Raw genomic sequence first — 57671 nt, forward strand, 5'->3', positions numbered from 1 at the left:
CGAAACCTGATAAAAAGCCCGAAACCGGCAGGGAAAAATCAAAATTATTCCATTTTGAAACCAAAATAACAAACCAAAAAGCTTAACTTAATAGCATTGAATCCGGACTCGGTTGATCCGCCAACGGATTTTTTGAGGCCACGGATGGGGTCTTTAGCAGCGCTAAAAATAGCATCCTGAATTTATTTAGCTGACTTTTATATCCCGGCTTGGACGAACAAGCTTTTAACGCTCTGTTTCATCTGTTTATATTTTTTTTCAGCGGTCAGATGGAATCTCGCATGATTGATAATCATCCCACTGTGTGACGGGTACGTCATGGTCGATTTCATTAGCTCATCCAATTAAGGGCACACCGGGAGACCCGAAAAAACAGGGAATCGGCTTCCCAACAAAGGACCGAAGGCTACCTACCGGTACAGCGATACGCGAGCGGATGGCGGCTGCGAAAATAGCAGACAAATGTGCTCGATCAGTGATTTATTAATCTAGATGAATGCGTGGAAGCAAAAAAGGAACCATATTTGGCTTTAACCCCATTCTATCATGAAAGACTATTCGAACGAAGACATCACGATCCATTGGAAACCCAATTTGTGCAAACACGCCGGAATCTGTGTAAAAACGCTTCCCCAGGTATACAACCCAAAGGCCAGTCCCTGGATTGCCATTGAAAATGCCAGCACAGAAGCGCTCAAAGCACAGGTTTCGGCCTGTCCTTCGGGCGCATTGAGCTATTCACGCAACAAAAAAACCTAATGGCCATTCCTCAGGTTTCTTGCGTATCAGCCCATTGAATTTAGGACGATCAACGACTAATCCTACCCCATGAATTCAAACGAAAACTCCATTCCCTGGCCCGTCCTGCATTTCCCGGAAATCCAGGATACCCTGGAAACGCTGCATCAGTGGATTCAGATTGTGGGCAAAATACGCCTGCGAACCATGCCCTGGCAAAACCATTCCTGGCATAGCACGCTCTACCTAAGCCCACATGGCTTTAGCACCCAGGCCATCCCCTATGGAGGTGGCTTTTTCCAGATTGATTTTGATTTTCGGCAGCACCAACTTCTTATCGCCTGCGCACACGGCGAAACACTGCGGATGGAACTACGCTCCATGACCGTAGCCGATTTTTATGCGGAATTGTTTGAAAAACTCGCACAGCTGCAAATACAGGTGGCCATTCACGGGCGTCCCAACGAACTGGAAACAGCCATTCCCTTTCAGGAGAATACTGTAAATCGTACCTATAAACCCGAGGCAGCGCAGAAGCTGTGGCAGGCCATGAGTAAGGCACAGCAGGTGTTCACGCTTTTCCGCAGCGAATTTGTTGGCAAATGTAGTCCCGTGCACCTGTTTTGGGGGGCCTTTGACCTGGCCGTTACCCGCTTTTCCGGAAGACCTGCTCCCCTACACCCGGGAGGGGCGCCAAACATGCCCCTAGACGTCATGCAGGAAGCCTATTCCAAAGAAGTGAGTAGTGCCGGCTTCTGGCCCGGTTCTGCCAATTTTCCGGAACCGATTTTTTATTCCTATGCCTATCCGGCAAGTCCGCTCTTCAGCGAACAGAAAATCCGGCCAAATGAAGCGTTTTACAGCGTGGAAATGGGCGAGTTTATGTTGAAATACGAAGACGTTCAGCAAGCGGCAGATCCCGAAGCCAAGCTCCTGGATTTTCTGCAAAGCACCTATGAAGCGGCTGCGATCCTCGCAGAATGGAATAGGGGAGAATTGGAACGAGCCGCCACATAAGCAAAGTCTCTTCCAATCCCTTGGCTTTTTTAGTTGCTAACCCGAAAAATCCCCTGCATCACGTACGCATGCCCGGGAAAGGTACAGACATACATGTAGTCCCCGGGTACCGTCGGTGCTACGAAGTAAATGGTCTCTGAAGTCTCAGGAGAGAGGATATTTGTGTGGAACAGTACCTTTTCGGAATCGGGGATGTAATTTTTTTGGGAGCCCTCTAAGCCCATATTTAACGCCAGCTCCCCCACTTCGATCGCTGTGCCCGGTTGAACAAGCACCAGGTTGTGCAGCATGTCGTCGTTGTTATTGAAGGTGATTTGCACCTTGCTGCCTGCTTTTACTTCAATGAGCTCCCGGTCGTATTTCAAGCCTGGCAGCGTTCCCAGGACAACGGTTTGATCCGGCCCATTGGACCAGGAGCCGGGCATGGTCGTCGTTCGCTTCCCGGTAACGGATGCAGGCACACCAACAACCGTTTCGTTCGTACGCAGGGCAGTTGGTTGCCCATGGGCAGCATGGGGATTCGGAGTGGATGAATCGATCGCAGATAAAGCCACTTTTTCGCCCTCCGGAATTTGATTCAGTGTGTAATAGCCGACAGCATGCAACAAATCACGGCCCGAACCAGACTGAACACCTGCTGCATTGATTTCGTGGATGTATCCCTCCTTCAGACCTTCCACCACCAATCGAACACGAAGACCGTCCCCGGCAACAAGTGCCGCCTTTACGGCAAGCTCTTCCAATTCGATAACCGGGCTACCGTAATTGTGGTGGTACTTATAGGTAAAGCTGGATACGTTGTAAGACTCCGTATCCCCGGCAATGGCAGGCGCTACGGGTTCGGTAAACTCCAGTTCAAATCCATCCGGTTGGGCGTTTACCGTTTTTATCTCAAAGGGCATTTTTCCGGTCCAGCTCAGTTTTTGCAGACCAAAAGGAGCCTTTCCGGTAGCACTCCAGCCCCGGCTGGTCATCCCCACAAACAGGGAAGCATCCGTTCCCCATACCATGCGCAAAACCCCGGAAGAAAAACCCTCCCGAAACGGAAAGGCCACGCCCTGGTACACCCCGTTTACTTTTTCCAGGTAGACCCGCACGATCCTGCTATGGCCCTGGTCGCCCACAAATAGTTGCCCGGCGAACGGCCCAAAGCCTCCTGCCGTTTTATCCGTTACGATATCCGAGGTGGAAATCCCCATGAGCCCATGGGGAAGCCAAACAGCGGGGGTTTTGAAGCCCGGGATATCGGCTGCCACCTTTGCCATGGGCGATCCGGTATCGGGAATATCTTCCGGCTTTAGGGATACCGGCGATTCCGGCAGGTGCGTCCATTTCAAGCCCTCCGGATTCCCTACAAAATCCCCTTTTTCCACATGAGTAATCCGGCCGGATCCTACCCAATCCCCCTGATTTTCCGCATAAAACACGTCTCCTTCCGCATTGTAGCCCATACCGGCCGGAGATCGCATCCCCGTGGCAAGGGGCAGCATGGTGCCATCGGGCGAGACGCTGAGCATCCAACCCCGCCATTTTGCCAGACTCGCACCGTGACCGATCCATCCCAGGTTTAGGGCAACCAGCATGTTGCCTTCCGGCGTAAACAAAGGGCCGTAGGAATATTCGTGGTAATTTCCTGACAAAGGCCAGGAAACTACCGTCTCGAAGCTGTCGGCACGGCCGTCTCCGTTTCGATCGGTCATTTTGGTCAACTCGGAGCGCTGGGAGGCATAAAAACTGCCCCGGTGATAGGCCAGGCCCAAGGGCTCGTGCAATCCCGCCGCAAACTGGCTAAACCGGGGAATGCGCGTGCCGGTCATGTACGGATTTTCCACCAGCCAGATTTCCCCCCGTCGCGTGGCAATGCCCAGACTCCCATCTGGTGTAAGGGTCATTCCGCCTACTTCCAACTCGATGCCATCGGGAATAGGAATGTCTACAATGCTGTAATAATCCGCTTCCCTCGCAGCGACCTCTCTGGTTTCCGCTGTTTGCTGCGCTTGCAAACCCAGTGAAACCATTCCGAGTAAGAACCATCCGTATACCTGGAATTTTTGGAAGCCACCGTTTATATTGCAGCGCAATTTTTCCATGCCTTTGTCTTGTATGTTCATATCCTGTTTTGCTACCAATTGACGTTCCATTCCTTTTTTCGCATTCACCAAATATAACTGTAGACCAGACTATTGCTATTCGCATCCGCTGCGAGTGAAACCAGCAATTCCTGACCGGATTCGGTTTTCCGCAAAACGACCTTACCAGGGCTGCCTTTGGCCACATGTAGGTAAAACTGGCCCTGGTTTACCGAATAGAGGCCTTCACCTACCTCAGCCAGAGTCCCGGCAGCGACAATGCGCGCCCATAGGTCCGACCGTTTTTGCGGATTGGAGTACCGAATCGTTCGGGTTAATAATTTACCATCGAGCTCTGGTTCAAAAAAATCCTCCACGGCTAGCCCCTCAAGCAGGTACTTAAAGGTGGGCCTTCGGTCCCGGTTTAGTGCGTACCCCTGTATGCGCAGTTGATCGCTGCCGAGTAAATCCGGCCAGGGACTATCTTCGGCGGGAAGCGCAGCAATAGCGGGTCCCGCTGCCAGGTTGACCATGGCTCCCAAAGGAAGCATCAACTGCGATTGCCCCCGCTGCCTCCACATGGGCGAGGCATCCAGGTATTCGCCCCGCCATAGGCTCAACAGTGCGCCTTGCTCCAGATCGTAAGCATAACTTATCCCAGAGGGTTCGCCCACCGCCACCGTGTGTGTTTTTTTCTCCCCTCCGTGCTCAAAAAACCCTCGTGTAACTAAGGGCTCCTGGGCGGGTTCCAGGTAAACCGGCTTCTGTATCAGGTGCTCGACGTAGGAATTCGCTTCGTGCAAGGGACTTTTTCGGATTCCTGGCCCTTCCACAAATACCCCGAGCTGGGGACTACGGCCCGGGTAATTGTTCTTGTAGAAAACCAGGGTAAACGAAACCGGCCCCACGGGCAGGTACCGGGTACCACTCCTGGGAGAATCCGCGGGAAATTGCGTCCCGTCTGCGATGATATTTTCTCCATCGATGTACAAACTGGTCTTCCCGAAAGCCGCCAGGGAAAAGGTGTAATCGCCGGCTTTTTCAATCTCCAGCGTACCGGAATACACGTAGGCAAAATCGAGCACCCCATGGCCCAGGTCCCAGGTTATTTTTTGTAAGTCGCCCCTTTCCTTCGGATCGCCCTCCTTGAAATCAGCCTCAGAGGGAAACTTGCCCTTATAATACGCATACGTCAAATCTCGAATTTCAGGCGCCGGCTGTCCAAAAGGCTGGTACCGTATATTTCGGATGGCCACCGGACCGTGGTCTCCCTGAATCATCAAGGGACCCAGTGGCTGTTCGTCTTCAAACATGGCGGATCGGGTAGGCCCGGTCACCTCCACGTTTTCGTGCACCAAAACCCCATTTAAAAATACCTGATTGAATTTCGCATTCGATACTTTATTTCCAGCCGCATCGAAGCGCGGTGCTTCAAAATCAATTTTTAACCGTTGCCAGAGACCGGGAGCCCGGGTAGCATTGGTCCGGGGAGCTTTTCCTTCGAATCCCTGTTTTTTTTCGTCATCCCAGCGTTGGTAAATTCCTCCGGCATCTCCGGATGTGGGATGGGCTTTTCCCCAGCTATCAAAAATCTGAATCTCGTACCGTCCCTGCAGATAAACGCCCGAATTGGAACCCTTGGGGACCATAAACTCCAGTTCCAGGGTCAGGTCTCCGTGGACAAAGTCGGAAACGAGGTGCGGCCCGTTGTCCGGCTTCGGCGGGTTAACGAGTATTCCGGATCCCGGAAGCGTCGACAAAAAATCCGCCTGTTCCCAGTCGGCCAATACCTCCCCTACCTCCTTCCAGGTGGATGGAATGTCACCAAAATCCGTCAGGTCATCGAAAACGATCACCTCCTGTGCAGAAAGCCTGCACGAAACCACCAGCAGCAAGGGCAAAAGCAGTTTTCTAACGTGTACAAAAATGAGCATAGGTATTTTTTTCTTTATTGTTTGCTACGTATTCATTCACCTCCTTGGGAAAAGCTGTCCGGCTCAACCTACCTACGTATCGGCTGCTATCCGGCAGGGAAATGACCTTTCCGCCCCCCTTCCCCCAAAAAGGATAGGCATCGAAGGTTTTATTTGACTGGCTTCAATCATCTTTTATCAAATACCCACCGGCTTTGGCTTCCGAAATCAGCCGATCCATGCTTTCTACCAATTCGGGCTTTAGCGCGTACTGATTCACGCGCTGTTCGGGATCCTCGGCCAGGTTAAACAGCAAGCCCGGCGTGGCAAAGGTTTCGTAGCCCCGCAATTTTGAAAAGGATTCGGGCATCGCTGAATGTTGGCCAGTGTTGTCGTTGATGTACAACCACTCCCCTTGTCGAACCGCCCATCGGTTGGCCATGGTGTTATGAATCAACCAGTCTCGTTGCGGAAACTGCTCCGGACGGGTACGTAATTCGGGCAGGAAATGGTGACTATCCGGGGCCGCTCCCTCTGGGAGTGCGGTTCCCGTCAAATCCGCCAAGGTTGCCATGATATCTAGCTGGGAAACCAGCTTGTCAGAAACGGTTCCCGCCGGAATTTTTCCCGGCCATCTGATAACAAAGGGAACCCGGTGTCCCCCTTCCCAAATATCCCGTTTCAGCCCGCGCAAGGGCCCCATGCTGAAATGCCCGTGTTTTTCCCCCCGATCAAACGCGTACCGCTCCGGACCATTATCCGAACTGAAAATAACAATCGTGTTTTCTTCCCATCCCTTGTCCCGAATTGCTTGCAGCAACTGCCCCACGACCCAATCGGTCTGGTACATGAAATCCCCATAGGCGCCCGCCTGGGACTTGCCGTCAAATTCATCGTTGGGAATAATCGGCGCATGCGGAGAAGGTAGGGGGAAATAGAGAAAGAAGGGTTTATCTTCGGTCTGACTCCCAATCCATTCCACTACTTTTTCGGATAGCGTCGGTAGCACCTCGTACGGATTCCATCCCGGCACTTTGGGACCGGGGCGAAATTCCCAGTTGCCTTCCTTTGTTTCGTAGCCGATATCCTGAATGTCCATGACTTCCGTCGGAACCGCTAGCAAGCGGTCGTTTTCCATCCAGGCATAAGGCGGGAAATTGATGGTGCCATCCCCAAAATAGTATTCAAAACCCCGATCGGTGGGGCCTCCAGTGACCGGTTGGTCCCAGCTGACATCATTCGGTAAATAATACGATACCTCCCTTCCCCATTGGGTAACTTTCCCGGAAGGAGGATTCGTAAAATTCCAGTTCCAGCCCAAATGCCATTTGCCAATGCATGCCGTGGCATAGCCCCGCTCCTGAAGTACCTGTGGAAGGGTGATGTCTCCATCGTTAAAAAACGGTGGACCGAAAGCACCCACAATCCCGTGTTGACGTCTCCAATGGTACGTTCCTGTCAGCAAGGCATACCGGCTAGGCGAACAAATACCGGAGGAACTGTGCGCATTGGTAAAACGCATCCCTTCAGAAGCCAGTTGGTCGAGATGAGGCGTGGGAATTTTTGAATCCGGGTTTTGGATGGCAAGGTCGCCATAGCCCATGTCATCCGCATAAATGATGACCACATTGGGCGCGGTAGTTTTGGTGTCCCGTTGGCAGGAAAGTGTTGCTCCTGCCAGCACTGGCAAAACAATACACCAGGCTGACACTGCCCGGGTAATTTTTAGGAGGGCTATCATGGGTTGATGACGCGTTGGTGCATGAGTTGTTGGATAATTGAATCGCAGGTATTGGAATAGTGGGTGACGATCTCCGCATACCGTTCATCTGTCGCGAGATTATTGACTTCGTGAACATCTGTTTTGTGGTGGTACAATTCGATCAGATCGCTGTCATCGTACCGGATAAATTTAAACGCTTCGTCCCGATACCCTTCTGTTTTTAGCAATTTCTCGTTGTTTTCCAGGCGGTGTTCGAGAAAGATACCGGAGCGCCAATCTGCAGGAGCGCGCTCGTAAAATTCCGTCAGGCTGCGACCGGCATAGCTATCCGGAATCTGCACTCCGGCCAGGGAAAGAATGGTAGGCGTTACATCCACGTTCAGTACTGGCTGCGCATACCGTTTCCCGCGCTTGTTTTCCGGTTGTCGGGGATCGTACACGATGAGAGGCACCCGAATGGAAGGCTCGTGCAAGAGCCATTTTCCGGCATAACCCCGTTCTCCCATAAAATACCCGTTGTCCCCCATAAAAACGATCACCGTATTGTCGGCAAGCCCTTCTTTCTCCAGCGTGCGCCGGATTCTGCCCAGTACGGTGTCCACCGTGCTGATCATCCGGTAATATCCTTTCACCATTTTCTGGTACTTTTCCGGGCTGTCGTAGCGCCAATACCAGCGTTCCCGGTTCATGGTATTTTGTAGAAACCCCGGCAAGCTGTCATAAAAGGACGGGTCCGCGGTGGGTGGAATGGGAATGGTCACATCCCGGTACAGGTGATCCACGTACTCCGGCCAAAAATATTGCTCTTCCGCGCCATCATCCGCATGAGGCGACCAAAAGGAAAGGGAAAGGCAAAATGGCTGGTCTCCGGCAGTTTGGATAAATTCAACCGCCCGATCCCCATTGATATCTGCCAGGTGAACGTCCTTACCTGCCACTTCCCTGAGGTAAGGCCAGGAGGTTTTATCCATGTGATGGAAGAGTGAATCTTCGATTCCCGCATTGACCTTCACCCCAAATTTACCGATAAATCCAGTACGGTAGCCGGCATTTTTGAGGAGCCAGGGATAACTCTGCCGCATGTAGGCATCCTGCAGGGGCGGTTTCCCAAAGGTGAAATCGTGGGTTCGTTCGTACAAGCCGGTGAAAAGGGAAGCACGGCTAGCCGCACAGATAGCGGTGGTCACAAAGGCATTATCGAAATACAAACCCTCGCCAGCCAATGCATCCATGTGCGGCGTATGGATAATCTCATTCCCGGCAAAACCCAAGGCATCCCACCGCTGATCATCGGTCAGGATAAAAAGAATGTTTGGTTTTTTGGCGGCCATCCCCGCGCCATCCGTTTCCTCCGAACTACAGCTCGAACAAATTGAAGCAAAAAGGAGAAAGGCAAGGCCCATTAATCCAGGAAATGGGAAGGCAATTGGCTGGCAATATTTCATTAGTTGTAACAACTAGTTTTTGGAAAGGCTTTGCTCGATAAACTGCTGGTTCAACGCATCGGAATCCCCGTATTGCTCCCGTAGTTCTTCCAATCGGCTATGCAGCGCCTCTTGCACCTCTGCATAGTTCGGGTCGCCGTATACACTGTTCATTTCGTTCGGATCGGCTTCCAGATCGTATAGTTCCCATTCATCGATGTCGTGGTAGAAATGGATCAACTTGTAGCGATCCGTGCGGACTCCGTAATGCCGTTTTACACTATGGGGACCTGGGTATTCGTAATAGTGGTAATACATCGCATCCCGCCAGGGAACATCCTCACCCGCAGCAAGGGCACGCCAGGATTCCCCTTGCATTTCCGCCGGTTTTTCCACGCCGGCGTAGTCCAGCAGGGTGGGCGCGTGATCCACGTTCACCACCATGTCTTCAACAACGGTCCCGGGGTTGATTTCCCTTGGGTAGCGCACCAATAGCGGTGTGCTTAATGATTGCTCGTACATGAAGCGTTTGTCGTACCAGCCGTGCTCTCCCAGGTAGAATCCCTGATCGGAGGTATACACGACGATGGTATTGTCCAGCAAGTCGTTTGCTTCCAGGTAATCCAACACTTTCCCTATGCCATCATCCACGGATTTGATTACTTTGAGGTAATCCCGCAGGTAGCGGTGGTACATAAATTTTGCCAGGGCTTCGCCGGTGGGTTTTTCCTGTAGGAAGGCTTCGTTTTTGGGACCATAGACCGCATTCCAGGCGGCCATTTGTTCCTCCGTCATGCGTCCAAAAGGAGCCGCGAGCCGGCTGGGTTCCCCGGTAAAGGGGTTGGCTTCAAACTTCATGTCCCAACCCCAGTACATGTTGTCAACGATTTCCATTTCCTGTTCACGCGCTGCCGTACCTCTCCCGGCATAGTCATCGAAAAAGTTGTCGGGAAAGGCGAACTCCTCGTCCTCCAGGTAATCCAGGTACTTTTCTTCGGCCATCCAGTTGCGGTGCGGGGCCTTGGTGTGGTAGTTGATGGCAAAAGGCTTGGTCTTGTCCCAATCCTTCTCCAGCCAATCCACGACAAATTCCGGGATTAGGGCCTCGCAATGCCCTTCAAAAGACACCTTTTCTTCCCCATTTTTGATGAAATCCGGATTGTAATAGCTCCCCTGTCCGGGTAGGGTCAGGGAATAATCGTATCCCTTAGGCTTTTCCGCCAGGTGGATTTTTCCGATGAGTGCCGTTGCGTAGCCTGCCTCCTGCAACAATTTGGGATACGTCAGTTGGTCCCAGTTAAATGGTAACACATTGTCCACCTTTCCATTCAGGTGGCTGTATTTTCCGGTAAGCAATACCGCCCGGCTAGGCGCGCAAATGGAATTGGTGACAAAACTACGCTTGAAAAGTGCTCCCTCGCGGGCCAGTCTATCCATGTTTGGAAAATACACCTTGTCCAATAAGCCCTGGCCGTAGGCATGAATGGCCCGCTGCGAATGATCATCGGACATGATAAACAGGATATTGGGACGTGGCGCCACCTCGGCCTCCTGACAGGATACCAACATGTAACACAAAACAAAAATGGGTAGTAGGATTTTTTTCATGGATGTTCTTATTTTTTCAAGGCGTTTAATATAGTAAAGATTTTTCCAAGGCCGGCTTTTTGGTGTAAAAAACTCAGGAAGCATCTTTACGAAGGCGCGGTGATTGGGGAGGAACGGTTCCTTCTTTGTCGTAGGGAATGCTTCCATGGTCGCCGGGTTTTAATTGCCAGCGATCGAGGTACCATTGCGCCGGGTGGAAGGCATCGCCCCGTTTGCCCAATAGTGCCCATAACTGTTCATCCAATTGGCTAACAACGGCTCCATAGGCAGGTTCCTCAATAAGGTTATTCAGTTGCAAGGGATCCTTCTGATCGTCAAACAGCAACCAGGGACCGTCCAGGGAACGAACATAGGTGTATTGCGCGGTTTTCACCGCCCGGTATTCCCTTCCGTAGGGACCGGCTACGCCCCAGGGAGCCAGCTGCATGTACAGCACGGCATGACCTTCTCTTTCGGAATTTTCGGTCAATATTTCAGAGAGATCGTCTCCTTCGTAGCTTTTCGGGATGGGTAAGTCCAGCAGCCCAAACAGCGTGGGAAAAATGTCGGGTGTGGTAATGGGGGTTTGCACCGTCCTTCCCGTTTTTCCGTGCAGCGGTGGGTAATGAAGCAAGAAGGGAATCCGGGCAGACTCCGCAAGTGGCACCTGTTTGGCCTTGGGTCGGACTCCATGCGCTCCGAGCATCTCTCCATGATCGGACGTAAAGACAAGCAGCGTTTCGTCCCGGATGCCCAACCCGTCCAGGTAAGCCAGCAATTCACCGATACTTTGGTCCAGGGCCTCGCAGTGCGCGTAGTAGCCCTGCGCTTCTTTCTTTACCTGCTCGGCCATGGATTCGGGCACGTTTGCCGGAAGGAGGATATCCGCCGGTGGGTAATGTTGTTGCAACTCCTGCGGTGCCGTATGGTGGGGAAAATGTGGGGTACCGTACGAAAGAAACAAGGCAAATGGCTTGTCGTTTTCCAACTGCCCGGCAATGTATTCCTGCGCGTCGGCAGTCTGCGCATACACATCGTAGCCTTCCCAAAATTGCTTTTCCGGGGAATTACCGGTGTAATAGTGGGATTGATTGTAGTCGTGATCGCACTCGGCCGCTTTCCAGTAGGCAAAACCCCGCCGCCTGTCCGGAGGAATATAGGCATGACGCCCCTGCCCATCCAGGTGCCATTTTCCGATGTAGGCAGTGGTGTAACCCCTATCTGCCAGCACATCTCCCAGGCCGTATTCACTCAGGGGCAGGTGCAGGTCGTTTAAAAACATGCCGGTGGAGGTGGGATAGCGCCCGGTCATCAGGGAGGCACGGTAGGGGGTGCAAACGGGAATCACCGAAACGGCGTTTTCGAAATTGATGCTTGCTCGCGCCAATTGATCCAGGTGAGGCGTCCGCACGTTTGGATCGCCGGCATAGCCTGTGGCAGAGGCCCGCCACTGGTCCGCCAGGATGTAGATGATGTTGGGCTTTTTCTCTGGGGTTTTGGACGCACAGCCCAGAGAAAGAAAAACCCATACATACAAAAAACCGGTAAGGTAAATGCAGCGCCGCCTATACGCCTCGCTTGATAAGTGGTGGGGAACGGTCTTGCTTGCCATCGTATCGTCCTGCTAATTTTGGGTTAAAAACTGGATCTCTGCCTTTCCCAGCAAGCCGGATTGAAGCAGTGGACTGTTTGCCGTGAATTTCCCCCGGGCGTTGGTTCGGGTAACGGACTCCGCTTCCGGATGCCGCAGATCCCCAACGATCCGGTTGTTCCAGGTATTGATCACCCGCACGGTAAGGGTATTGGTCCCCTCCCTCAGGTGCGGGGTGATGCGGGCAGTATAGGGTGGAAGCCAGACGATGCCGCAATCCTTTCCATTGACTTGAACCTGTGCCATCTCCTGAATGGCTTCAAAGCGAACAAACGCCTCCACTCCTGCTTGCAGCTGGGACGCCTCCAAGCGAAACTCCTGGGAATAGGTAGCCTGGCCGGAGTGATACCTTGCTTCTTTCTCGTTCAAATCCGACCAACTGACAAGCGAATCCATTTTTACCGTCAAGGGATCTTCCTCAGGGCGGTCAAAACGAACCAGCCAATCGTTGGATAGGTCAATGGATGGAACCTCGGTATCCCCCAGGCCCTTTTCGGAAAAACCGAACTGCAAATCGCGGTGCAGTCCCTCACTATTCTCCCCGGCAATATTTTTTTGGAAAACCACAAAACGGGAACCGATGGGCTCCAGCACGAGGTCCAGCTGTATCCCCTCGGCAAGCCTTGTAAAAGCGACCTCTCGCTGCACCAGCCCGGAGGCTGCATCCCATAGTTGCGGCTTCAAATCCGAATCCACGCGGAAAACCAGGCGTAGATGCTCCTGCTGTTCGCTGCTGTTGGAAATAAAATAGATTTCTTCCGCTTCGGTTTGCCGATGGACAAAATCAATATGCCTGTCCGAATTGTCCGCCCCCTTCACCGCCACATCCGGCCGGATCTGCAGCTCCTTCAAGACTTCCTCTATGGACCTGCCCCAATAAACGGTTCCCGCTCCATAGGTAGTCGAAAAAACGGTGTGCCCATCGGTGCTGCCCCATATTTTATCCGCTAGATCCTTTACCTCCCGATCAACCGCCGGGTACCCCTTCAACGAACTGGCTCGTTCGGGTTTTGGTCCCAGAACCACGGCTCCCGCTCCGATTAATTTTTCCAGACTTTTGAGCACTTCCAGTGACATGTCTGCTCGGTCTGGCAACACAAGCAAACGATAGGAAGCCCCATGCGGAAGCCGTAGCTTTCCGTCCTCCGCCTCCAGCCTGTTTGTGATCACGTCAGCGTTTATATAATCGTATTCGTACCCCGGCAAATCTCCTATAGTAATGGGGCGGGGCATCCCGCAATGGAGACACTTTGTTTTGTCGTAAAAATAGGTTGGGAAAATCCCCGGCATATCGGGCGTATAGTTCGGGTCCAAACGCTTGGGAGGTACCAAATTGGGCGCATCGTCTCCGTAATAGAGTAGTATATCGGCCACAAAATTCCCCTGCCGCAGCAAATAGGAGGAACGCGCGATGTAATCCATAAACGGGCGAGAATAAGGCCACCAAGTGGCATTAACGTTCACATGCTCTCCTGCATGGTACACAAAACCGGGCTTTCCGGCGATGGCCGGGTTGTGCGAGAAGGTGTGAAAAACGACCTGATTCAGGCCCTCACAAAAGGCAATATCTATAAGCTGCTTGAAGTCGGTTGGTCCGTGTTGCCAATGATTCCATCCCGTTAGGGATTCGGAGGCAACAACCGTGTGTCCGTAAATATGGGCTGCACTGGCAGCTTCTTTGGTGACCCAATGGCGTTGCCTGTTCCAAAACTCGCCCATGGGGATGTGCGAATTGCCCAATGCCTTGAGCGGCTCCACCCGGGGATGCCCACCGTGACCCGCTTCCGTTATCATTTGGATGCCGTGTTTGTCGCCGATCGTTACCGCTTGCGCATAGTGGTTTTCGATGAGTAAGTCACTGACCAATCGCCGATAATCCCCTTCAAACCTTGCTTGAATCAGGGAATCGGTAAGATTATACCCCTGCAAAAGGGGCAGAAAGGGAGTTGGATCGTAACCATAGCGTTGCTGAAATTCCTCCAGAAATCCATCTGTCCAGTCCGTCATTTGCCATACTTCGTAACTGTCCAGAAAAATAAACTTCATTTTTCTCGCTGCCGTACTAATCCGATCGAGGCGAGATACGAGTTCCTCCAAATGACGGGCTGTGGCCGGGCCACTCAGGTGGTCGATGATTAATCCCGAGGAATTTGGACTGGGCACCACCAAGGGCTGCATGGTATTGCAGCTAAAAAAGGAAAGAAGTTCCCACTCCCCCTCAGGCGCCTGCCAGGACAGTTTTGCTCCTGCCCGATCCTGTTCCGAAAGGACAATGACCTCCTCCGAAGCAAAGGTCATTTTCGGATTTTTCGGAACGGCAATTACCGTTAGCAGTTCGCAGTTTTCCGCCCTTCCTCTGGGGGATTCGGGGTTCGATAGCGTAATTTGGACAGTCGCTGGACCTTCCACAGGATAGGAAGAACGCAACAATTCTTTGCTACCGTCTACTGCCCGCACCCATTCGCCCCCCGAATTCCAACTACTGGCAGCGCTCATCCCCAAATCCAATCCCAGGGAATCGCTGGTAGCCAAAGCCAGGGCGAGGTATTGGAGCGATTCCGGACCAAGAAAAGCCGGACCATCCGGGATCATCCCATCCGGGTTGATGAGCGCGCCGATATCCCAAACGATCGCCCCCCGCATGCCCTTGTCTTTCATTTCCTGCAGCTCGTATACCAATTGTACCGTATCGACGTATCCGTTCATCCAGGTCCACAGTGCCATTGGACGGTTTTCCGTGGAAGGATCAAGAAATGCCTGTTCTGAAAGAACGGAAACCTCGGGGGGATCCGATCGCTGGCAACCCAGCATCAACCAAACCCCGACTACTACCAAAAAAATAGTCGCTTCGCGGTGTTTACTGCTGTGGAATGGATGGATAAATCGGAATAGCATTCTGCGGATTAACCTTTACCACTATTGGTGATTGGAAGCCCTAAATGTAGGTCGATTCTGTCGGGAAATCTTTCAATATATTACCGAAACAGTGTATTATTTTAACCCGTGAGCCTCCCGGCTTTTTTTCTTTTTCACGAAGCCGCGGCACGGTTAAAGGGCATTACGGCTCCATTTAATTTCATTTTCGAGCTCAATCACCTGTTGGATCAACCTGTCGGCGGTAACTTGATGTTGGGAATCAAAGGGGATGGAAGACACGCGCACATGGGCTGTAGGATAGATCCCCTGGCGAGCTAACAAACGTTTGAAAAAATGAATGGAAATTTCCAGGTGCTGATTGGAAAAGGCCAATACCGGCAGAATGCGGTAAAACAGTTCGGTTGCTTCCTCCGTTCCCCCCTGCTTCCAACAACGGTAAATCTCGGTATACGCCCAGTGCATGGCGGTCGGCATGAATGCATGAACCCCGCGTTCCAGGCCTTCGATCATTTGGGCAACGGCCCATCCTCCGCTAACGTGCAACCGCCCATCTGTAAGGGCAAGCATTCTGGAATATTTGTAACCCGCTGGAACCGTCTCGATTTTCAGGCATTGAAAGGCCTCCACCTGCTCAAACAATTCGCAGATCAGGTTTTCGGGCAAGCCGTACCCGCTCGCATCCCAATCCTGCAACATGATGGTTTGCACATTTAATTCTGCCAGGCGGTAGAAATCGGTCTTGAACTGCGTCTCTTCCCGAAAGGGAATTTGGAAAAGCACCTGTTTGCAGCCCAGTTCCAGGTAGGCGGCCAGCAGGGATTTTCCTCTGGCGGGGTCCGGTTCACCCGCACCGGCAAACACCGGCACCTCCCCATTCACCGTTTCCAGGACGGTTTCCACAAGTTTAAGTCGCTCTGGATGGGAGAGTTGATAGACTTCAGAAGCCATGGCCGGAACCAGGAAGCCCGCCACTCCCGCGGCCATGGCCTCCCGCACGTGCAGGCGTAACGCGGCGTAATCAATGCTCCCATCGGTTTTAAATGGGGTATTCAGTACCGTGACGATACCAAAAAGCGGATACAGGGTTTTATTCATCGGGTACAGGTTGGTCCGGGTTCTGCTTTGCCGTTTCAATTTATTGATTAGCGGTAGGAAAACGAAAGCGATCCACTGATTTTTGACCGCTGCATGCAAAAAACCAGCCCGTCGCCAAAGGACTTTACCCTCGATTCAAATAAACAGGCCAACCTCCATCCAATGAAGGAAGGATATGCTAAAACCAAGCGCAGAAGGCGCGAAACACCGCGGCAGAGGGTCTAGCCCGGTGATAAACTTGGGAACAACGCCTACGCAAGCCCAGATGGGGCGAAATACATTTGCCTTTCAATTATTTTTTAAAAAACCCGCTTCAAAATCACCGGCCAAATGATCATCCGTACGCCTCATTTCCCGGAATAACCGCTGCTTCAGTCCGTCGACAATCTCCCGATATGCCGGATCATCAATGAGATTGGTAAGCCCATCGGGGTCCCGGGCGAAATCATAAAGCTCCTCGGGCACACGGTATTCGTACATCTCCAGGCGCCTGGCCACTGCTTCGTTTTCGGCAGCCGCTTCTACCATGGCGGGATAGGTCCTGCCGCTGGCAGCATCTCCGCGAATTTTGTGTTTCCCGTCACTCCAAAAATTAACGATATACCCGTAATTGCCCTCCTGCACGCAGCGCATGGAGTAATCCACACCGGCAAAAATCTTGTGAAACTCCGTAAAAACACGCGTTCTGTTGGCTTGGGCCTTGCCTTCCAGCAGCGGAAGAAAGGAGCTCCCATCCATATCCGGCACTGGCGGTAGGTGCAAAGCGTGTAGAATGGTCGGCATAAAATCGATTCCGGAGATAAAATGTGTGCTATCCACCCTGCCCTCGGGGATTTTGCCGGGCCACTGCACAATCCAGGGGGTCTTATTGCTGTTTAGGTAACAATTCGACTTGCCGAAGGGCAGGGCCATGCCGTTATCACTGATAAACATAACGAGGGTGTTTTCGGCCAAGCCGGAATCGTCAAGCGCTTGCATCAAGGTACCAACCGTCTGATCCAGACGATAGACCGAGGTATAATACTCGGCTATTTCCCGCCGGATCTCTGGCAGGTCCGGAAGAAACTCCGGCACCGTGACCTCCTCGGGCCGAACGGTCCGGGTAGCTACCGGCAGGTCATCTCCCCATTGTCTTTTTTCCTGCTCGCTACCGGCAAAGGGTCGGTGGGGATCGTGGCTATTTGCCATTAGAAAAAAGGGCTGGTCTTCTTTTTTGGACTTGTTGAAAAACTCCATGGCGTACTGGTAATACAAGTCGGGGTCCCTGCCGATACCCAATCCAGATGCCAGGTCTGCCTCGCGGATGTAATAATCCCATTTAAACTTTTCGGTAGGTTTTAGGTGGATTTCTTTACCCAGGATGCCATTCAGGTAGCCTACCTGGCTGAGCTGTTCCTGCAGGGTAGCCACCGACGCGTCAATTGGCTCGAAGCCCAGCGCCCCATTGGTATGCGGGTACCGGCCCGTCAGGATGGACTGCCGGGACGGCTGGCACACCGCAATGTTCACAAAGGCATTTGTAAAACGCATGCCTCCTTTGGCCAACTTGTCCAGGTTAGGGGTAATATCTGGCACCGAACAACCGTAGACCCCGACCGAGTTATAATTCAAATCATCGGCGGTAATTAGCAATACATTTGTGGGGTGGTATGCCGCTTCTCTTTTTTCGGCGGGGGCCGCACACTGTGCGAGGTATATACCGAACAGGAAAAGGGAGAATAGGGTACTAATTTTTGGTGTTTTATGCATGAATGGGTCAAATTTATTGGACCGGAAAGTGATCGGTCCCTGACGTGGGATTTTTTTACAGCTTACTTACGCTTTCTTGGGCCGGTTACGATTGGCTCAGTTGGAAACGCGCAGGGTGTAGGCTCCTTCCTCCAGGATAAAGTTTCCGCTGGCTAACCCGTCCATGCCTTCCGGCTGAAATCCTTCCGGATGTTTCTCCACCACCAGTTTCTGAGAAGGGAGAACGGCTATCGAGACCCGGGCCCTACTGCCTTGGGGTACCTTCATTTCATAGGTAATGGTGCCTTCGGTGCCTTTTTTCCAATGGGAGACAATTTCCCCATGGGGAGAATGATACGTACTGCGAACAAAATTCAGATCCCGAGGAACCCGTGGTACCAGCACAAATTCCCCAAAACCAGGGTAGGACGGATCCGGGCGAATTCCCCCCAACCAGCGGTAAAACCACTCCGTCACCGAACCAAACATGGGATGGCAATTGGTAAAGGTATTGTCACTTTCCTTCCAGGTTTCCCAGATGGTGGTCGCACCGCGGTCGATCATGTGCCCCCAACCGGGATACTGTCTGCTGTTTACAATGGCAAAAACCTCGTCAACCGAGGCATGCTCGGAAAGGGTTTCCAGAATGTATTTGGTACCAAAAATGCCGGTAGTGAAATGCCCGGCGGGTGCCTGACGGATAGCCATTCTCAGGGAATCCCGTGCTGCCCCCAACTCCGACTCTGGAACGATCCCGTGGTAGAGTAAGGTAGAAAACAACGTTTGTCGGTTAATGGGACCGTCCACTGCCTGCTCCCAAAATTCTGATCTCAGCAGGCCCTGCAGGCGTTCAGCCAATTGCCGAAACCGCTCCTCGTTCGCGGCATCTTCCATGACCGATGCAAATGTGGTCATGATCCGGGCACATTGCAGGTAATGGGCCGTGCCTGTGAGTTGTACCGGCACGGGGTCCAGGGATTCGTGATCACTGAGGCCACTGTCCACCAACCCCTCCGGATGGATCCGGGCCACCTTTTCCATCCATTTAAGGTTTTGCTCGTAGCGCTCCTCAATCAAATCCACGTCGTTGTAATACAGGTAGAGGTAGTATTGGGTGATTAGGTAAGCGGATTCCCAGCTGATGCCACAATACTGGATACCGGCAAAGGGCGCTGTATCTACAAAGGTCGAATCATTCATGGCATCCACCCAGTCATACACGGTTTTTCGGTAAAAGTCCTGCATGTCGAAATTGTACATAAACGACTCACTGGTGGCATTGAGGTCTCCCCCGTAGCCAAACTTCTCCCGGACGGCGCAATCGGATTGCACACTTACCAAATTTGAAAGAAAGGTTCGTTTGGTTGCCTCCTGAATCTCGTTGAGCAGGGGACTGGAACTGCTGAAATCATTTCGATCCGGCACATCGGAATAGGTAAACCAGCCCTGAATATCGTTCAGGGAAGGGGTTTGCTCGAGGCCGGATATTTCCATGTAACGGTAGGTTCGGTAAACAAATTCAGGCGTAAAATAGGCCTCCTTCCCGGCTGGAACGTAGCTGTCCGTTTGCCAGGCAATGGCAGGTGCTCCCGGACCACCGATCCCCTCTCGCTTGATCTGTCCGACCACGGTGGTCATGGGGTTCAGGCTTCCATCTTCGTACACCCGCTCCCCAAACCGGAAGGTCAGGGTATCGCTTGCACTGGCAGGAATTCGTATCCGATAGGTTCCGGTAAAATTCACCCCCATGTCCACCAGGTGTTTTCCATCGGGAAGGGTGCTAACGGAAATGGGCTGAATTTCCTGCATCTTTTTAACCGGCGGGAAAAAGGCGGGTTGCAAGGCACCGCCGGGACCCGATCCCAGCTGCACCGCCTGCCAGGAATCCGCGCTATAGTTCGGCGTATCCCATCCCGGTAGTTCCTTTCCCTGGTCATATAACACGCCTATGTACACACTGTTTTTTTGAAGGGGCCCATACGCGTAGCTCCAGGAATCGTCCGTCACCACCTCCGTGGTTTGTCCGTCGGAATGATACAGCACAAGCCGGGCAATAAAGGTGGGTTTCCCCACATTCAGATCCACTCTGGGGTTTCTTCGCCCCCATTTTCGCAAGGGAAGGGGGTTGTAAAAACCATTCCCCAGGCTTACTCCCAGGCAATTGTCACCTTCCGTTAGTTGTGAGGTTACGTCGTACGCGGTGTAGTATATCCGCTTGCTGTAATCGGTCCATGCCGGGTCCAATAGATTTTTCCCGATAGGCTCTCCGTTTAGCGAGGCCCTGTAATAGCCCGCTGCGGTAATGAACAGGCGGGCGCTATCGATTTTTTCCGCCAGGGAGAATTCCTTGCGGAAAAGCGGAGCCGGATGTGTTAAATAAAAAAGCGAGTCCTCGTCAGGCAGTTCTTCTGCTACCTGTATCCATTCAGCCGCCGTGTCCTCACACAGTGCACAGTCCGGCAGGTTTTTATGGGATTCCTGACAGGATATCGCGAGCAAAAGCAGGAATAGCCAGGAACGGCTAATTGTTTTGGTTACCATCGATTGTATCTCCCTCATTGTTTTCTTTTTTTATTCTTCAAAATACGTTTCCGGTCCGCATTCCTGGTAGCCTGCTGGCCCCTGAGCCAATGTACGTATGGCGATTGAAAAATCGGTAGAATTAGTAACATGGCCTTTAGGGATCGTTTCATGGCGGTATTGGTTGTTTTTATTCGATCAAAATGAAAATTAAATTAATTTGAACCTGCCTTATTCGTTTTTTGGATGGGCAGTCTCGTTGCAAGAAGGGAATAAAGTTACAGTCTTTGCACGGGTTACTACTCAAGCATCTTAGCCAAAAAATATGATATGTTAACGGTGACCGGATTACGTTCAAAATTTTTCGTAGCCTTTCCATAAAATACCAATTTAGCGCAAAAAACTTGTGGTCATGCGTACGGGTCAGCTCAGAAAGTGTGCTTTTCACGGGCAACGGGTTAATTCCGAACAAGATAAGCTTTAAAATAATCAGACCACTATTTTTGCATACCTCCCTCAGACTGTCTTTTCTGGTCACAAAAACTTAGAACATGCAGATGAAATGGTACAACTTCTTATGTTGCTTGAAATAGGGTTCGGAAACTCCCGGCTCAACAACCCTTTCGAAAATTTTCTTTGGGACCAGGGATAAAAGGTGAGCGATGATAAGATGTCCGAACAAAAAATTATTCCTAACTTACTTTTAAGATATTTTTCGATTGGATTATTTCTAGTCTTTTCGATCTTGGACGACCGTACAATCAAATAACTAACATGAAAAAGAATACCTGGTATACGTATTTTCCTGAATTGTTGCGTATCACGTTTTTTAAAATTTCCAGTTCTTTTTTTTGGTGGAAGCGAACGGAAGATTTTAGAATCACACCCTTAACCGTTTGTTCGCTGCTCCTGTTAGTTACTGCGGTTGCTACCGCCCAGGATGCTGAGGAAAGCGCTAAAGAAAGCATGATCCGAAAGGCCCATGTGGGTGGGTATATGATTACACAAAGAGAAAAAGTGGATGAATCATACAATGCAGGCTACTCCATGTACGCTGCTGCCCGGCCTTTATTACGAGAATATTCAGGAAGGAGTTTTCAGTCCGGGTTATTTGGTACCTGGATGCATCCGCAATATGATGGGCCTTTGCCGGTAGAAAAGTTGTATACGGATATTGAAGGAGGCTGGGATGGTGGCGGGATACGGAGTATGCAACAACAACGCCGAAATTTATAATGGGTGGAGTTGCTACACAGAAACTGGAAAATGGACGAGGAATACCTTCCTCCGCCTTTGATAGGGAAGTTAGCCGATGTTGACCCGGCTTTGATCGTCACTCCGCCAGTGGGTATGGAGGCAGGCTATGTGCCAATCGTTACCCGACAGGGACTGGAATAATCTGGCTATCGGGATTCGATGATTTGAATGGATTACTGGCAAAAATGTAAGGGAGAATTCATATAACAGGCATATTGAATACGCTTTAGAGGAGAATATATAGTTAAATGAAATGATAAAAAACCCATTATTACTTGTATTGGTTTTGCTTGTCCAGGCCGCTTTCTTATCGAATATCGGCTGTTGCCAGATTGTTGTCCCTGACCACACTAAAGAGAGATTGAAAGAAATTTATGACCAAAATATTTTTTCAGCAAAATCATTTAATGGCAGATGGCTTCCTGATGATTCGGGATACCTTCTACTTGAAAATCTACCGGGAGAGGATACACAGGCACTGGTAAATTATGATGTGCCCGGGGGCAAGCGAACAGTGCTGATTTCCCCAGAGGATTTTGACAGATTTGGTTATTCAGTCCCTTTTATCATTGAAAACTATGTTTTGTCTTCGGAGGGTGACAAAATTTTAGTAGAAATGTCCGGTAAGGACAACGATTTCACCGGGTCCGATTATTGGATGGTGGATCGGAAAACAGGTACCAATGAAAAAGTTGTGGCCGGAGCAAATAACCGTATTTCTCCGGATGGTACGCAAATTCTCTATGCTGAAGAAGGAGATCTTTTTGTGTATAACCTGATCAGTAAAAATACTACCCGACTTACGTTTGATGCCCATTCGGAAGCGGTTACCAACGGCAGGGCTGTTTGGAGTCCTGATGGTACGCATATCGCATTTGTTCAATCCGATGTGAAAAAGGTGAGAAAAAGGACTTCCTTGGTTCCGGGTGATCCTTCTTATCCGGAAATAAAAGAGCAGCGATTTGCCCGGGTCGGGGGAGACATTGCTGTATTGCGTGTGGGTGTTGTGGACACATCCGGAAAAGAGACCCGATGGTTGCCAATACCAATCCCAAAAGAAGGATATTATGTTGGAGAGGTTAGCTGGGCAGGAAATTCTGATGAGGTACTTGTGGAAAAAAGAAGCCGATTCAGGGACCAGAGACAATTTTTGATTACCGACATTGATAATGGAAGTATAAGCACTACTTACGAAGAATCTGATCCGGCATGGGTAGTGGCAAGTTATAGAACTAACGGAGGAGTGGATTGGATTACTGATACCCGCAATTTTATTGTCCTGACTGAAAAGGATGGTTGGAGACACGCGTATTTGGTATCTCGTGATGAAAAGAAAGAGGTATTACTTACACCGGGAGATTATGATGTCATCGGAAGGGCAGGTATGGATGAGGATAAAGGGTGGTTTTACTATTATGCCTCTCCGGACAATGGGACCCAAAAGTATTTGTACCGGACACGGGTGGACGGAAAAGGAAAAGCGGAAAGGATAACTCCAATAGATCAGCCGGGGACGCACAATTATACGATCTCTCCTGAAGGGAACTGGGCATTTCACACGTTTTCTTCTGCAAATACACCTCCTGTAACTGAACTTGTCAGTCTTCCGGAGCATAAAGTGGAACGTGTACTTGAAGGTAACATTGAGCTCCATGAAAAAGTCAAATTGCTGGTCCCACAGCCAAAAGAGTTTTTTAGCCTTGATATAGGCAATGGGGTGGTTATGGACGCCTGGATGATCAAGCCTTCCGATTTTGATTCGGCTGAAAAATACCCTGTGTTTGTTTACGTATACGGAGAACCTCACGGGCAAACTGTAATGGATTCCTGGGGACATGCCATGACTGAATATCACCGTGTTATCGCCGATCTGGGATATTTGGTAGTGTCATTTGACAACCGGGGAACCCCATCCCCAAAAGGAGCAGCATGGCGCCGGGCGGTAGCCGGAAGTTTGGGTCCCCTGTCAACGGATGAGCAGGCGGCAGCCCTACAGGAGCTTGGGCGAAACAGGTCCTATGTTGACCTTAGCCGGGTAGGGATCTGGGGATGGAGTGGTGGAGGGTCCAATACCCTAAATGCCATGTTTCGTAAACCGGACGTTTATGATGTGGGAATCGCTGTTGCACCTAAGCCACAACCAGATCTTTACAACGCATGGTTTCAGGAGATCTACATGAATACGCCTGAAGTGAACCCTGAAGGATACCGTCAATCCGCACCTATAAATTTTGCGGAAGGATTAAAGGGGGATCTTTTGATTATTCACGGAACAGGTGAAACCAACACCCACCTTGAAATTACCGAGGGGCTGGTGGATCGCCTGATCGAATTGGGTAAGCCATTTGACTATATGGCCTATCCCAACCGAAATCATGGTCTGAGTGAGGGAAAAGGCACTTCACTGCATTTGAGGCTTTATATGGTGAGGTATTTGCTTAACCATTTACCGGCAGGGCCCCAATAAACTTCATTTAGACCAATATGCTGTGTCACAATTTGTAAAAAAGCTGCTTCAGGAATTTAATCTACCAGATAAACATGTCCTAATCCGGCAACTGAATATGTTAGCCATCAGTTGACAACACAGGTATTTAATTAATTTTACCCCTTGAATATGTATGGAAAAAAAATCGGTAAATACTCGAGGAATTGGCCTTTTAGGGGTCCTAATTACCATCTTGCTATTTACGGCATTTACGCCAAAAGGCCCTGCACCTTTGAAAGTGTTTATTCTTGCCGGACAATCCAATATGGTAGGTCATGGGGAGGTTGAAAAGGGAGATCGGGGAAACCTGAACTATTTGGTTGAAAATGATGAAAAGGGAGAATACCGGCACCTGGTAGATCGAAAAGGCGATTGGAAGGTACGGGATGATGTATTTATTTACTTTAACCATCAGGAAAAAATTCATACCGGTGGATTGACAGTTGGCTTCGGAGCGAATGAAAATACAATCGGTCCGGAATTACAATTTGGCCAGCTTGTGGCAGATCATTTCGATGAAGATGTCTTAATTATTAAAACAGCCTGGGGTGGTAAAAGCCTTGCCGATGATTTTTTCCCTCCGGGTGCTGCCGGTGCGTCAGGGTATAAAAATCGACCAATTAGCCCTGGAGATACCGGATATTATTATGTGCAGATGCTTTCAATAGTTAACGAAGTTCTAGGCCATTTGGAAGACCATGTGCCCTCGTACAAAGGCCAGGGATATGAAATTATGGGCTTTGGCTGGCATCAGGGATGGAATGACCGGATCAATCAGGAGGCGAATGATGCCTACAGGGAGAATATGATCCGTTTTATAAAGGAGGTTCGAAAAGATCTGGGCGTATCCAATCTTCCTTTTGTCCTGGCTACAACGGGCATGTCAGGCTGGGAGGAAACTCATCCAAGGGCGTTATCCCTGATGGAGGCCCAATTGGCTGTCGCAGATTTCCCGGAATTCATGGGTAATGTCAAAGTGGTGGAAACAAGAGATTTCTGGCGTGACGCTGAAGAATCACCAGCAAATCAGTCCTATCACTGGAATAGAAATGCCGAATCTTATTTTCTGATTGGGAAATTTATGGGTGAATCAATGATTGATATTCTTCAGCCCTGATTTGTGATCAGGACTGAAAACACATAAAATCAGGGCGATAGAAAGGTGAAATTGCAAATTACACCCAAGTGAGTGTATTTTTTCTCTGTATCAAACTTTTTTTGAATCGTATTTCTTGGTTAAAAGACAAGCAAATAGGCGCTGGCAAACAACACCTTTAGCATTTGTTTCGTATAAATAGATACCATATTTTTGTTAAAAGCCTTTATTTCAGGTTTCTTATCGTTCCTTTTTATAACTTTCGGAGAATGAAGCGTAGCTCAGCGTTATCACAAAACCATACAGGTTTTTGTCACTAAATAATTGAGAAATGAAATCGATCACTATTGATATTATCAACGAAAAGGCCATCCATCTTTTACAGGATTTAGAATTGCTTAAATTGATTCGAATAAGGAAAGAAAAGGCTGGTAAAAAGGATGCTACAGACTGGGGCCGATACAAGGGAGCCATGTCCAAACAACCTATCGGCGAGGTTGACCAACAACTAAATGAGTTACGCAGCGAATGGGAATAAAATACCTCTGGGATACCAACACAGCGATCTATTACCTTCAGCAGCAATTCCCACCTTCTGCTGAAGAATTCATTGACAGCACTTTATCCGGTTCCACCCCTGCTATTTCTGCCATTACCGAAATTGAACTACTCTGTTGGAAAACTGCCACCGAAAAGGACTTGGGAATTCTTCATGATTTTATCAATGATGCCCTGGTCCTGGAACTGGAAAAGGATGTCAAACTCAAAACGGCTGAAATACGTAAAAATCACAAGATTAAACTCCCGGATGCCATCATTGCCGCTACTGCTTTAGTTCATAACCTGACCCTGATAACCAGAAACGTGAACGACTTCAAAAATATCGTTGGTCTTGATTTGGACAATCCGCATGAAAAGTAATAGCCCACTGCTGGGCGTAGTTTTCCTTCCCTACAGCCCGGCCCAAGCCTAAAACAGTCCTAAGGACTGTTATTCATTAACTAATGTTTGGTTAACATGCCTTTTCAAGTCTAAGGCAGACGGAGTTAGAAATTGCGAACTTTTGTTTACTAAGACGTTGTTTTGGAAGCCATTGCTAATGGCATTGAAGGGATTTCGACTGGAAAGGAATTAAAGAATAGAAGGGTGTAGCCGATTCTACAGACAGTCGAAGCTAGGCAGGGCTTTGCCGATCGGCTAACCATAGCAAGTAACCAATTAATTGAACATTTCGTAACTTTAACAAATGGAAAATCAACTACTGAATAGAATTACAGTTAATCCCGAAATTTGCCATGGGAAACCTACCATTAGGAATAAACGATACACAGTAGATTTAATTCTTGACCTGTTATCAGCCGGAACTACCCATGATGAGATATTAGCGGATTATCCTAAGCTGGAAGAAGAAGATATCCTGGCTTGTTTAGCCTATGCGAGGAAAATAGCTAAGTATTCAAGCTACACGAAGATTTCAGGATGAAGCTGATTACCAATAATCCACATCTATCAAACCATCTAATCCAGCATAACTTCCTAGTGAAGGTAATCAATAATTTGGGACGAGAAATTGGATCATTCGAAAATGAAGCGTGCTCGAGTTCCCAATAGTTTTTTATTAGGAAAGACATGTTTTTGGTTTTTCACTAATTTCCCTATTTTTAAACTATGGATGATCACGATACTCCCAACAAAGTTGAAGAGCCATTTTCCGAATATGGAAGATATACCTATGCTGACTACCTGACCTGGCAGATAGATGAAATGGTGGAGTTGATTCGCGGTAAGGTATTTAGACAAGCCGCTGCACCTGGGGTAATCCACCAACGGGTTGCCAGGAATGTGTTTGTGGAGCTCTCTAATTATCTAAGAGGTAAAAAGTGTGAGGTATTTATTGCTCCCTTTGATGTCCGGCTTCCGCTAAAATCAAAAAGAAACGAAGATATTGATACAGTAGTGCAACCGGACATTTGCGTGATTTGTGATGCTCATAAAATCGACGAGGCCGGTTGCTTAGGTGCGCCGGATTTAGTAGTCGAAGTCCTATCTCCAGGCAATAACAAGAAGGAGCTGCAACATAAATATGAGGTATATGAAGAATCGGGTGTCAAGGAATACTGGGTGATACACCCGAATGAATGCACTTTATTGGTGTATACCTTAATCAACCGACGGTATGATGCATCGAAGATTTTTACCCATGGAGACATGGTGTCTTCAAAAGTTATTGAGGGATTTGTATTAAATTTGGAGAAGCTGTTTTGTGATTGCTTATGAGGAAAATGTGGTAAAAGGGTTTGCGCTGGATGTGAATGATTACCTGATAAAGCCTGTCTCTTTTGAGCGGTTTAGAAAAACCATCGACAAGAATGTTGACTATCTTTCTGCACAAGTGACTGGTGAAGAATTTGTTGACAAACTCGATTCCTTTTTTTATCAATACACCGTAATTGGATGCTGTCATCTGGTTTTGCCAAACTATGGGTAAAATATTAAGTTAGTTGCAAAAGTTGACCGAGACAGAAAGCCTACATCAATACGTTGCCGCCTCACCCTTCCGGGGGATGGATTGTTGAATAAACTCCCGGAGATCATTGGTAGAGGTTACCAAATCTTCCTCCCTCACATACATCATGTGACCACTTTCATACACGTTAAAATGCAAACGGTCTTTCATTTTACCGCTTGGATCAAGCTTCCACATGCCATTCATTTGTCTGAAATAATTGACCAACATATCGTAATATCCGGCTTGAAATAATACGTGTAGATGGGGGTTCTGCATCATGGCATTACGCAATTTATCTCCGGTCCCATCCGTAAATCTGTCCCAGGGCCAGGGAAATACAGCACCGGAAACCTGGTATTGCAGGTCTGTTTTAAAATTCAACTCGTCTCGAAGGTATGCATTGATTGCTGGAGTGAAGGCATTATCCCAGGCAGCTGCCTCCGGTGGCGTACTTCCGGTAAAGGTATCGCCCCCATCCATTTTATCAATACCCTTATAACGTGCATCCGAAAGACCAATGAAATATCCTTCGTCCCTTAGCAACTCTTTTCTGAAAGCTTTCGTGGCGACGGTCAGATTGTGGTCCAATATGAATTCCTTTTTGAGACCGGTATACCGGGCTAATTTTTCCGCAACGGCTTGTTTCTGATCTTCATCAATAAATCCCCCTCGTTCGACTGCTGGTAAATATTCCTCTATGGCATACGTTTCAACTTCTGAGAGCACTTCCGTGAGACTTTTTTTCTGTAAATCTTCAGGTAGCTGCTTGTGATACCAGGCTACCGCAGCGTAGTTAGGCAACTGTAGCACTTCATTGCTTGCGATCGGTAGTTCCATTTTAGTCCCGGAAACAATCACTACTCCGTTAAGGTAAATCCCATGGTGGTCTTGCAGTTCAGCAGATAAGCCCGCTACGCGTGTTGCCGAATAACTCTCCCCAATCAGGTACTTGGGGGATCTCCAGCGTCCTTGTCGGGACAGGAAATTGTCAATCCAGTCAGCCAGGTAGGTTATGTCTTGATACACCCCAAAAAAATCTTCCCGCTTGCCGTCATTCACTATGCGTGAAAAACCCGTATTAACGGGATCAACATATACGATGTCTGCCACATCGATAATGGAATGGGGATTATCGACGACGCCATAGGGTTGTATGGGATATCCCTCATCACTTATTTCCAGCCGTTTCGGACTTGTATAACCCAAATGCATCCATAACGATGCAGCGCCTGGCCCTCCATTGAATGAGAATGCAATGGGGCGATTTTCGACCTGATCGACATCATTTCGCCTGTAATAGGTATAAAACAGGGCCGCATCAGGTGCTCCATCTTCACCGTATACCGGCTGCGTGCCTACCGTAACCTGGTAAGGTATTCTTTTCCCGTTAACGGTTACTTCATCAGTAGAGACAACCGACGTGTCGGCCGGTAACATAATCTTTTGGGCGTGTACCGCAGTACCACAACCAATCAATAAAAGTAAAGGGAAGATTATTTGATGGAGATACTTACTCGTTTTATTACACATAATAAGGAATTTATTTAGGGGTTATACTTTTACAATTTTTTAAGAGATGCCGTAAAGCCTTGCACAAAGGTTATTTATAGGCTTCAAGCGCATGTCGCATGGCACTAAGTAGTGGTTTAGCACTTAAAGGTTCTCCCGTTGCTTCCATCATCCACAGATCCGGAGTAAGTTTTCCGATTTTGCAGGTACGTATCATTTCCATTGCAAAATCCTTTCCCTCGAACTGCTCTTCCAATTGCATGACGACAATATTTCCAATGGGATAGCTGTGCAAATAGAGCGCCCCGGAAATGAAATGATTATAAATGGCTAAGATAGGGACATCCCTTACACCAAAAATTTCTGCGAAATACTGGTTCCATATATCCTTGGCAATAGCAATGGTTGCTTCCTTAAGCTCTTCAACCGTAGCATCCGGATGATCATACAGCCAATGCCAAACCCTGATCTCGTGAAGTGCTTCCGATCCCATTTCACAAACAAGCCAAAATGCGGCCAAGGCATTGTCCTGCTTTTCCCGGGCGCTGTATTCCTCATTTATTCCCAAGGCGATCAAGTTGCGATACGCAATAAGGTCTGCCATGGCCTCTGTATAAGGGCTGCTTGGGATGCCTTTCAGTAAATAATAATCCGACATATAGGTGCCTACATTCTGCTGAATGGTATGGCCGATTTCATGCATACCCACCCTGTAATTTTTGTAATCCAAGCCATCCTTTTCAAAACGGATACGCAAATGTGCTTTAGCGCCTTTCATTTGTGGCCCATTGGCATGTCCTCCGGAAGGAATAGGATCAACTACCACGTGATTGCCAAAAAATTCCGCTTCAAAATCCGGGAAACCAATTCTTTTGAGGATGTTGGGTAGATCTTGCTGGAACGCCATTGGGGTGGGATATTTTTCTTTGATCAACTGATCCAGTTCATCCATTTTATAATTCGTATTGTCGCTGAATCCCGTGTACCAAATATCGAAGGGTTCTAACTTTCTCCCAATCTTTTTTTCAATCAATGCCGCTACGGCTTTCTTTTCTGTAGCGCTTAAAACCGATTCCAGTAAGGAGACAATTTTTTCTTCACTCAGTTGGGCATTTTTAAAGGTTCGGGTCAAATAGGTTGATCCTTCAGGATAGGTGGCATCCTGCCGCATCTTCGACAACATGTTGTGATGCAACACTTTGTATCTAGTATCGGGTTCAGCCTTAAAAGCTGTTTCGACAAGTTTTTCTCCCTCTTTCAGATACACCTTATTGGCTATGGGTTCCCAATAATAAGCCGTTTCTCCTACCATGCATTCCGGTATGGTTTGATAGATGATATGCATCACGATTGTACTTATTACTCGCTGCTTTTCCAGCGGATTATCCCTGTAATAAAGCCCTTTGATTTCGTCTCGTAATCCATTGTGACTGTTTAACCGGGTTCCTTCAGGAAAAAGAACTTCAAGTTCGGGTGATACCACGTGGTCCATTGATAGAATATAGCGGGTGGTATAATCACGAAGCTCATCTGGAATCGGCGTCGGATCTTGCTCCAGGTCAGGATCGGATCTGAACTCAAATTTGTCTCCCAATCGTACCATAGCCCATTTTTTTCGACTCCAACTAGCCCCAAATGCTTCCTTTTCTTCATTGGTATAATAGGGAAAATTGAGGGCGATGGCGAGGGCAAGTTTGCTTTTGAAAAAATCAATCGTGATTTTTGAATCGCTGAATAACCTGTCGAGCTCAGTGATAGGTCGCGTCATGGTCACCAATGGGTAATCGAGTGCCAGAGAGAGTTCTCGTTGGTACCCATTGATGGCACTAAATTGTTGTTCAGCAATGTTCAATGCATTATCAAGTTGAGGACCGGAAGGGATAAACTGCTTCAGACAAAACTCCTGAAATTCAACACCATTCCCATTTTCTTCAAACCAAAGATCCGATAGGTGCCTGACACCCCGAACAATGCGTTCATTGTTTTCTTTTCCATACGTCGTTATCAATTTCTTGGTAACCAAGACTACATCATCCTGTAACGTATTTTTGAATATCTCCTGCCCGAAACTGTGAAGTGAGACAAAAGTCAGGGGGATAATAAGGTGTAAATAAAAGGCTTTCATGACAACGAATACACTTAGCTGAGAGAACGTAGCAAATTCCTCTCCGGGTTTTTTAATGTTTAGTTTAGATGGGGTACGTTCAGAATTTCCGGGTAAGATCGGTGAAGCGCGTATCCTTCACAGTTACGCCCAGGGTTCATTCGCCATACATGTCGTGGCGAGGTACTTCTGATTGCTTATTTTATACTCAGCGGATGCCCTTTCTCAAATAAAACCGGGTACCTCTTTTTGATCATCTCCCGTTCTTCCGGATACAATGCCTCTATTTCCATGGGTACATCCTGTGGCCGCGTACCCTTTTGGTTCAGGCGGTTCATCAGGCTCCAGTTGCGAATGGGATGTCCGGGTCGCGGATCAGCCGGTTCCTGCGCTTTTAAATCGTATCTGGTGAAGTCTATGACCCTTTCCGGTGTCTGTTCGATCCAGTTTCTGAGTGTTGCCATTCGAAAATCCTTGTTCATAAACCAGCGAATCTCCAGTTCCGGTTCGGATCCGCAGATGCCGGACCCCCGGTGTACAAAACGGTAATCCAATTCATCATTGCTTTTGAAATGATCCCGCCATAGCATCCCAAACTCTCCATGCGTGATGGCCTTCGCGTCCGGCCAGCGCCGGCGAATTTCACGTAGCCAGATATCCAGCCCTTCCATACCGTTCCTTCCCTGGTAGCCTGGCCAAAGCTTCCGGGCTTCTACCAGGCTCAGTTCCCAGATAGAGGTCACCCAGGCGAAACCATTCGATTTGAATCCGGAATCAAAGTGAGTGGACGTTGTGGCGAGCATTTGTCTTACCCCTTGTTCTGTACCCAGTCGGATCAGGGTTTCGATGGGACCTACCCCCATCCGGCTACCACAATTGACGCCGTCGATTCGTCTGGCACCCGGATACCTGGCATTCAGAAAATCCACGGTCCAGCCATCGAGATTTACACAATCAATTTGATCGGAAACTCCCTGGGCGGGCTTGTTGAAATGCTCGGTAGATGGATAGTAAGGGTACACAAGGGACCCGTCCCCGTCGCCATTGTCTACCGCATACTGGCTCCAGATGGTGCCCTGTGCGACATGTATGTCTTCTTGGTCTGCAAGATAACGGAGATTATCGGCAGACAGAAATCCTCCCATAACGGACTGCGGACGGTACCCATCGCCCACCATGTCCGACACCATTTGTAAACCCTCATGCAGGTCACGGTTGGTTTGTTCCCGAGCATTGTACATGGGAGAGAAATAGGCGCCCGGTATAAAGGTGATTTCGTCCCCGTATTTTTTTTGATAGGAGACGATAAGTTGCCGCAATTCCCGGTAGTTTTGCCGTTGATCTTGCAGGGCAAGCCAGCTGAAGGCCCAGGTCATGCGGGCTCCCGGCCATACCTTCTCGATGGCTTCACGTAAAATACGGGCTTCACGTGGACTGTGCACAGCCGACTCATCCACGCCGCGCGACTCGGTTCGGGTGGTTTCGATTTGGTTTACCCGAACCACGGAGGCAAAGGTAAGGAATCGATTTCCCATTAGTTCCAAAGGCTCTCTCCGATCAAGCTGCGAACTATTCCCGTCCGAATCAGCAGCCGCGGTTTGCCCGCAGACGATCCACGCTCCAGATAGGTTTAGGGCCAGGAAGCCCCACACCAGGAACCTCAGATGCAGTTGTTTCTTTTTCATTGGCTGACAGTAAAGGTAGCGTTGTTTGGAAAAGGGCTAGGGTCAAAGAGGCTGTAAAAAGCAGGCCACGTCCGCGCAGACCGGATAGTCGCGCCGACGCAGCCATGCATCATTCGTTTATTTTTAGTTTAGAACAGGTTACCTTACCAACCCGGATTTTGGTCGAGGTTAGGATTTAACGTCAGTTCATTGGTTGGGAGCGGCACCAGATAATCCCTCTCGGGATCAAATCCGTATCCCCCATCCGGACCACTTAACCGATCCCGAAATGGATCAAAGAATCCGTTCGGATTTATCGGAACATTTGATATTTCCTGTAATTCGGGCGTTGCAAAAGTACCGACAAAGCGCTTGCCTGCCCAATATTCGTGGGCTCTCCAACGCATCAAATCGTCAAAGCGAAACCCCTCTGCAAACAATTCCACCACCCGCTCTCTTCTGATTTCCTGTAAATAATCCGGCAAGGAATAGCCGTAATCAGGCCAGTTCGGATCAGGTGTGATGTCGTTCAAGATCAGGTGAGGCATCCCTACCCGATCCCTGAGCTGATTAATGGTCATGTCCACATCCGCCTGTGTCAGGGTACCCAGCTCGGCCTTCGCCTCGGCATAAATCAACAAGGCCTCGGCATAGCGCATAAAGATGTAATCAACGTTGCCGTTATTGATGCCCACAGCCGGGTCTACGACGATATGGCGGAATTTTTGCGATTCAATACCGGTACCGCTATTGTCTACATCCGGGACCTCGAAGTACAAGGTGTCCGTGCCTTGTATTCGTCGGATATCGCCCGGTACCATAAACGTCTGCGCAAGTCTGGGATCGCGATTCGTTTCCAGAATTTCTAAAGTCTCATCGCCAACAAAATTTGGGCTGACCGCTATGGGCAACCCGTCGTTGCTTAGATAAAACCGGGATGCATCGTAGGTATAGCCGTACCCATTTGGCCAGTTCCACAGCTGATTACTAAAGCTGTCTCCGTTTACCCGATCAAAATGTTGGTAAAAAATCACCTCCGGATTACCGGCATAGTTTACCTGATTAAAGAGCTCAAAATAGACGCTGCTGCTATCTCCTTGTACCAGAGAAAAATTCCCCTCATCAATCAGCTGCTTCGCAGCGGCAGCCGCTTGTTGGATGTATCCGCTGCCATCCGTTTGTCCGCCAAAGACGGTGCCCTGATGGTATTTTTCCCAGCTACCGGCGAATAAGGCTGCTCTGGCTTTAAATAACAACGCAATGTCTCTGCTCAACCGGGTTCCGGGCGTTGCCAACTGATTGCTTGGGTCCATTTTGGAGATGGCCATATCGATATCGCTGAGAATAAAATCAAAGACCTCCGTCCGGTTGGCTCGACCACCGTACAAGATATCTTCATCTTCTGCCGTGACGGGAACCGTAATGATGGGCAAGGCGCCAAAATCCTTGAACAGGTCAAAGTAAAACCAGGCCCGGAAGAAATGTCCTTCGCCTACGTAATGCTCTCGCATCGCTCCCCCTTCGGGAACGCGGTCGACATTGGCAAGGAAGTAGTTGATGTTTCGAATATTACCCCAATTCCAGCCCCCACCGGAACCCGGTACGTTCAAAACCCCATCCATACGTTGGGTAAAGGTGCCGCCAAAGGCATTGAGGCCTTCGAGTGCAAAGTCGGTTCCCTCGTCCTTGGTGGGTGCTTTTCCACCACCAGAAGCGGGCCAACCATCGAACGTATCATAAAAGGAATTAAGAAATAACTCCAGGTCGGACTGACTATTCCAGAATTCCGGATCGGATATCTGATCGAGTGGTGACCGCTCCAGGAAATCTTCCTGACAAGAAACCAGAAATGTTCCCGATACAAGTAAGAATATATAAAATAGCTTTTTCATGTGTTTATAATTATCTTTTAGTAGTCATCCCGACTAGTCGGGACAGGCTATGGAATCTCGCATGGCTTATAATCATCCCGGTGTGTGAGGGGTACGTCATGCTCGATTTCATAGCGTCGTTTTTTTAGAAGTTAAGATTTAGACCTGCAGACATGGTCGTGCTCAGCGGATAGGCATCTCCCGCACCGTACCATCTTCCGGCAAGTGCCTCCGGATCAAAAAACATCAAATCGGTAAAGGTTAACAGATTCTCACCCGACACAAAGATCCGGGCATTCGTTAACAACACTTTTTCAGCGATTTTTCGCGGAAGCGAATACCCAATCTGTAGGTTTTTAAGCCGCAGATAGGCTGCATTTTGCAACAGGTGATCCGTAGGTCTTCCGTAGTTTTTTACATTTTCGCCAAAAAACTGCGCATAAGGCCTCGGGAAATAGGCATCCGGATTGGCACCCAATGCACTTGTTTCGTCACGCCAGTAATCCATATGATCTTCCAGGACATTGTTGTGCATCGGACCGGCAGCCGGTCCCCTAAATACGGAGCTGCTTCCAAATGTCCAGTCTCTTTTGGCTACTCCCTGAAAGAAAACCGAAATATCGAAGTTTTTGTATTGTGCGCTCAAATTCAATCCATAGGTGTACCTCGGCGTGGTGTTTCCAATGATCTCCTGATCGCCGGGATTGGTAACCGTATTGTCCCCAATATCGATTTTACCATCTCCGTTCAAATCTTTGTACCGGAAATCACCCGTTCTCCACACACCGGAATAAATGAAGCTTTGATCTACTCCTTCGTTGATTTCCGCCTGGGTTTGGAAATGCCCGTCGTACCGGTATCCCCAGATCTCATTCAAATCCTGTCCCGGGTAAAAGGTGTTCAACAAGCCGTTTGGATTGTTGTAGTCCACCACGGTGCTTCGGAAATCGGCCAATTGGCCTCTGATTTCGTAGCGGAAATCCTGATTTACCTGATTTTTCCAGGAAAGTTCCAGCTCCCAGCCGCGAGTCTTAATTTCTCCTTCGTTCCTTTTTGGTACGGTTGAGCCCAATACTGCCGGAAGGGGCTGTCCAGGTCCTACCAGGTCGGATGTCCTTGTTTCGTACACACCGAAGGTTACCCCTAATCGATTGTTTAATAACTCGGCATCAATGCCCAGGTCCAGTGTGGATACGGTTTCCCAGGATAAATTTACACTGTTCAGATTGGGTGCACCCACTGTCCAGGCCCGCTGTGTACCAAATAACCAGTTGTTGGTTTGCCGAATCGGCATGGTCGGGATGAATAAATAATTGGCCACATCCTGGTTACCCAGCGTTCCATAGGATCCGCGAATTTTCAACAGGTCAAATAAATTCGTTGCTGACATAAAATTCTCTTCCGATAGTATCCAGCCGGCCGAGACCGAGGGGAACACGCCCCATCTTTCAGCTTCTTCAAATCTGGAGGATCCATCCGTCCGCATGTTTACTTCAAGCAGGTACTTTTCGTCGAAAATATAGTTGAACCTTCCAAAAAAGCTCCGCGTGGACCAGTGTCCTACCCCGTCCGTTACCAGCTGATCGCCTACGGCCGTACTGATCGAAGGAATGGCATCACTCAATAAGAAGAAACTTCTTGCGCCCAAATTGCTAAAGGTATACTCCTCTTGTTGGTATCCAAGCATCAATTGAAGGTCATGCATTCCAAATACCCTGGAGTACGAAGAGTAGATGTTCGGAGAAAGATAGGTATCTCTTCTCAACTCGTTGTGATACTCCGTTGACTCGCGGTTTTGGGGTATAAAATCGATCTCTCCTCCTGAGAAATTGGGACCATCTCCGGGCCGGACCCAAGGATATTGCAAGGCTGTCCGGGTATCTTCCACCTGAGTCGAATTGTAATTGACCTGTATGGTAGTCACCCAACCCTTTATTGGTTCTAACGCTATTTTTGGGGACAGGACGATCTGGTTATCGGTGATCGTTTGCCGTACTTTTCTCCAGGCCTCCACATTGGTCTGTTGGGTCCAGATATCGGTACCGGGATACTTGGCTGGGGTACCAAATTTTATTTTACCAATCCAGTTCATGTACCAGGCGCGTCCAAAGTTCTGGTTCCAGGGAAAATCCTCATTTTCTGATTTGTATTTAACAAATAGATCCAGGTTCATCCAGTCGGTTACTTTGGCACCAATTTTAGCATCCACATTAAATCGATTAAAGGATTCATCCCCGAAACGCAACAATCCGTCTTCCTCGTAAAAGCCAGTGGATACATAATAATTCACGTTATCGTTTCCACCGGAAACAGACAGGTTATGTTTCACCCGGAGCGAATTGTCCTTCATGATCAAATCTCTAATACCGTCATTCGCCACACCTCTGGTACCGGTATTCATTAGGTCCCAATTATCGCCCGAACCGAGCGGCAACATGCCCGGGGCGCTGCCCGGGTTGGCCAGGTTTTGTTCCAGACGCTGAATGGCTTCTTCCGGATAAAACGGAGAGGCCCCAAAATTGGTCCGGGCATCGTTTAAGGCATGCGCCCAGTCCGTTCCTCCCTGTAGCTCTGGCCAAATGGTAGGCGTACTAATCCCGACATTGGTGGAATAGGAAATTCTGGACCCTTTACTCCCTTTTTTGGTGGTAATCAGGATCACTCCGTACGCGGCCCGCGCACCGTAAATGGAGGTGGAAGCGGCATCTTTTAACACCGACACGGATTCGATATCGTTGGGATCAATGTCGTTGATACCCATCGGAACCCCATCCACGAGTACAAAGGGGGCGGTATTCCCCTCAAACGATGCCAAACCCCGGATGGTCATGGCCATATCTGCTCCTGGCTCTCCTCCTGCGGTATTGGGCTGAATGACCAGGTTACTCACCAGCCCTTGCATGGCCTGCTGCACGTTGGTGACCGGACGATTGGCCATGTCTTCTCCTCGTGCTGTGGAAACAGCACCAGTAAGGTTAATTTTCTTTTTGGTGCCGTATCCCACGACCACCACTTCATTCAGGGAGGATAAACTTGCCTGTAGGGAAATATCAATCTGGGTCCGATTGCCCACCACTACTTCCTGACTTTCAAAGCCGATAAAGGAAAACACCAGCGTGGATCCCTCCTCTACCGACAGCGTGTATTGACCATCGATATCCGTGACCGTCCCGTTTGTCGTACCCGCCACGGTGACGGAAGCACCAGGAAGGGGCTCTCCGGCATCGTCGGTGACGGTCCCGCTGACCTGTATTTCTGCCAGCAGCGTGGAAGCTGGTTCGTTGGGTATACCTGCCTCGGTTAGGCTGGCAATCCGTGCAATAGGTGCCCGGTTGAATGCGTTTTTCGCAGTACTTTCCGCCAACATAGGACTGCATATCCCCAGCAATAAGCAGCCCAGGAACGCGGAAAAACAGCCAGAAAATCTCGTGATAAAAGCGACTGATCGTTTATCAGTCCTCTTATCCCTTAGTTTAACGCTATCAGTATCAGTTCTTTTCATAATAATTTGGTTAAATAAACGATGCTTAAATGTATCAAGATGACACGGCTTAACTATCCAGTATTTTAACCAAAATGTGTCCTATGTTGACAAAGGAGGCTCCCAAAAATACCGGTAGGAATGAATTTACCCCGATTTCCTGAAATGTGGTCGAAAGCAACGCGTAAACATGGTCGATGACGCTGTGGCTTTTTCATACGGGGGCGAACCGGACAGGAGAGGTGCCCGGATAGATCACCGTCCCCGATTTATTCCGATCGCGCCCATACCTGCATCTTTCCGTTTGCTCGGTTTGCCCATCGGTGGTACGGCACGTAGGTTAGGTCTAGGTATTCGTTTTTGGCATTCGTAGCGCGGGCTGTAATGGCGACCACTCCTTCGAGCAGGTTGCTCTCAAACCCGTTTTCCAGTTTTTTGTAATGAATTTGATACCTATCCCTGTCCTGAAAATATTCCGGATTATCCACCTCTTCCATGCAATAAACCAACGGACCCCGCACCAAGGCTACCTTGCCCCCGGTGTCTTCGATCTCCGGATGGCCGACTACAGGCCTTGCCTCCATGGGAAAAGAAAGGGATATCCGATCCCCCGGCTGCCAGGTACGCTGGATTAGCAGGTAGCCATTGGTATAGATAGGGTCCTTTAAGGGCGCACCGTTCAAGACGATGGAAGGGAATATCTGGTCATTAGCCAGCGTATCGGCATAGGCGTACAAATTGCTACCGGGGAGGAAATTTCCCCTGCTCCAACCCGGGATTCGGATACGCAATTCAAAAAAAGCCGCTTCTTTCGGATTCACATACAGAGATACGTTTCCCTCCCAGGGAAATTGGGATTCCATCCGAAGCGACACCGGTTGATCCTTCACCAGAACATTCGCTTCGTTTCCAATAAACTGATTGACATAAATCCCCTGTTCGTCTTTGGCATACACCAACGAACCGATCGCTGGAAGAAACCGCACCATATTGCTCGGGCAACAGGCCGGATTAAACCAGGGCCTTCGTTGGTACGCTCCGTCGGATTCCAGTAAGTTTCGGTAAAAAAACCGGTCACCCTCCATCGAAACGCTGGAAATAGTCGCATTGTAAAGCAGGTATTCCACGAGATCAGCGTATTTACTCTGCCCCAGTAGCAATCCCATTCGATTGCTCCATAGCGTAAAACCAATACCCGAACAGGTTTCGCTGTAAGCGCTCGCGTTGGGTAATTTGTATGGGCTACCAAAGCCTTCGTCGCGAAACTCGTGGGTACCAATTCCGGCCGTTACGTACATTTTTTTGGTGACAATATCCGACCACAAAGAATCCAGTGCGGGAAGGTACCGACCCGACTGGGTTTCCATTTCCACGTCCGCCATGGCCGAATACATGTATACCGCCCGGACACCATGACCGCGGGCATGGTACTGCCGGTCCACGGGCAAATGGTCCTGTCGGTAAAACGGATGCCTCCACCGTAAAGGCGTATTGGCATAGGGATCGACTGCGGGAGGAACGGTGTCAACGCGTGCCGGATTTCCCCGTTCGTCCAGAAAAAAGGTGGCCAGGCGGAGGTACTTTTCATTTTGGGTTGTTTGGTAAAGTGCATACAAGGCCAATTCGATCTCCTGGTGACCCGGCACTTCCTGCCGCTTACCCGGACCAAAAATGGAATCAATGTGATCCGCAAACCTAATCGCCACATCCAACAGCTTCCTTTTGCCGGTCACTTCGTAGTACGCAACCGCCGCTTCAAACAGGTGCCCGGCACAATACAGCTCGTGGTCCCGGTTGATATCGGTCCATCGTTTGGTACGGTCACCGGCGATATGGGGGGTAAATAGGTAGCCATCGGGCAATTGGGCGGCGGCAATGGTGTCGATCAGCTGGTCGGTAAATGCTTCCAGTTCCGCATCCGACTCGTGATGAAGGGCATGGGCCACACCTTGAATTATCTTGTACACATCCGAGTCACTGGCCATCATTTGATTATGCTCCCCCTGGCGCATGCCCGCTGCAATTGCGAAGTTGGCCAGGGAAGATTCGGCTTCAGCGAAGACAGAACGCAGGCCGTTTACCCGACTCCGATGGATTTTAGGACCCCAAAAATCATCGACGATGCGAACATCCCGGTAAGAAACAGCCTCCAGGTAGGCGGGTTCATCCGAAGCGAGTTGGTCGGAGGCGGGCTGCTCGGTACAGGCAGTACCAATCGTTGCCGCCAGGAGAATCCAATGGTATACATTTTTAGGCATCATACGGTCCTTTTGGTTTTTTTGCACTCCTGATAGCCAGGGAAGAGGGACCGTCGGTTTCATCCGCTGCCAGCGAGAACGGACAGGATGCTCCAATTCCTACCTGTTACCGGCAATTTCACCCATGATTCTGGATGGAAAAGGTGTCTGGATGCAGGTGCATCTTTCCGAACACAATCAACCGGAGCCCGATTTACAGCAGCCGGCACCACCGGAAGGACTACCTGGAAGCCCGTTCAAACATGCAGGGAAAGATAGGTGCACTGGCATGGAAAGGCATCCTTCATCTTGACCAAAATGCATGCTATGTTACCATTCCTCAACCAACACTTGCCTTGTAATGCCTACTCCCCGGGCCTGCCCGATAGCCGGTTTTCCGTATGGGTCCTGGAATTCAGCATACGCGCTACCTGTACCACAATAAAAGTCCTCCTCGGCCGCACCTATTCTACCCATGAATGAGTCGTGCTGCCTGCAGCAATTTTGCGCGGGTACCTACCCATTCCGCCAATCCACAACTCCGACTCGCTGTACCCATTCGGTGTCATTTTGGAGCAGGAAGGCGGCCTTTTCGGGAGGAGAAAAAAATAAGAAAACCCATACGTTTTTTCCCAGGAGCGGTACCAATATACAGGGAATTTTATATTTTGATTTCGAATCCAACGAAACAAATTATCGGGAAATTTGAAGTATATACCGACAAGGGTGACAAGTACCGATTCCGATTGAAGGCGTCCAACGGGCAGCCCATTCTGGCTAGTCAGGGTTATGCCTCAAAAGCCAGTTGTATGAATGGCATTGAATCCGTAAAAAAGAATGCTGGTGAGGATGCCAAGTTTTTACGACTAACTGCAAAAGACGGAAGCCCTTATTTTGATTTGATCGCCGAAAACAAACAAGTCATCGGCACCAGTCAAATGTACAGTTCCAAAGAGTCCATGGAAAATGGCATCGCTTCGGTCAAGAAGAATGCCCCCTCCGCTCCAATTGAGGAACTATCTTAGGGCAGTGTTGATCGAAAATGAAGACCACCCCCTACGTGGCCTTGCTTCACCCCGTACCCATTCCGGTAAAAAAAATCAGACCCCCACGGCTTTCCGGGAGTCTGTGCTTCCCAGGTAGAGGAACCGTATCGGTTTCCTATGAAATACACGATTCGAAGGTTACGATGCGAGTAAGTTGGCACTGGAAATGGACTCTGAATTCAGACGTTTTGCCTGCAGGCTTACATACAAGGCAGAAGCCAAAAAAACGAAATGAACAAACAATACCCGCACCAGTAGATCAGCCAGCCCCTGGAATCGGAATGCCCCCTCTATGAAAATATCCGAAAACAGACTGACAAATGCCACCCCAACGGTAGACCAGATCAATAACTGAAATAGGGAATGGATTACCTCTTCTTTCCGGCTACTAACAGCTACCAGGTAGGCAACGAGCAATGTAGATAGAAACACGACGGATACCTGGATCCAGGCGGAAACTTCCACTTCAGGAGAGGGCCGGAGATCGCGCACGTAGTCGATGGCGGTATGGCAGAAGGTCAGTGTAATCCCCACTTGCCAGGCCCAGGCGCTTCGATAAAGAGCGATCACCACAAACACCAATCCGTAAAATGCGTAGGAATCAAACACCTGAAAGAAGTGTAGCAATACCCCCCCGTCACCATCCGGGTAGAGGGTATTCGTGATTGCGTCAACGAGCCAGGGAAATACGTAATAGACCAGCGCCACGAGGATTCCGGACAGCAACCATTCCAAACCCAGAGAAATAGTTTTCGGTGCCTCGATATCCGGGTCTCCGATCTCCTTTCTGGACTTCCAGGCGGCGTATCCCAGGCCCGCTCCAAACAAAAAGCCAAAAGAAAACTCCATCATCTTCCACCAGCTCTTAAACAGCACCTCAGGAAGGAGACTTCCGAGGAATATCCACAAACCGCCTAGCCCAAATCCAAGGCCTCCCGCGATCAGTCCGTAACTGCTAAATCGAGCAATCAACCTGAAAAGCGGCTTCTCGATCGTGAATCTCAGGTAGCCAATCAGCGCAAGTGCACCCAGCAACAAGCCTGCCCAAGATTCCGATCGGGGTTTATTTACCGGATCAGAGAAATAAATCAATTGGGGCGTATTGATCAGCGCAATTCCCAGGACTAGCCCCACAACCAACAGGACGAGCGAAAGGACGACCGTAGATTTTTTCAGCTGATGATGAATAAGGCCCAGACCGAGCAATGCACCGCCACCCAGGCCCCAAACCGCTCCCTTAACGGTTGTTCCGATGCTTCCCCACCACAGCGTATCGGGATCGCGCAAAAACCCAAGGGTCTGACCATAGGTCATTTCTCCGCCGAGGCCTATGCCTACCACCCCAAAAACAACTACCATCGAAAGGAAGGAGGGCCTCAGGCGCAGCAAAATCCCGATGGCAAGGGCGACCATCGCTCCAGGTATCATGGCTCCAAAAGGCCCTCCTCCGATATAGCCACGCAAGCCCCAGCCCAAAAGCATGGCAACTCCCGGAAAGAACAGGAACAGGGAAAGCGTGGCTATGGAGGGTTGTTTTTGCATAAGACGCAATTGATTTTTTGCAATACTATTAAATTTCAACCCAAACACGATTAAAATCATCATTTTTTCCCGCCTGTTTGGTTTAACCAGCCATAACTCAGGTTGCATCAACCATTTCCCTGGCAAAAAAACGAGCCCTGCACCGACCTGGCTGCCAATCTGGAAGGGGTATTTCTACCTGTCAACTAGCAGCGCAGGCTCAGCGATTCCCCCAATCCACAACCCCAACCCGATTGGCCCATTCGGTATACTTTTGGACCAGAGACGCAGTAATGTCGGGGTGGACCGTTGCCAAATTCCGCATTTCTGTTCGATCGGCCTCCATGTCGTACAATTCCCATGCTGCTTCGGGTCCTTTGGTCGCTACCAGCTTCCACTTCCCCTCCCGAAAACCCCGGTTTCCTTCGTGTTCCCAGCCAATGGGCGCGTGAACAAAGGATTGGTTTTGAAAAACCGGAACCAGGCTTTGTCCTTCCATGGGTAAAATGGTTTCGCCCCGGTACACATCGGGATACCTTGCCCCCGATACGTCCACAATGGTGGGCATGATATCGATGATGTGTCCCAGTTGCCGGGAAATCCGGGAAGGATTCCGAATCCCCTTCGGCCAGAAGGCAATCAGGGGGGTGGCAATGCCTCCCTCGTGCACGTAATGTTTGTACAGGCGAAAGGGCGTATTGCTGACCTGGGCCCATTCCGCCGAATAGCTCATGTAGGTAGCCTCCGGACCGGGCATGACCTGCACGTCATTTCCCCGGAGCAAGGGAGAACCGTCACGCTGGAACGCGGGAAAATGAAGGGAACGGGGCCAGCGGTCCGTCAATACCTCGTGGCAGCCCCCGTTATCCTGCAAAAATAAAATCAAGGTATGCTCCAGTTGCCCCGTTTCCTCCAGGGCCCGGATAATCTTGCCGATTCCCTGATCCATGCGGTCCACCATCGCCGCATACACTTCCATGCAAGCCGCCCACCAGGCTTTGTGTTCTGTGGTTTCCCAGGAATCGATTTTCGGACCGCGTGGGCTGAGCGTCCAATCGGCTGGAATGATGCCGCTTTTTACCATGCGTTCCATCCGTTCTTCCCGGAGCCGGTCCCAACCGGCGTCGTACTTACCTTTGTATTTGGCGATGTCTTCGGGTAGCGCATGCAGGGGCCAATGGGGGGCCGTGTAGGCTATGTATCCAAAGAAAGGCGCATTCTCGCTTGCAGATGCCCCCAGGGTCCGTATCTGCTCGGCGGCATGATCGCTGATGGCGTCTGTATAATAAAAATTTTCCCCCGGTGACACCGGCGTGTTGTTTTGGGTAAGCGTGGCGGGATCGTAATAGCTGCCAGCACCGTGAATGGTACCAAAAAAGGTGTCAAATCCTCGCTGCAGGGGCCAATTTTCCTTGGACAAATAGATCTTCTGCTCGGGGGTCAACCAGGTTCGCCAGCCGTCCACATGCTTGGTCACATGCCACTTACCGGACATAAAGGTGCGGTAACCGCTGGCCTTTACCGTTTCGGCGATGGTTACGCATTGCCGGTTAAGGTCTCCCCGGTAGGAAGCAACCCCCCGGTCGTTGGTCATGCCACCCATCCCGGCCTGATGCGGATACAGGCCGGTGAGTAGGGATGCCCGCGTGGGACAACACCTGGCCGCATTGTAAAACTGGGTGAATTTAATTCCCCCTTCCGCCAGCCGATCCAGGTTGGGCGTTTCGATTTCTCCTCCAAAGCTTCCCATATCGGAATAGCCCATGTCGTCCGCCATGATCAGGAGAATATTGGGTCGTTGTTGGGCAGAGAGATGACCGAAAGCGAGTGCAAAGAAAGCCGCAAACAGCGGCAACGAACGGGAGATGTTCATGGCAACAGGTGGGGTTAGGATTACTCTTTTGACTTAAATTTATTCGAATTTTTTGGTTCTGCCCCATTTGACCGCCAATAAATACTACCGCAACCGGATTCACCTCCTATTGCTCGTCTTGCCCCCTACTGGGTAGTTGAATCGAAACGTCAGCCGTTTTTACCTGGTGCCGGTACCAAAAAAACGCCTCTGTCAGAAAAACTTCATCGTTTCATAATACAGCGCTGGGCCGGGAAAATAAACTGCTGCGTATTTTTGACGTACGCATTATTCGCTTCAAATGACTGCCATTCTCCTTTCATTGATTGCCGGCCTGGTCTTGTTTTTGTTTGCCGTTGGGAATTTGTCCAAAACCATCCAACGAAGCATGGGAGACAAGGCGTCTTACTGGATCCAACGGTATACCTCTACTATCTTCAGCGGTATTCTGGTCGGGACCGGAGTAACGGCACTTTTGGGATCCTCTTCAGCAGTGATCATCATCGCCATCGTGCTGGTGAACGCATTGGTTCTCCCCTTCCGGCACGCCATGGGTCTGATCCTGGGTGCAAATATCGGAACCACCGTCAGCAGTCAGTTGATCGCATTGGATGTGGGCAAGTACTCCCCGGTGCTGCTGCTGATTGGGTTTCTTCTACTTTTTCTGTCCAAATCGGAACGAACACGCAACAGCGGCAAAATCATTTTTTTCTTTGGCCTGTTGTTTTTTGGCCTGCTTACCATGGAAACGGCCGTCGCTCCCCTGAAGGAAGAAGCCTTCTTTTTTGACTGGATGAAGAAAACAGAAAATCCCCTCCGGGGCACCCTTACCGGTGCACTGGTAACCTTGCTTGTCCAATCCTCCTCGGCCACCGTGGGCATGGCCATCGTGCTGGCCAAACAGGAACTGCTAAGTACTACCGGCGGCTTGGCCATTATGTTGGGCGCGGAATTGGGAACCTGCAGCGATACACTGATCGCGACGATCCGGGGAAATGCCGCCGCCCTGAAGACGGGGTTGTTTCATGTGACGTTCAATTTACTGAGCCTGATTGTGGGTTTGTTGTTCTTTTTCCCTTTTGTCCATCTGGTAAAAACCCTCAGTGCGGATGCACCGATCGAACGAATCATTGCGAACGGACACCTGCTGTTCAACCTACTCGGGGTGGCGTTTTTTGCCTGGACCATACCCCTCTTTGAACAGGTGCTAAATCGGCTGCTTCCCGACCGGCCCCTGACGGATACCGGCTTATCGGGCGGCTAAGCCTGGCTGGCTGGCGGAGGATGCCCACCCCTGCTGGGCTTCGCTGCTTGCGGCGCATTACAGGTCGGGAAACCAGATTTCCTCAAATTCTTTCCGAATTCCCTGCAAGGCATCGCGGTAATCCGGGTCTTCGGTGACGTGTGTGGTTTCGTAGGGATCCGACGTCAAGTCCATCAGACGCTCCTCAAAACCCGCTGCATCGTAGCGAATGTATTTCATTCCGTCTTCCCGGATCACCGCCCGGCTTATTTCCCCTTCGATGCCAAGGCTTTGCCTCCATTCCACCGAACTCCCCTCAAACAACGGTCGCAGGCTCCTTCCGCGTGGATCCGTGGCGGCGGGCAGGCCGGCATACGCAGACAAGGTAGGCAAGAGATCCAGACCCACCGAAACGAGTTGGCGGTTTACCTGTCCGGGAGCAATCTTTCCTTTCCACATGGCCGTTAAGGGAACCTTTACCGATTCCTCGTATAGGACGTTTTTGTGTTCCAGTCGATGCGAGCCGTCGTTATCCCCATGGTCGCTGGTAAAGATCACCAGCGTGTTCATCTCTTTTCCGCTTTCGATCAGCGCATCCAGCAGGACCTGTACATGGGCATCGACCATTTCGGTCAGCCGGGCATACGCCCAACGGTGCATGCGCCACTGTTCTTCGCTGTAGTCCCGTCGGGCCCCGGCCCGAAACGAGCGGGGATCCCGGTTGAGAAACAGTTCAATGGCTTTTGCTTCGTCTTCCTGGGGCTCAAAATTGGGGGGCAGGGGCGGACAGTAGTGCTCAAAAAACTCCTCCCGGCTGACGCCTGCCGGCAATTCCAGGGCTTTGTCCAGCAAGGCTAGTTCCGTCTTAAAATTTCGCTCCAATTGCAGCCGGTAGCTGGAATCGGCGAAGTCCCGAATGGCCATAAAACAAATATCGTGTGGGTTGATCAAGGAAACCACCATAAAAAAGGGGTTTTCCCGGTCCTCCCGGATGCGATCGGCAGCCTTTTGCGCCAGTTCTCCCCGCGCATCGTTGGTCAAGACCTGAAAGCCGAGCAACTCGGGGTCCAGGAAAGAGGGCAGGTGTTTTTTGCCTCCGTATACCAGGTCGTAGCCGGCTTTCTGCAGGTAGTCGGGCAAGTTGGCCCGGGAGGCTTCCGGTAAGGAAGCAGGTATATCCATGGAACCCGCATTGTTGCGCACCAGCTTCCCCTTGGAATCGGTAAAAAACCCGGGAAACCGCCCGGTCAGCATGCTAACCCGGGATGGGGAGCAGACCGGATTGGTGACATAGGCGCGGGTAAAGCGGATGCCGTTTTCAGCAATGTAATCCATGGCCGGTGTATGCAGGTAAGGATTACCCGAACTACTCATCATGGATTCACTCTGCTGGTCCGTAACGATCAAAATAATGTTTGGCGGGCTCGTCTGTTCCATACAGGACATTAAAACCAGCAGCGGCAGCAGGGCTACGACAGCGGAAATGGTTGGGTGTTTCATGGGGATACGGGTGTATACCACCGCATTAAACAAAATTTACGCAACATTTACAACTACTCCTTAAAAAAGCGGGCAGGTTGTTATCTGTCTTTGCAACGTCCAATGGCATTTACTGCATACATTCGATTCCAGGCAATCGGGCAGTGCTTCCGGAAGTTTTCGAGGGCCAGGAGTAAGCGACCGCTATCTTTCGAATGGACGTATTTCAGTGCACGTATCGAAAGCGTTCGGTTACAGGTAGGACAAGTCTTCTGTCGTCTCCAGGAAAGCGGTTGATTTTTCCGGAAAGTCCAAATCGGTAATCAGAGACCTGATCAGCGGTTTGTATTTCCTGGTAACCGGTTCATTGGCATCGGTAACTAAGTCCCCGTATTCTTTCGGCATCGTTAATTTTTCAAAGGCAGATGCATGCGTTTCGAGATTTTTTAGGGTTGTATCCTCCCTAAAAAACGCTTCGCTACGTGGCCATAGGCTCCTTTCATTGACCACCACTTGCAACGTGTAACCGACAATTACTTGCGGCGATTTAAGGGGATTTCCAAGCCATTGCCTTCAACCAGGTAGCGGGCAGCCTGGGGCAATCAACCGGTCTTCACCCTACCGCACCAATCCAAAAAACCCACCGGCCAATACCGGTAAGCCCAGCGTCTGGACAGCAGCCTTCCTGCCCGCAAAAACGAACCCGACTACCTTTCCCTTCGGATAGCTCGCCGATGTCGATAATATTCTAAAATTCATTTTTATGTATTTAAAATGCTTTTTTATGATTTTTTATTCCGTTTTCCTTCTTTTTCCCGCAATTATCCCTATCTTTCATGCACAATCCAACCAACCCATCTGCATGTACCGTATTTACCTATTGCTTTGCCCTTTGCTAGTTTGGGCAACGGCTTCCCTTGCCTTTACCGGGGACCCTGCGCTTATGCAGGTGACCGGCACCGCCACTGCCAGTTCCTCCGCCGCCAATTTCCCCGCCCAAAACGTTCTGGACGGTGACCTCAATACCTCCTGGCTATCCGCTAATCCCTTTCCAAACGGATATTTCAGCAACCCGGAACAAAATATCCTGCTGGGACAGCCGCTCAGTAGCCCGGCAGGCACCGACCTTCGCCTTGCCACCGATGGAAAATTGGGCACCTATAGCCCCCAAATCTCCCTGGTCAATGGACAGGCGCGTGCGGAACTTTTCTTTTCCGAGCCGACGACCCTGCACCTACTCGGCCTGCGACTCGGCGGCCTGCAAGCGGATGTGGTCCTGGAGATCTGGGACGCCGACGGTGGCATTACTACCCTGCAGTATACCCCCCAGCAAAACAACGCTACCGTTCGCCTGACGCCCAATGTCGAAAACACGGTAAAAATCAGCCTGCGCAGCGAGGCTCCTTTTTTTATTTACGATCTGGCGGCCCTGGACCAACCCGCCGTTGAATACCTCACCATCGACCTGGAGCAAGCCCAGTGGATCAAGGAAATTCATAGCAAGCATTGGGCCGGCTGGGGCAATGCCTCTGCCACAGCCTTGCTGTTGGGCACCCACCTGGACAGTTTGGTGCAGGTCGCCAGCCTCAACCCCTCGGAGCTTTCGGTGGTGGTTACCGAATTACCGCAGGCCATAAAAGCCCGTTACGTCCGGATTGCGCATACCCTGGTGCCGGAAAACTACAAAAAAGTATCGGTCTTCGAACTAGAGGTGTATGGCGAGCCCGCACCCGAGCCACCGCCTTCCCGTACCTGGGACCCCCATGCAGGGCTGTATCCGGCGCTTTCTTCAGAAGCCAGCGTACTTCCCAGTTCCACCGCTCCCGGAGAGCAAAACCAAGCCTCCCGCGTACTGGACAGTGACTTTTCCACCGCCTGGGTGTCGGACAATCCCCTACCCGACCGCTACGTTTCCAACCCCCGGCAAAACCAACTGCTCGGCAGGAGCGGCGAATCCTCCAATGGCGTGTCGGTAAGCCAGGCCACCGATGGCTCACTGGGAAACAGCACCCCTGACATACAGCCGGCCGAAGGGGAAAGCCTCGCCTGGTATCGGCTTGTCCTTCCCTCCCTCCCCATTCACCGACTGGGTGTACGACTGGCAAGCAATTTTACTAAGCCGGTGACGATCCGCCTAACCCGCGCTGACGGGAGCGTCACCACACGTAGTTATGCCTTGGGAAGCAGCGGACACCAACGCTTTGTTATTGAATGGGACGAGGTGGTCGAGATTTTTCTGAGCTCGCCTGCGGCTTTTCGCATACAGGAAATCGCCGCCTACAGCGAGCCACTCACCGAGTACCTGACCTTGGACCTGGGCGAGACCAAACCCGTGTCCTGGATCCGTTCCCGGCATTGGAACGGTCGTGGTACGGCCCTCTCCGCCCGGCTATTGCTGGGAAATTCGCTGGACAGCCTGGTAGCCGTGACCGAGCTGGACCCAAACCTGCTGGATTTCCAAACGATCCAGTTGCCCAACCCGGTACCGGCCCGCTACGTACGCGTAGAAATAACGCTGGCCGATGAAAATTATAAAAAAGCGGCCATTCAGGAAATCACCGTGTACGATGAATACGGCATTTACGGACCCGCGCCCGCAGACCGACCGCAGGACCGGAGTTTTGGCGAACTCTTCGGCCTAAATACCGTCTGGGCCTGGGGAACCAAAAAGGTACCCAACCTGCAAGGGCCAAACGAGGGTGCCCAGAAATTTATCCGGGCGGCTTCCCAGGCGCGGAATTACCACAATATCCACTGGGACACCCCGGACCCGGACCTGATTCCCAGCTATGACCCGGAAAACCTGCAGGTGCACCTGAAATGGACCCAATGGGAACAGGAATATTCCGATTGGAAAAACAAAGGATTTACAGTAGATGCCACCTATACCTTCGACCGCTTTCGGGAATCCGATTGGGATAGCCCCTACGCTTCTGCGGAAGCCCTGGGGCAGGCCTTTGCGGGTACCTTTGGCCCGGGCAATCTCAACCTGATCCGATCTGCCGAGATCGGCAACGAGCCCTGGGATTACAGCGATAGCACCTACCGCCGCATTTTGGAAGGCATGGCAAAGGGAATGAAAACGGCCGATCCGGCCCTGATCGTACTGCCTGCAGCATTACAAGCCTCCAACCCCGAGGCCGGGAATTCGGGCATTAGCAAAAATTACATGGGCTACAAACTGTCCGAGGCCGCCGCTCCCTACCTGGATGGCATCAACCTGCACCTGTACAGTTACATCCGAAACGAACAGGGCGTCCGACTGGCGGTGCACCCCGAGCATCCCGCTTCCGAAATTCGCGCCCTCTTTGCCGGCTTGCGCTTCCGGGACCGTAACCTACCCGGAAAAGAAGTGCATGTTACGGAATGGGGCTGGGACGCATCCAGCGCCAACGAAACCGCTTCCAATAGCGAAGCCGTATCGGCCATTTCCCAGGCAGTTTATGCCGTACGAGGACTGCTCTGGCTCAGCCGAATGGGAGTGGATCGGGCCCATTGGTACTTCTATGCCAACGTGGACCTGGAAAGCACCGATTCCGAACGAAACTACGACCGCTCCGGCCTTACCGACTCGCGCAATTTCAACTTTCAAGAAAAACGGTCTTTTGTGGCTGCCGAGGCGGTTCAGAACAATCTGGCAAACCTGCGCTTTCAGGAGGTACTGAAGGAAGACGAGGACGCCTACATCTACCTCCTCCGCAACGAAGCCGGAGAAGACAGCCATTTGATCGCCTGGAGGCCGGTGATTGGCGACGATACCCTGGCCGTTCGTACGCCTTTCCCGCATGCGTTCCCGGCGCAGGATGCCCGGTACCTTTCCGGATTGGACCCGCAGGGGGAGGCAGTTACCGTTCCCTACGAAAACGGGGCGCTGCACCTGCCCCTTTCCTCCAAGCCGCTCCTGGTTGCCCTGGCGCCCCCCGCTGAAGCCAACCTCCGGGTCCGACAGGAGGCGCAGTTGCTATCCGAAGAGGAAGCTGGCAAAGTCAAGCTTACGCTGAAAACCGGAACTCCCCTTGAGCATGTGGAAAGCATTGCCTTGACCCAATCCCTGCAGCCGGCGGATGCATCCCTGGTATGGGAAGCCAGCAGCGAGGGTACCTGGCAGGCCTACCTGGAACACCTCCCTCCCGGCAGCTACACCACGGCAGCACTGCTGCGCGGAAAGGACGGGGCCTTGTTGCAAACCAATGCGGTAACCTTTGAGGTCAATAGCCACTTTTCCCTGCAGCCCAATCCCTCTAGGGGTTGGGTCAGCCTTCGGACAAAGCGCTCCTTTACGGAACCTAGCCAGCTATCCATCCTCTCCGTAGACGGGCAGGTCCTGGAAACCCATGTGCTTCCGGCAAACGAAACGATGCTGCTGCTGAACCTCCATCACCTGAATACCGGAATGTACGTATTCAGGCTGGAAAACAGCAGCATGGTAGATCGGCTGCGGTTTTTGAAGGAATAGCGCTTACTAAACCGGAAAAGCTGCCGCTGCGGGAAAAACGAACGCAAATCCCTGCGGACACCTCGAAGAATTAACGAATACGGTTGAATTCCTTCGGGAAGGTGCTGAAAAAACCTTCCGGAATAGGCGGCAAGGGTCTGCCGGCTACGGCTACGAGGGGCCTTTGGGTAGTGCCCGGTTATTCCCGGGGCTGCGCCCGTTTCGACAGTCTAACGTGTATTTCCTCAGGTTTTTGGGACGAAACCCAGAATGGCTTTAAGCTCAAGTAATGAGTCGATCACAGCATCCGGTGAGGCCTCGGCGAGCTGCGCCGCCGTCTGCGCTCCGGTGGTGACCCCGAGGCTCAATCCGCATCCGGCGGCCTTTCCTTCGTCAATATCCACCATGGAATCGCCCACTTTGGCTACCTTGGATGCCTCAGAAATGCCACAGCGCTCCATGGCCACCAGGATCATGTCCGGAGCGGGCCGACTGTTTTCCACGTCGTCGGCAGTGACCAGGACATCGAAGGTCTCTCCCTCCTGCCAGTGTAGTTTTTCCAAAAGGGAGCGAGCCGTCTGTTCGTTGTAGCCGGTATTCAAGGCTACCTTCACGCCATTCGCTCGCAAAAACGCGAACAATTCCTCGGTTCCGGGGTAGGTGGAAACCTCCAGCACCGCATAGGCCTCTTTGAGTAGCTGCAGAAAATCGGCAAAGGCAATCCGGGCATTTGCTTCCAAATCCGCTGCCGTCCGGTAGGCGTCCTTCATGATATCGCGCACCGCCTGTAGCTTTTCTTTCCCTCCTCCGTGCAACAGCACCTGTTCCAGCGAGTAGCGGTGGCCCAGTTTGTTAATTGCCTGTTGGAGGGATTTGTAGACGACATTGTTTTCGTTTACGGTGGTTCCGGCCATGTCAAAAACGACCAGGTCGATGGTGGGGTGTCGATCCATGTATTCGATGGGTTGGTGTTGAAAATAAATTATTAGTGCGGGCTTTTTTTTTAAAGAAAAACCCCCAGGCGAAGCGTTCCGGCCGCGTTCCTCGCCTCCCTTCGGGAGCGATCCGGCGGAAGGCTTTTCCAGGGCCCGCTTGCAGGCAATTTAGTCGCTAGCAAGCAACTTGCCAATGCTTTCCCCGATTTCCTGAATCGTTACTAGCACGGCCTGATTTTTTATTCGGTTTGCCGCTTCGCTGTCGTTCAGTTCCGCTTCCAGTCGTTTCGACTGGAACTCTTTGGTAACGATGGTGGTAAACGGGATCAGCCCGGTCCGTACATCCAGTACCACGAGTTGCGTGGTGGCAAAAGCTTTGATATCCGATTTTGAAAACAATTTATAATTGGCATACAGATCGCTGGTAATGGTATAGACTACCACGAGATCGGATTGTGTGCGGACGGCAGCCTCCCGGATACTCGTAAAGGTAGGACGATCCGAGACCAACAATTCAGGCAATTGAGCGACCCGGGTTACCCGGTCCGATCGAAGAAATGCAGCGCTCAAGGAGTCTACGTAGGCCTGTTGGGATTTGAGGTATTCTTCGCTGTTCCAATAATAAGTGCTCCGGCCGGAACCTGGTTCGAGCTTTACCAGTGCAACCCGCAGGTTTTTTGGTAGGGAAAAACTCCCGTCAAGAATTCTACGGATGTTTTCTTCCGAAATCGTCGAGGAGGCATCGTCAAATAACGACTGGGTTATGCTCGGCTCGGGGGTATAGGTCGGTAGTCCCTGACTAGCCGATCCCATTGGTCTGCTGGTAGTACAGGATACCGCTACAAAAAGCAGCAACAAAGAGCATACATGCTTCATGGTATACGTTTCTATTCTTTTTCATCCGGTGCCGGTCAATTGATCCAGATCCCTGCGAATTTCCCTAATGTAACGCGATTTCCGAAAATTTACGAGAAGTTTCGTCAAAAAAAATTACCCCTACTTCAGGGGAGAAGCACGGCCGCACCACCCCAGCTAGATGAGAGCCGTCGGCCGGCACGCCACCCAAAAACCGCTGGCCTTTCCCGATCCCCCCGGGGGCGAGCCCCGGTAGGCGCAAGTTTCCGAAGCTACCTACCGCTACAGCCGAGCGGCTAAAAAAAATACAAAACAATCAGGTAATGGGGCCAAACCTCGGTGCCTGAAGGGGTATTCGGATACCGATCCCAATATGCTTGATCGGGTACCAAAACAATTGTTCGTCCCCTTCGCACGTACTAGTTGCTTTCGTAGTATTCCGGCAGTGGAATGTCCGGAAGCTGCTTTCTTACTGCGACTGAAACCTTCTCTACCAACTACTTTTGGTAGTTTTTCAGGGCTTTCAGACTGGGTTTGCCCGATTTGTTATACAGGAGCTTCAGCACCAGGTTTTTCGGGAATTTCAGTTTTTTTACAACCTAATCGGCCTGGCTAAAGAAATTTACTTCGGTAAAATCATTAATTGTCAGCAGAGAAAACGGTACATCCGGCACCCAATCGGCGGTATTTACCACATGAAAGGCCCCATCCCGGCCCTTTGCATCGGATCCTGTTAGGACCTCCCCCGTTTTTTCACGCATCTAACGTATTTTATCAAAAAAACTCAGGATATTATCCGCCACACCTGTACATTGAGCCACAAATAATACCTTCATTTTCAATCAAACGGACAAAACAGATTTTCATTCCATGCAAAGCACCTCTTATTCCCAGGCCCCTCTCTTTCTCATTGCCGCCCTTGGGCTACTGCTGGCCCTTGGAGGCCTCCAATCCAGCCTGGCACAAACCGGAGAGGATACCACCGTGTACCACAACGGAGGAAATCGGGTGCATGTAGTGGATTGCATCCGGTTTCAGCGACTCGGCGCAGCTGCGCAAGCGTCCATGCAAAAAATGATGCTCGCGGCGGCGCGAGCTCAGGGACTTGCGCTTTGTTCGAAGTGCCCGGCAGATACGGCCTCCCAGCAGCAGACCGACCTTCCTCGGTCTTGGGTAAGCCCGGCGCCTGCAACGGTACCCACCCATACATTTGAACCCAGTCCGCTGCAGCCCCTGGTAGCCCCGGGCCCGGACGGAAAGCTCGTATACAAACCCTATAGCGATCGGGATGACCGGGTCCTCGATTGGTCCCAAACCGGGTACAAACAAAGCAATGTGCCCATTCCCTTTGTGCCGGTCCGGGAAACCCTAGAGCCGCTTCCTGGGAAAATCTTTCACGAAGATCCCATGGCCTATCCTACAGGGCCAGACAGTCGGCCAGGGATTCAGGCAGCACTGGACCGGGTCGGAGCCCAGACCGCCGATAGCCTGGGAGTCAAAGGTGCCGTACTGCTCAAAGCCGGCACCTACTACCTAAACGCAGGCCTACATATCCCCTCCGGCGTGGTCCTACGCGGGGAAGGTAATGCGGCGGATGGTACCCGACTGATCTTTCGTACGGAGCAGGGAGGCGGAAACGCCATTGCGATCGGTGAAGGAGAAATCAAGCAGTTTCCTGAAAATGCCGTTCGCATCACGGACAACTATTTACCGTCCGGCAGCTACGAGCTGTCCGTAACGGACGCCAGCTCCCTTGCAGCGGGTGACTTTGTCTACGTCCGGAAAACCGTCAATCAACAATGGATAGACGAACTTGGCATGGGGGAACGGCTGCGTCACATTCGCGGAGGAGAAGAAGGAGCAAAGAAAAAACCCTGGAAGCCGGATTCCTTCCAATTTATGCACCTGCGGCAAATCGAAGCCGTGCAGGGCAACACCCTTCGTCTTCGGGTCATGCTACCTCAATCTATCGCAAAAGAACATGGCGGCGGAGAGGTATTCCCGGTGGATTTGGGTTCGCTGGCCACCCACTGCGGGGTGGAGTCCCTGTTGATCGTGTCCAATTACGACACCCGGGTGGAAGATACCGGCAAATCGGCAAATTTTATGAATTTCAGAACGGCCGTCTCCATCAGCAATGCCCGAGACAGCTGGGTTCGGAACGTTCGGGTCAAACACCTGCAATTTGCGGCAGTTGCCCTGGGAAAAGGCTCGCAACAGGTGACCGTTCGCGACTGCGCCTACCTGGAACCCGTTGGCCCGAATCGCGGTGGATTCCGGTACGCCTTTGTATTGGGAGGCGGAACCGGCCACCTGGTATACAGGTGTTATTCGGAGGATGCCCGACACGATTTTGCGGGGGGTGCCCGGACGATGGGGCCTTTTGCCTTTGTCAACTCCACCGCGGTGCGGGGACAGCAATCCGAGCCCCATCACCGCTGGGGCACGGGCTTTCTCTACGATAACATTACCAGCAAAGACGGCAGCATTGCGGCGATCAATCGCGGGGATTCCGGCACCGGCCATGGCTGGTCTGCTGCCAACACGGTGATTTGGAACAGCGATGCGCCCAGCATCGTCGTTTTCGATCCCGAAACCGCTGGAGAAAACAACTTCGCCATTGGCTATACCGGAGATAAAAAAGAGGGCTTCGATGCCAATGGCGTCCGCTACGCCAACACCCGATCCGGCTACTGGGACACGCCCCAACAGGGAAAATTTTATGGATACGCATTGATGGGCAGCGGCTATATCGAAAGTCCGGATGCACCGGTTGCCCCTCTAAGCCTGTTTGAGCAGCAACTCATTGACCGTATTGGGCGGCAGCAGGCGATGCGGGTACTCTCCGATGAGCCGGAAGCGGCGCCTCAAATTATTTTTGAAGATCCAATGACGGGGGACTGGCAGGAAAACTGGTTTTTGGATGGCAAACATGCCAGCCTGCGCGCTTCGGCGGATGGCTTGTTTTTCTCCGGAGGAACCCTGACCAAAGAGGACGATTCCCTGGCCTATCATGCCCATCACGCGGTACTCTGGACCAAAAAGGAGTTTGAAGGTGATATCAACATTAGCTACGAGATGCGCCGCATCGACGAGAGCGACTACGGTACCACACTGCTTTACATACAAGCGCAGGGCATCGGTACCCCTCCCTATCTGCAGGATATCTCCACCTGGAACCACCTTCGGGAGGTTCCCGACATGGGAATTTACTTCACGTACATGGACTTATTGAGCCTGAGTTTCCGCGAAAACCTCCGCAACAAGCGCTACCCCTGGCGGGACGAGGAGTTGAACTGGTATCCCGGAAGAGGGCTGATTGAGCCGATGGTGGACTATGGCGAGATCCTTCCTGGGAAAACCTATCGGGTGCAGGTGGAAAAGCGCGCTGCTTCCCTACGGCTCCATTTGGTAGAAAAGGACAGCGGCCATTGCATGATTGATCATACCTGGAACACCGATGCGATTGCCGGGGGGATCGAACCCAAACGCATCCAAAAAGGCCGCATCGGTTTGCGTCACATGGCCACCCGTCAATTTGTTTACCGCAATTTCAAGGTGGAGCAATTTTGAACCCGGAAAACAGTACGTTAGGCAGTTGTCGGAACTTCCAGGTGGGTTATCGCATGGCAGGCACCCGTAACCACTTCCCGCATCTTATCAAAATCCAGCGTATCGATGGTATCCGATGCCAAATGATAATGGGGATTCCGCACAAAAGACGTATCGTTGATCATCAACGCGGGG

The 57671-nt window shown here is 50.7% G+C and carries 40 protein-coding genes (1 of these 40 running past the window's edge); 15 read left to right on the forward strand and 25 right to left on the reverse strand.

Annotated features, from left to right (window positions below):
* Positions 1 to 546: 546 nt before the first annotated feature.
* The gene (locus GCU44_RS16995; RefSeq protein WP_154857977.1) at positions 547 to 759 is read left to right on the forward strand and encodes a (4Fe-4S)-binding protein; all 213 of its coding nucleotides are present in this window, start codon (positions 547 to 549) and stop codon (positions 757 to 759) included.
* A 69-nt stretch (positions 760 to 828) separates the two neighbouring features.
* Positions 829 to 1755, forward strand: a complete 927-nt coding sequence (locus GCU44_RS17000) for a DUF5996 family protein (protein WP_154857979.1) — start codon at positions 829 to 831, stop codon at positions 1753 to 1755.
* Positions 1756 to 1784: 29 nt separating this feature from the next.
* Here GCU44_RS17000 and GCU44_RS17005 read toward each other — a convergent pair whose 3' ends face one another.
* The 10 genes from GCU44_RS17005 to GCU44_RS17050 form a co-directional block, all read right to left on the reverse strand.
* Positions 1785 to 3773, reverse strand: a complete 1989-nt coding sequence (locus GCU44_RS17005) for a plastocyanin/azurin family copper-binding protein (RefSeq protein ID WP_154858072.1) — start codon at positions 3771 to 3773, stop codon at positions 1785 to 1787.
* A 137-nt stretch (positions 3774 to 3910) separates the two neighbouring features.
* Entirely contained in the window at positions 3911 to 5758 is a 1848-nt protein-coding gene (locus tag GCU44_RS17010; protein WP_154857981.1) for a family 16 glycoside hydrolase, read from the reverse strand.
* Between the two features lie 163 nt (positions 5759 to 5921).
* Positions 5922 to 7478, reverse strand: coding sequence for a sulfatase family protein (locus GCU44_RS17015; RefSeq protein ID WP_154857983.1), 1557 nt, complete (start codon positions 7476 to 7478; stop codon positions 5922 to 5924).
* Positions 7475 to 8791: a sulfatase family protein gene (locus GCU44_RS17020; protein ID WP_161993956.1), complete on the reverse strand. Its 1317-nt coding sequence runs from the start codon at positions 8789 to 8791 to the stop codon at positions 7475 to 7477. The genes GCU44_RS17015 and GCU44_RS17020 overlap by 4 nt, the downstream gene beginning before the upstream one ends.
* A 126-nt stretch (positions 8792 to 8917) precedes the next feature.
* Entirely contained in the window at positions 8918 to 10492 is a 1575-nt protein-coding gene (locus GCU44_RS17025; RefSeq protein ID WP_154857987.1) for a sulfatase family protein, read from the reverse strand.
* Between the two features lie 73 nt (positions 10493 to 10565).
* The gene (locus GCU44_RS17030; RefSeq protein WP_154857989.1) at positions 10566 to 12083 is read right to left on the reverse strand and encodes a sulfatase family protein; all 1518 of its coding nucleotides are present in this window, start codon (positions 12081 to 12083) and stop codon (positions 10566 to 10568) included.
* Positions 12084 to 12095: 12 nt separating this feature from the next.
* The gene (locus GCU44_RS17035) at positions 12096 to 15017 is read right to left on the reverse strand and encodes a glycosyl hydrolase (RefSeq protein WP_154857991.1); all 2922 of its coding nucleotides are present in this window, start codon (positions 15015 to 15017) and stop codon (positions 12096 to 12098) included.
* Between the two features lie 153 nt (positions 15018 to 15170).
* Complete coding sequence (locus tag GCU44_RS17040) at positions 15171 to 16094, reverse strand: dihydrodipicolinate synthase family protein (protein ID WP_154857993.1); 924 nt, start codon at positions 16092 to 16094, stop codon at positions 15171 to 15173.
* Between the two features lie 288 nt (positions 16095 to 16382).
* Positions 16383 to 17843: a sulfatase family protein gene (locus GCU44_RS17045; RefSeq protein ID WP_154857995.1), complete on the reverse strand. Its 1461-nt coding sequence runs from the start codon at positions 17841 to 17843 to the stop codon at positions 16383 to 16385.
* Between the two features lie 96 nt (positions 17844 to 17939).
* Positions 17940 to 20381 (reverse strand): alpha-L-rhamnosidase, encoded by a 2442-nt coding sequence (locus GCU44_RS17050; RefSeq protein ID WP_241684998.1) that lies wholly within the window; start codon positions 20379 to 20381, stop codon positions 17940 to 17942.
* Between the two features lie 735 nt (positions 20382 to 21116).
* Here GCU44_RS17050 and GCU44_RS17055 point away from each other — a divergent pair.
* The 9 genes from GCU44_RS17055 (at position 21117) to GCU44_RS17090 (ending at position 27671) form a co-directional block, all read left to right on the forward strand.
* Positions 21117 to 21578, forward strand: a complete 462-nt coding sequence (locus tag GCU44_RS17055; RefSeq protein ID WP_194201674.1) for a hypothetical protein — start codon at positions 21117 to 21119, stop codon at positions 21576 to 21578.
* Positions 21579 to 21608: 30 nt separating this feature from the next.
* Positions 21609 to 21740, forward strand: a complete 132-nt coding sequence (locus GCU44_RS23395; RefSeq protein WP_262885327.1) for a hypothetical protein — start codon at positions 21609 to 21611, stop codon at positions 21738 to 21740.
* Positions 21741 to 21960: 220 nt separating this feature from the next.
* A complete protein-coding gene (locus tag GCU44_RS17060; protein WP_241684999.1) occupies positions 21961 to 24066 on the forward strand; it encodes a S9 family peptidase in 2106 nt (701 codons plus the stop codon).
* Between the two features lie 154 nt (positions 24067 to 24220).
* A complete protein-coding gene (locus GCU44_RS17065) occupies positions 24221 to 25204 on the forward strand; it encodes a sialate O-acetylesterase (RefSeq protein ID WP_154857999.1) in 984 nt (327 codons plus the stop codon).
* A gap of 310 nt (positions 25205 to 25514) precedes the next feature.
* Positions 25515 to 25721, forward strand: a complete 207-nt coding sequence (locus GCU44_RS17070; RefSeq protein ID WP_154858001.1) for a hypothetical protein — start codon at positions 25515 to 25517, stop codon at positions 25719 to 25721.
* On the forward strand, positions 25712 to 26104 hold the full coding sequence (locus tag GCU44_RS17075; protein WP_154858003.1) for a type II toxin-antitoxin system VapC family toxin: 393 nt from the start codon (positions 25712 to 25714) through the stop codon (positions 26102 to 26104). Before GCU44_RS17070 ends, GCU44_RS17075 begins: the two co-directional genes overlap by 10 nt.
* Before the next feature lie 325 nt (positions 26105 to 26429).
* The gene (locus tag GCU44_RS17080; protein WP_154858005.1) at positions 26430 to 26666 is read left to right on the forward strand and encodes a DUF433 domain-containing protein; all 237 of its coding nucleotides are present in this window, start codon (positions 26430 to 26432) and stop codon (positions 26664 to 26666) included.
* A gap of 185 nt (positions 26667 to 26851) precedes the next feature.
* Positions 26852 to 27460 carry a Uma2 family endonuclease gene (locus tag GCU44_RS17085; protein WP_154858007.1) on the forward strand — a complete coding sequence of 203 codons (609 nt, stop codon included), beginning with the start codon at positions 26852 to 26854 and terminating at the stop codon, positions 27458 to 27460.
* Positions 27447 to 27671, forward strand: a complete 225-nt coding sequence (locus tag GCU44_RS17090) for a hypothetical protein (protein WP_154858009.1) — start codon at positions 27447 to 27449, stop codon at positions 27669 to 27671. The genes GCU44_RS17085 and GCU44_RS17090 overlap by 14 nt, the downstream gene beginning before the upstream one ends.
* A 45-nt stretch (positions 27672 to 27716) precedes the next feature.
* Here GCU44_RS17090 and GCU44_RS17095 read toward each other — a convergent pair whose 3' ends face one another.
* From GCU44_RS17095 to GCU44_RS17120, 6 genes are all read right to left on the reverse strand, one after another.
* Positions 27717 to 29129 (reverse strand): S10 family peptidase, encoded by a 1413-nt coding sequence (locus tag GCU44_RS17095; RefSeq protein WP_241685000.1) that lies wholly within the window; start codon positions 29127 to 29129, stop codon positions 27717 to 27719.
* A gap of 163 nt (positions 29130 to 29292) precedes the next feature.
* On the reverse strand, positions 29293 to 31326 hold the full coding sequence (locus GCU44_RS17100; RefSeq protein ID WP_154858013.1) for a hypothetical protein: 2034 nt from the start codon (positions 31324 to 31326) through the stop codon (positions 29293 to 29295).
* Positions 31327 to 31502: 176 nt separating this feature from the next.
* Positions 31503 to 32990 carry a DUF3863 domain-containing protein gene (locus GCU44_RS17105; protein ID WP_154858015.1) on the reverse strand — a complete coding sequence of 496 codons (1488 nt, stop codon included), beginning with the start codon at positions 32988 to 32990 and terminating at the stop codon, positions 31503 to 31505.
* A gap of 143 nt (positions 32991 to 33133) precedes the next feature.
* Positions 33134 to 34861 carry a RagB/SusD family nutrient uptake outer membrane protein gene (locus GCU44_RS17110; RefSeq protein ID WP_154858017.1) on the reverse strand — a complete coding sequence of 576 codons (1728 nt, stop codon included), beginning with the start codon at positions 34859 to 34861 and terminating at the stop codon, positions 33134 to 33136.
* A gap of 124 nt (positions 34862 to 34985) precedes the next feature.
* A complete protein-coding gene (locus tag GCU44_RS17115) occupies positions 34986 to 38207 on the reverse strand; it encodes a SusC/RagA family TonB-linked outer membrane protein (RefSeq protein WP_161993957.1) in 3222 nt (1073 codons plus the stop codon).
* Positions 38208 to 38590: 383 nt separating this feature from the next.
* On the reverse strand, positions 38591 to 40582 hold the full coding sequence (locus GCU44_RS17120; protein ID WP_161993958.1) for a glycoside hydrolase family 127 protein: 1992 nt from the start codon (positions 40580 to 40582) through the stop codon (positions 38591 to 38593).
* 455 nt (positions 40583 to 41037) lie between these two features.
* On the opposite strand from GCU44_RS17120, the gene GCU44_RS23550 reads away from it, so the two are divergent.
* Positions 41038 to 41583, forward strand: coding sequence for a YegP family protein (locus tag GCU44_RS23550; protein ID WP_262885328.1), 546 nt, complete (start codon positions 41038 to 41040; stop codon positions 41581 to 41583).
* 159 nt (positions 41584 to 41742) lie between these two features.
* Here GCU44_RS23550 and GCU44_RS17135 read toward each other — a convergent pair whose 3' ends face one another.
* Entirely contained in the window at positions 41743 to 43146 is a 1404-nt protein-coding gene (locus GCU44_RS17135; protein ID WP_154858025.1) for a hypothetical protein, read from the reverse strand.
* A 199-nt stretch (positions 43147 to 43345) separates the two neighbouring features.
* Positions 43346 to 44998: an arylsulfatase gene (locus GCU44_RS17140; RefSeq protein ID WP_154858027.1), complete on the reverse strand. Its 1653-nt coding sequence runs from the start codon at positions 44996 to 44998 to the stop codon at positions 43346 to 43348.
* Between the two features lie 280 nt (positions 44999 to 45278).
* Between GCU44_RS17140 and GCU44_RS17145 the strand changes: the two genes are divergently transcribed.
* Positions 45279 to 46241 carry a Na/Pi cotransporter family protein gene (locus GCU44_RS17145; protein ID WP_154858029.1) on the forward strand — a complete coding sequence of 321 codons (963 nt, stop codon included), beginning with the start codon at positions 45279 to 45281 and terminating at the stop codon, positions 46239 to 46241.
* A gap of 57 nt (positions 46242 to 46298) precedes the next feature.
* Here GCU44_RS17145 and GCU44_RS17150 read toward each other — a convergent pair whose 3' ends face one another.
* From GCU44_RS17150 to GCU44_RS17160, 3 genes are all read right to left on the reverse strand, one after another.
* Positions 46299 to 47720, reverse strand: a complete 1422-nt coding sequence (locus GCU44_RS17150; protein ID WP_154858031.1) for a sulfatase family protein — start codon at positions 47718 to 47720, stop codon at positions 46299 to 46301.
* Positions 47721 to 47951: 231 nt separating this feature from the next.
* Positions 47952 to 48104 (reverse strand): hypothetical protein, encoded by a 153-nt coding sequence (locus tag GCU44_RS17155; protein ID WP_154858033.1) that lies wholly within the window; start codon positions 48102 to 48104, stop codon positions 47952 to 47954.
* Positions 48105 to 48317: 213 nt separating this feature from the next.
* Positions 48318 to 48458 carry a hypothetical protein gene (locus GCU44_RS17160; protein ID WP_154858035.1) on the reverse strand — a complete coding sequence of 47 codons (141 nt, stop codon included), beginning with the start codon at positions 48456 to 48458 and terminating at the stop codon, positions 48318 to 48320.
* 25 nt (positions 48459 to 48483) lie between these two features.
* On the opposite strand from GCU44_RS17160, the gene GCU44_RS17165 reads away from it, so the two are divergent.
* Complete coding sequence (locus GCU44_RS17165) at positions 48484 to 52155, forward strand: discoidin domain-containing protein (protein ID WP_161993959.1); 3672 nt, start codon at positions 48484 to 48486, stop codon at positions 52153 to 52155.
* Positions 52156 to 52379: 224 nt separating this feature from the next.
* Here GCU44_RS17165 and GCU44_RS17170 read toward each other — a convergent pair whose 3' ends face one another.
* The 3 genes from GCU44_RS17170 to GCU44_RS17180 form a co-directional block, all read right to left on the reverse strand.
* On the reverse strand, positions 52380 to 53087 hold the full coding sequence (locus tag GCU44_RS17170; protein ID WP_154858039.1) for a phosphonatase-like hydrolase: 708 nt from the start codon (positions 53085 to 53087) through the stop codon (positions 52380 to 52382).
* Between the two features lie 150 nt (positions 53088 to 53237).
* Positions 53238 to 53945 (reverse strand): hypothetical protein, encoded by a 708-nt coding sequence (locus GCU44_RS17175; RefSeq protein WP_154858041.1) that lies wholly within the window; start codon positions 53943 to 53945, stop codon positions 53238 to 53240.
* Between the two features lie 578 nt (positions 53946 to 54523).
* Positions 54524 to 54685, reverse strand: coding sequence for a hypothetical protein (locus GCU44_RS17180; RefSeq protein WP_154858043.1), 162 nt, complete (start codon positions 54683 to 54685; stop codon positions 54524 to 54526).
* 109 nt (positions 54686 to 54794) lie between these two features.
* Between GCU44_RS17180 and GCU44_RS17185 the strand changes: the two genes are divergently transcribed.
* Entirely contained in the window at positions 54795 to 57497 is a 2703-nt protein-coding gene (locus GCU44_RS17185) for a hypothetical protein (protein ID WP_154858045.1), read from the forward strand.
* A gap of 17 nt (positions 57498 to 57514) precedes the next feature.
* On the opposite strand, the gene GCU44_RS17190 is transcribed toward GCU44_RS17185, so the two are convergent.
* Positions 57515 to 57671: the end of a M28 family peptidase gene (locus GCU44_RS17190; RefSeq protein WP_241685001.1), read on the reverse strand. Its footprint extends 734 nt past the window's final position; the window shows 157 of its 891 coding nt (coding positions 735–891); its start codon lies beyond the right edge, outside the window; it ends in the stop codon at positions 57515 to 57517.

Source organism: Cyclobacterium xiamenense, assembly GCF_009467825.1.
GTDB lineage: Bacteria > Bacteroidota > Bacteroidia > Cytophagales > Cyclobacteriaceae > Cyclobacterium > Cyclobacterium xiamenense.

Bases quoted from the DNA above. Each gene is read 5' to 3' on its own strand.
- GCU44_RS16995 (WP_154857977.1), top strand. From the start codon at position 547: ATGAAAGACTATTCGAACGAAGACATCACGATCCATTGGAAACCCAAT.
- GCU44_RS17000 (WP_154857979.1), top strand. From the start codon at position 829: ATGAATTCAAACGAAAACTCCATTCCCTGGCCCGTCCTGCATTTCCCG.
- GCU44_RS17005 (WP_154858072.1), bottom strand. From the start codon at position 3,773: ATGGTTTCACTGGGTTTGCAAGCGCAGCAAACAGCGGAAACCAGAGAG.
- GCU44_RS17010 (WP_154857981.1), bottom strand. From the start codon at position 5,758: ATGCTCATTTTTGTACACGTTAGAAAACTGCTTTTGCCCTTGCTGCTG.
- GCU44_RS17015 (WP_154857983.1), bottom strand. From the start codon at position 7,478: ATGATAGCCCTCCTAAAAATTACCCGGGCAGTGTCAGCCTGGTGTATT.
- GCU44_RS17020 (WP_161993956.1), bottom strand. From the start codon at position 8,791: ATGGCCGCCAAAAAACCAAACATTCTTTTTATCCTGACCGATGATCAG.
- GCU44_RS17025 (WP_154857987.1), bottom strand. From the start codon at position 10,492: ATGAAAAAAATCCTACTACCCATTTTTGTTTTGTGTTACATGTTGGTA.
- GCU44_RS17030 (WP_154857989.1), bottom strand. From the start codon at position 12,083: ATGGCAAGCAAGACCGTTCCCCACCACTTATCAAGCGAGGCGTATAGG.
- GCU44_RS17035 (WP_154857991.1), bottom strand. From the start codon at position 15,017: ATGCTATTCCGATTTATCCATCCATTCCACAGCAGTAAACACCGCGAA.
- GCU44_RS17040 (WP_154857993.1), bottom strand. From the start codon at position 16,094: ATGAATAAAACCCTGTATCCGCTTTTTGGTATCGTCACGGTACTGAAT.
- GCU44_RS17045 (WP_154857995.1), bottom strand. From the start codon at position 17,843: ATGCATAAAACACCAAAAATTAGTACCCTATTCTCCCTTTTCCTGTTC.
- GCU44_RS17050 (WP_241684998.1), bottom strand. From the start codon at position 20,381: ATGAGGGAGATACAATCGATGGTAACCAAAACAATTAGCCGTTCCTGG.
- GCU44_RS17055 (WP_194201674.1), top strand. From the start codon at position 21,117: ATGAAAAAGAATACCTGGTATACGTATTTTCCTGAATTGTTGCGTATC.
- GCU44_RS23395 (WP_262885327.1), top strand. From the start codon at position 21,609: ATGGACGAGGAATACCTTCCTCCGCCTTTGATAGGGAAGTTAGCCGAT.
- GCU44_RS17065 (WP_154857999.1), top strand. From the start codon at position 24,221: ATGGAAAAAAAATCGGTAAATACTCGAGGAATTGGCCTTTTAGGGGTC.
- GCU44_RS17070 (WP_154858001.1), top strand. From the start codon at position 25,515: ATGAAATCGATCACTATTGATATTATCAACGAAAAGGCCATCCATCTT.
- GCU44_RS17075 (WP_154858003.1), top strand. From the start codon at position 25,712: ATGGGAATAAAATACCTCTGGGATACCAACACAGCGATCTATTACCTT.
- GCU44_RS17080 (WP_154858005.1), top strand. From the start codon at position 26,430: ATGGAAAATCAACTACTGAATAGAATTACAGTTAATCCCGAAATTTGC.
- GCU44_RS17085 (WP_154858007.1), top strand. From the start codon at position 26,852: ATGGATGATCACGATACTCCCAACAAAGTTGAAGAGCCATTTTCCGAA.
- GCU44_RS17095 (WP_241685000.1), bottom strand. From the start codon at position 29,129: ATGTTACCGGCCGACACGTCGGTTGTCTCTACTGATGAAGTAACCGTT.
- GCU44_RS17100 (WP_154858013.1), bottom strand. From the start codon at position 31,326: ATGAAAGCCTTTTATTTACACCTTATTATCCCCCTGACTTTTGTCTCA.
- GCU44_RS17105 (WP_154858015.1), bottom strand. From the start codon at position 32,990: ATGAAAAAGAAACAACTGCATCTGAGGTTCCTGGTGTGGGGCTTCCTG.
- GCU44_RS17110 (WP_154858017.1), bottom strand. From the start codon at position 34,861: ATGAAAAAGCTATTTTATATATTCTTACTTGTATCGGGAACATTTCTG.
- GCU44_RS17115 (WP_161993957.1), bottom strand. From the start codon at position 38,207: ATGTTGGCGGAAAGTACTGCGAAAAACGCATTCAACCGGGCACCTATT.
- GCU44_RS17120 (WP_161993958.1), bottom strand. From the start codon at position 40,582: ATGATGCCTAAAAATGTATACCATTGGATTCTCCTGGCGGCAACGATT.
- GCU44_RS23550 (WP_262885328.1), top strand. From the start codon at position 41,038: ATGAGTCGTGCTGCCTGCAGCAATTTTGCGCGGGTACCTACCCATTCC.
- GCU44_RS17135 (WP_154858025.1), bottom strand. From the start codon at position 43,146: ATGCAAAAACAACCCTCCATAGCCACGCTTTCCCTGTTCCTGTTCTTT.
- GCU44_RS17140 (WP_154858027.1), bottom strand. From the start codon at position 44,998: ATGAACATCTCCCGTTCGTTGCCGCTGTTTGCGGCTTTCTTTGCACTC.
- GCU44_RS17145 (WP_154858029.1), top strand. From the start codon at position 45,279: ATGACTGCCATTCTCCTTTCATTGATTGCCGGCCTGGTCTTGTTTTTG.
- GCU44_RS17150 (WP_154858031.1), bottom strand. From the start codon at position 47,720: ATGAAACACCCAACCATTTCCGCTGTCGTAGCCCTGCTGCCGCTGCTG.
- GCU44_RS17155 (WP_154858033.1), bottom strand. From the start codon at position 48,104: ATGCCGAAAGAATACGGGGACTTAGTTACCGATGCCAATGAACCGGTT.
- GCU44_RS17160 (WP_154858035.1), bottom strand. From the start codon at position 48,458: ATGAATTTTAGAATATTATCGACATCGGCGAGCTATCCGAAGGGAAAG.
- GCU44_RS17165 (WP_161993959.1), top strand. From the start codon at position 48,484: ATGATTTTTTATTCCGTTTTCCTTCTTTTTCCCGCAATTATCCCTATC.
- GCU44_RS17170 (WP_154858039.1), bottom strand. From the start codon at position 53,087: ATGGATCGACACCCCACCATCGACCTGGTCGTTTTTGACATGGCCGGA.
- GCU44_RS17175 (WP_154858041.1), bottom strand. From the start codon at position 53,945: ATGAAGCATGTATGCTCTTTGTTGCTGCTTTTTGTAGCGGTATCCTGT.
- GCU44_RS17180 (WP_154858043.1), bottom strand. From the start codon at position 54,685: ATGCGTGAAAAAACGGGGGAGGTCCTAACAGGATCCGATGCAAAGGGC.
- GCU44_RS17185 (WP_154858045.1), top strand. From the start codon at position 54,795: ATGCAAAGCACCTCTTATTCCCAGGCCCCTCTCTTTCTCATTGCCGCC.